Source organism: Streptomyces sp. 7R007, from assembly GCF_054850255.1.
Genome location: NZ_JBTWMV010000005.1, coordinates 114,819 through 170,113, shown reverse-complemented (window position 1 = coordinate 170,113; position 55,295 = coordinate 114,819). Strand labels below are relative to the sequence as shown.

Below are 55,295 nucleotides of genomic sequence, written 5' to 3'. Positions count from 1 at the left end.
GCCCGGCATCCGCAGGTCCGTCTCGCCGGCCGCCCAGGCGAACACCGTCTTCATGTAGAGCAGCCCCTGTTCGGAGTCGCCCGGCAGCATCTCCAGGTCCCCCGCGGACAGCTCCCGGATGCCGTCCCGCACACGGACGTCGAGGCCCCGGGCGGCGGCCAGCGGCGCGGCGGTCAGCTGGGTGCGCACCAGCGTGGAGGCGTACAGCGCGTCGACGGACTCGTCGGCGAGCGCCTGCGGCAGCGCCGCGGCCTGCTGTTCGCCGAGCGCCGTCAGGCCCGGCCCCGGGACGGCGGTGTCCAGCAGGTAGTCGACGTTGGTCGGGGTCTGACCGTGGCGGACGAGGAGCAGACGCATGCAGGGGCCTCCGGGTGTCGGGCACCGTCCGACGTGCAGGAAACGGCCACCTCAGGGTACCCGCGAGGCTATGAGCCCAGACGTCGACCTCACCGTGCCCACGCCCGGTCGCCACGTGCTGCGCGACCGGTTGCTGGCCCTGGACTGCCGCCTGTTCGAGTTCGCCGCCGAGCGGCACTGGCCGTACGCCGAACCCGTCCTGCCGCGGCTGAGCCGCAGCGCGAACCACGGGGTGCTGTGGTTCGCGACGGCGGCGGCGATGGCCGCGAGTCGTACCCCGCGGGCCCGCCGGGCCGCCGTCCGCGGGCTGGCCTCCCTGGGCCTGGCCTCGCTGACCATCAACACCCTCGGCAAGCGCTCGGTGCGCCGGCCCCGGCCGGTCCTGGACCCGGTGCCGCTGGTGCGGCAGTTGAAGCGGCAGCCGATCACGACGTCGTTCCCGTCCGGGCACGCCGCGTCGGCGGCGGCCTTCGCGACCGGCGTGGCGCTGGAGTCGCCGGCCTGGGGCGCGGCGGTGGGGCCGGTCGCCTGGTCGGTGGCGCTGTCCCGGGTCTACACCGGCGTCCACTTCCCGAGCGACGTGCTCGCCGGCGCGGCCCTGGGCGCCGGCGCCGCCTTCGCCGTACGGGGCATGGTGCCCACCCGCGCGGGCGGCCTGCCGCCGGCCCGGCCGCGCGCCGAGGCTCCCGCGCTGGCGGACGGCGAGGGCATGGTCGTGGTCGCCAACCGGGCCGCGGGCACCGCCGACCGGGTGCGCGCGCTGCACGACAGCCTGCCGGGCGCCGAGTTCGTCGAGTGCGAACCGGCGGACGTGCGGGCCGAGTTGGAGAAGGCGGCGGCCCGGGCGCAGGTGCTCGGGGTGTGCGGCGGCGACGGCACGGTCAACACCGCGGCCGAGGTCGCCCTGCGCCATGACCTGCCCCTCGCGGTGCTGCCCGGCGGCACGCTCAACCACTTCGCCCTGGACCTGGGCGTGGAGGACGTGCGCGATCTGACCCGGGCCGTGCGCCTGGGCGAGGCGGTGCGGGTGGACGTCGGACGGTTCGTGTGCGGGGAGAAGGAGGGCGTCTTCCTCAACACATGCAGCCTGGGCGTGTATCCGGAGCTGGTGCGGGAGCGGGAGCGCTGGGCACGACGGATCGGGAACTGGCCGGCGGGGGTGCTGGGGGCGCTGCGGGTGCTGCGCGCGGGCCGGCATCCGCTGGAGGCCGAGTTCGACGGCCGGCCCCGCCCGCTGTGGCTGCTGTTCGTCGGCAACGGCACCTACCACCGCGTGGGCCTCGCGCCCGGCCGGCGGCTCGACCTCGCCGACGGGTTGCTGGACGTCCGGGTGGTGCACGGCGGCCGGCGGCCCGCACTGCGGCTGCTGGCGGCGGCCCTCGCGGGCCCGCTCACCCGCTCCCCCGCCCACGCGGCCGTGCAAGTGGGCCGGCTGCACCTGACCGGTGTCGCCCCGGGCACGCTCCTCGCCCACGACGGCGAGGTCACCGAGGTGGACGGCGAGGTGACGCTGGAGAAGCTCCCCGAGGCGCTCAGCGTGTACCGCCCCGCACCCGGGAACCGGCAGGGCTGACAGTCCGTCAGTCCAATATGTGAAACACGGGTCTCATCATCCGACATGCGCGCGTACGGTGATCCTGTCCCGGCTCCGTGTCGAACAGGGGAGTTCAGTCATGTCGGAACCGCAGGAGACCGCCGTCTACACGCACGGGCACCACGCCTCGGTGCTGCGCTCGCACACCTGGCGGACCGCCGCCAACTCCGCGGCGTACCTGCTCGGTTCGCTGAAGCCCCACATGAAGGTCCTGGACATCGGCTGCGGTCCGGGCACCATCACCGCCGACCTGGCGGCCCTGGTGCCCGACGGCCACGTCACCGGCGTCGACCAGGCACCCGGGGTGCTGGACCGGGCCCGTGAGACGGCCGCCGCGCGCGGCCTGGCCAACGTCGACTTCGCGGTCGCCGACGTGCACGCCCTGGACTACCCCGACGACACCTTCTGCGTCGTCCACGCCCACCAGGTGCTGCAGCACGTCGGCGATCCCGTGCGGGCGCTGCGCGAGATGAAGCGGGTGACGAAACCGGGCGGGTTCATCGCCGTCCGCGACTCGGACTACGCGGCCATGACCTGGTATCCGGCGTCCCAGGGGATGGACGACTGGCTGGAGCTGTACCGCAGGGTCGCCCGGGCCAACGGCGGCGAGCCGGACGCGGGGCGGCGGCTGAGGTCATGGGCGCTGCGGGCGGGCCTGACCGACGTCACGGCGACCTCCAGCACCTGGACCTTCGCCACGCCCGAGGAGCGGGCCTGGTGGAGCGGCCTGTGGGCCGAGCGCACCCTGGCGTCCGCGTACGCCGGGCAGGCGATCGAGGGGGGCCACGCGACGCGGGAGCAACTGACGGCCGTGTCCGAGGCCTGGCGGGAGTGGGGGCGGCAGGAGGACGGCTGGTTCGGCGTTCTGCACGGAGAAATTCTGTGCCGTAAGGACGCCTGAATCTCCACATTCGGGAAACCCGGAGTGCAGGAGGTTCACATTATGGTCGCCATTCTGCTCGTTTTGCTTCTGGCGCTGATTCTCTTCGGTGCGGGATTCGCACTGAAGGCGCTCTGGTGGATTGCACTCGCTGTGCTCGTGGTGTGGCTTCTGGGATTCCTGGTACGCGGCACCACGGCAGCGGGCGGCAGGGGCCGCTGGTACAGGTGGTAGGTCAGTCACGAGGAAGCAGCGGTCCCAGCGGCCCGAGGTCCAGATTCAGGTCCTCGGGCCGCAGTCCGTACCGCTCGCGCAGTTCGGTCATGCGGTCCTCCAGGAGCATGAGGGTGAGCCCGATGCGCTCCTCCTGCTCCTCGGTGAGCTCCCCGGTGTCGAAGCGGCGCACCGCCTGCCGCTCCATCAGCTGACGCAGCAGCTCCACGACGGTCAGCACCAGCTTGACGAGGTCGCGCTCGACGGTGTCGGGTTCCAGGTCCAGCCGTCCTCGGCGGGCGGTCATGTCAACTCCCCAAACGGTGACGGCACCTGCTCGTTCACCGAGCTGATCAGAGCGTTCAGGTCGATGCGGACGAGGTCCACGTCCGCGATGCGCAGGGTGATGTCCCCCGTGATGACGACGCCGCCGGCCAGCAGCCGGTCGAGCAGGTCCACGAGGGCGATCTCACGGCGTTCGACGACGGTCACGATTCCTCTCCCGCAGGTCCCGAAGCCTCTTCGCCCGCAAAGGAATAGGCCGCCCACGGCCCGGTGAGTTCCACTCGAATTCCGGGGCCGTCCGCCTTTGTTTCGTCCTTGGTCCGGTCCACCAGTTCCACGAATTCCTCGGAATCGTCGCGCGACACCAGGTAAGCGGCATTGAGAACATTGCGTCCGGAGACTCCGGACAGCGCCGGATTCTGCGGGGCGTGCAGCCGGGAGTCCTCGGCGAACGAGGAGAGCGCGGTGTGCAGCCGGTCGGCGAACCGCTCGGTCTGCTGCCACATCTCCTCGTGCGAGTGCATCCGCATCCGCCGCTGGCGCAGGTAGTCCCGGCCCGAGGCCGGCTTCGCCGGCGCGCCGGTCTCCTCCGGCTGCGGCTCGGCGTACACCTTGACGCCCCACTCCACCCGGCCCGCCAGCCGCTCCAGGGTGCGCCGGAAGTCCTCCTCGCGTGCCTCCATCATCACGCGTACGCCGCTGTCGTCCCGGAAGACGGTGCCCAGGCGCAGCGGCAGCGGCGTGGTGACGACGGTGAGCGCGTCGATCACGCCCTGGTGGGCCCTGGCCACCGCCGTGAGCCAGTCCAGGTCCTCCAGATGCCTGCGGAGCGGTTCCTCGGAGAAGTCCCGCTCCGGCACGTGGCTGACCACGGCGACCAGGCCGCGGTGGGCGAGGAGTCTGGGCGGGTCGCCCGCCACTCCGGTCAGCTGGGCCTGCAGGGGCGTGCCGAAGGGGCGGCAGACGGCGTAGACGTACCGCAACCCGGTCATGATCCCTCCTCCTTCTCGCGGGCGGGCTCGTGGCCGGGCTCCAGCTGGCCGAGCCGCTCGCGCAGCTCGGCGTTCTCTCTTGCGAGTTCGTCGCGGCGGGCGCGCGAGGAGAGCGCGGGGTCGGTCTCCCACCAGTCGATACCCATCTCGCGCGCCTTGTCGACCGAGGCGACGATGAGCCGCAGCTTGATGGTCAGCAGCTCGATGTCGAGCAGGTTGATCCGGATGTCACCGGCGATGACCACACCCTTGTCGAGCACGCGTTCCAGGATGTCGGCGAGGTTGGCGCTGCCGTTGGAGCCGTAGGGCTCGGGCATCCGGCTGGACATCGTCATCGACGGCTCCCGCCCTCGGCGTACTCGTACTCGGGCTCCTCTTCCTCCTCGTACTCACCCTCGTCCTCGTACTCGCCCTCGGGCTCCTCCTCGGGCTCCTCTTCCGCCTCGGGCTCCTCGTCCTCGTCCTCGCCCCTGGCCTCCTCGTCCTCGTCGGCCTCTTCCGCCTCGTCCTCGCCTTCGTACTCGTCCTCGCCCTCGTACTCCTCGTCCTCGCCCTGCCGCTCCTGCTCCTCCTGCTCCTCGGCGACGGCGTCCTCGTGGCTGCGGACGACCTCACCGTCGCGGATCTCGCCGCGCCAGCCGTCCTCCGCCTCGCCCTTGAGGGTGATGTAGCGGACGTAGTTCTTCAGGTCGAGCCGGGCGCGGCGGCCCTGGGCGCGCCAGATGTTGCCGGTCTTCTCGAACAGGCCCTTGGGGTAGTACTCGATGACCAGCAGCACGCGGGTGAGGTTGTCGCCGAGCTCGTGGAAGGAGACGACGCCCTTCGTGGTGCCCTTGGCGCCCTCGGACGTCCAGTGGATGCGGTCGTCCGGCACCTGCTCGATCGTGTGCGCCTTCCAGCTGCGGTTGGACCAGAAGACCTTCAGCTGCCAGTCGGAGTCGGTGTCGTCGGCGCGGCTCGCGCTCTTGACGCCCTTGGCGAAGGTGGAGAACTCCTGGTACTGCGTCCACTGGTCGTAGGCGGTGCGCAGCGGCACGCCCACGTCGACGGACTCGATGATGACGGTGGGCTTGCTGCCCGCGCCGCGCTTGCGGCCGCCCCCCTTGCCCCCCAGGTTCTTCAGGGCGCCCATGACGTTCTCCTTGGCGCGGGAGGCGCCGAGTTCCAGGGCGCTGCGCAGCGGCCCCTTGCCCTCGGCTATCTTGCGTCCGCCTTCGAGGGCGAGCTTGGCGAAGCCGGGGCTGTTGCCCTCGGCGATGTCGTTCAGCTTGACCGTGGTCTCGCCGAGCTTGCGGCCCATGCCGGTCAGCACGCGCAGGGCCTGCGCGGCGAGGTACTCCTGCACCTCGGCCTTGAGCCGGTCGGCGGCCTCGCTGTGGGTGACGTCGGTCAGCGGGTTCTGCTTGGCGGCCCCACGAGCCGCTCCGGTGGCCGACCCGAGTGTCTCGGTCATCGCTCACCGCCTCCTCGCGGCAGCCGGGCCCGGGCACCGCCGGCGGCCCGCTTGGCGGCGGCCGTCTTCTTCCCGGCGGTCTTCTTGGCCGTGCTCGCCGCGGTCTTCTTGGCCGGGGCCTTCTTCGCCGGGGCCTTCTTCGCCGCGGCCTTCTTCGCCGGCGCCTTCTTGGCGGGGGCCTTCTTCGCCGCCTTCTTGGCGGTCCCCTCGGCCGCGGCCGGCTCGGAACCGGACTCCTCCTCGTCCTCGTCCCCGCCGTCGGCCTCATCGGAGCCGGCGGGCTCCTCGTCCTCGCGGGCGCCCGCGGGCTCCTCGTCGCGCTCCTCCTCCGGCTCCTCGTCCTCGTCCTCGTCGAGGCCGAGGTCCGGCGCCTTGTCGGTCACGCCCGAGAGCTGGTCGCGGACCTGGGCGGTCCGTCCGTGCAGACGGTCGGCGAGAGCGTCGATCTGCCGTTCCACCATGGCGCCCGAGGCCGCCTTGCCGACCCCGCGCAGGTCCTCGCGCAGCTGGTCCCCGATCTCCTTGAACTGCGGGTTCTTCAGCAGCTGCTGGGACACCAGGTCGGCGACCGCCCGCGGGCTCAGATTCATCCGCTTGCCGGCCACGAGCGTGCCGACCGCGAACGCCATTTTCAGTTTCTTGGTACGTCCGAGGACGTACCCGGCCCCTACCGCGAGGCCGAGTCCCACTCGGTTCATCGTGTCGTCCCGTCCCCTGGGGCCGCGCCACCGCGCAGACCTGTCTCCAGTCGGTCGAGAAGCTCGTCCTCCCGGCGGTCGAACTCCTCCTCGTCGATCTCACCCGCCTCCAACTGCTCTTCCAGTTGCGCCAGTTCGGCCCTGACGGTGGCGGGGTCGTAGTAGATCCGCTCCGCCTCGTCCAGCACCTGTCCGATCACCCAGGCACTGCCGCGCACCGGGGCGAACGGCAGCAGGACGACCTCCTTGAGCAGTCCCACGGCTCACCCCTCGGTGCTCTCCGCGCCCGCCGTGCTGCCGGCCGGCTCGGCCGGACCGGGTTCGACGAAGCTGTAGGGCGGCAGCGGGCCGTTGACCCGCAGATCCAGGTGCGGATGGCTCTTGCGCAGCTGCTCCACCGCGCCCAGGAACGTCTCCGCCGAGTCGCGCGCCACCAGGAAGGAGACGTTCGCCAGCCAGCCGGTGGACTCGGGGCCCACGCTGACGTCGGCCGCGGCCTCCTCCAGCGCGCGGCGCACCTCGGCCGCGTCCTCGGCCTCGCGGGCCTTCACGGCGGACACGACCATCTCGCCGAGCCTGAGCCGCTCCTCGTAACTGCCGCCGCCCGCCTGTCGGTTGGCCTCGGTCAGGGAGCGGATCTCCGGGTTCTCGGACATCACCCGGTGCAGCACGGCCTCCTCGTCGTGCACGGCCTTGACGTTGTACTCGACCTTGCCGTCGAGGGCCTGCAGACGTTCCTTGTAGTGGTCGGCGCGCTCGGCGAGCACACCGGTGACCGTCTCGTCGTCGGGGGCGATGCTGCCGAACCGCATGGGCAGCACCGCTCCGGCCGCACCGGCCTCGGCGAGCACGTTCTGGTGGGCGAGCAGGTCCCTGCGCTTGGGGCGCAGCCCCTCGGGGGCGTCGCTGACGACGGCCGCGAGGTCGCCTTCCTTGAGGACGCGCACCGGCATGGGCGGCTCGCCCACGCCGCCCATGTCCTTGGGCAGGGCGGGATGGGAACTCGCGGTGATGCCGTACACGTACGTGCTCACTCCTGCTCCTCCTTCCTGCGCGCCGACGTGCTCTTGCGGGCCCTGGGCCGGGACTCGGACTCGCCCGAACCCTCCTCACGGGCCTGCTTGAAGGCGTCGGAGATGGTCTGGGCGGCACCCGACAGGGCGCCCTTGGACTTGCCGCGCGCGCCGGACTCGGTGATCTCGCCGACCATGTCGGGCAGGCCCGGGCTCTTGTGCGGCCCGGCCTCCAGGTCGAGCCGGTTGCACGCTTCGGCGAAGCGCAGATAGGTGTCGACGCTGGCCACCACGACCCGCACGTCGATCTTCAGGATCTCGATGCCTACCAACGACACCCGGACGAACGCGTCGATGACCAGCCCCCTGTCGAGGACGAGCTCCAGAACGTCGTAGAGACCGCTGGTGCCGCCTCCGCCGCCGGTCTGCTGTGCCGGGACAACGGTCATGCCGACCGTGCCTCCTTCGCTGTGGTGGGTTAAACGGTTGCTTCGGAAGGGCGGCCTAGCGACCGCCCGGCCTGTGTGAGTCGGCCCGCCCGCGTTCGTAGCGGCGAACGCGCCGGTAGCCGGTGAGCTGCCCCTGCGGGTCGAGATCGACCTGGTAGCTCGCCATCAGGCTCATCGTGTCGGGCACCCGGGACAGCTCCAGGACCTCGATCTCCAGCGACCAGCCGTCCTCGGTCTGCTCGAAGGAGGAGACGCTCTCGGCGGCCATGCCCGTCAGCTCCGCGAGCTGGGTGCGCGCGTGCCGCAGCACCTCCATCGGGCCCGGCCGGCTCTCCTGCGTGCCGTTCTCTTCCGTGCCGTTTTCTTCCTTCTCGGGGGAATTCCGTGAATTCTGCGATTCTGATGTGTTTTTTGTGTTCGTCATGGCCACCTCTCACTCCGTGTGGCCGCGTAGGCGTCGAACAAACCTTGGAGCGGGGCCGCAGGTACGTGCATCACCCACGCAACGCGTCGAGCCTGCGCCGGGCCGGTCCGAGGGCACGCGCCCGGCTCATGGCTCCGGCCCAGGGGTCGGTGCGGGCCTGCTCGACGGCGTCGGCGATGGTCCAGCGCCGGGCGCTCAGGGCGGGGTCGTCCAGCTGCTCCCAGGCGATCGGCGTGGCGACCGGCGCGCCGGGGCGGGCCCGCACGGTGTAGGGGGCGACCGCGGTCTGGGCGTAGGCGTTGCGCCCGACGTCGAGGTAGAGCCGTTCGCCGCGGTCCTTCTTGCGGGCGGCGGTGGTGAGCCGGTCGGGGTGGGCGGCGGCGAGGGTCTCGGCGACGTCCCGGGCGAACGCCCGCACCTCGTCGACGTCGTGCCGGCCGTCCAGCGGGACGACCACGTGCAGGCCGCGCGAGCCGGTGGTCATCAGCGCGGAGGGCAGCCCGAGCTCGTCGAGCAGCTCCCCCAGCTGCGCGGCCGCCTCGCGGACCGCGGCGAAGTCGTCGCCGGCCGGGTCGAGGTCGAAGACCATGCGGTCGGGGTGGTCGAGGCGGCCCACCCTGGACAGCCAGCGGTGCACGGTGAGCGCGGCCTGGTCGGCGAGGAGGACGAGGGTGGCCACGTCGTCGCACACGGTGTGGCAGACGGTGCCGCCCTCCTTGGCCACCTCGACGCGGGTGACCCACTCCGGGTAGGTGTCCGGGGTGTTCTTCTGCATGAAACGGGGGCCGCCGAGGCCGTCGGGGTGCCGCTCCAGCATCAGGGGCCGCCCGCGCAGGTGCGGCAGCATGAACGCGGCGACGGAGCGGTAGTAGTCGACGAGGTCGCCCTTGGTGTACTCCTTGGCGGCGCCGTCGCCCGGGAAGAGCACCTTGTCCGGTCGGTGGACGTCGACCGTACGGCGCCCGGCCCGCACCCTGCGCACCTCGTCGCCGCTCACGGCACGACCGCCTGTTCCACCAGCAGCCGCCCGGCGGCGGCGATCGACTCGGCGTCGATGCCGGCGGCGTGCAACTGCTCGTCCGGGGAGGCCGAGCCCGGCATGCCGCGCACGGCGAGCCGCACCAGCCGCGGCACGGGCCGCCCGTCGAGGAAGGCGTCCAGGACGGCGTCCCCGAGGCCGCCCTCCTCGTGGTGGTCCTCCACGGTCAGCAGGCAGCCGGTCTCCTCGGCGGCCCGGCGCAGGGTGAGCCGGTCGACGGGCTTGACCGAGTACAGGTCGACGACCCGTACCTGGATGCCCTCGCGGTCCAGCGCGTCGGCGGCGGCCAGCGCCTCGTGCACGGTGACGCCCGCGGCGACGATCGTCAGCCGGTCGGTGCCGGAGGAGCGCAGCACCTTGCTGCCGCCGATCGGGAACTCCTCGTCGGGGCCGTAGATCACCGGGCTCTCACCGCGCGAGGTGCGCAGGTAGCGGACGCCCTCGCAGCCGGCCATGGCGGCCACCAGCTTCGCGGTCTGGTTGGCGTCGCAGGGGTACAGCACGGTCGAGCCGTGCACCGCCCGCATCATCGCGAGGTCCTCCAGGCCCATCTGGGAGGGCCCGTCCTGCCCGATCGCCACGCCCGCGTGCGAGCCGACGAGGTTGATGCCGGCCCCGCTGATCGAGGCCATGCGCACGAAGTCGTACGCCCGCGTCAGGAAGGCGGCGAACGTGGAGGCGTACGGCACCCAGCCGCGCGTGGCGAGCCCGACCGCGGCGGCGACCATCTGCTGCTCGGCGATGTAGCACTCGAAGTAGCGCTCGGGGTGCTCCTTGGCGAAGAACTCCGCCCGCGTGGAGTCGCTCACCTCGCCGTCCAGGGCGACGACGTCCCCGCGTGCGGTGCCGAGCGCCGCCAGCGCCTGCCCGTAGGCGTTGCGCGTGGCCGCCTCGTCGCCCTTCTCCCAGCGGGGCAGGTCGAGGTTCCCGGTGCGCACGGAGTGCAGCATGCGGGCGGCCGGCGGCTCGTGCGGCCGCACCCTGACGTCCCGCTCCCCGCCGAGCTCGGCGATCGCCTCGTCGGCGTCCGGCAGCGGCTTGCCGTGCAGTCCCTCGCGGTCCTGGACCGCCTCGACTCCCTTGCCCTTGAGGGTGCGGGCCAGGATGACGGTGGGCTGGCCGGTGGTCGAGACGGCTTCGCCGTAGGCGCGGTCGATCGCGTCCACGTCGTGTCCGTCGATCTCGACGGTGTGCCAGCCGAACGCCTGGAAGCGGCGGGCGTAGGCGTCCAGGTCGTGTCCGTGCCGGGTCGGTCCGCGCTGGCCGAGCCGGTTGACGTCGACGATCGCGGTGAGGTTGTCGAGGTGCTCGTACGCGGCGTGCTCGGCGGCCTCCCAGACCGAGCCCTCGGCCAGCTCGCTGTCCCCGCACAGCACCCACACGCGGTAGCCGGTGCGGTCCAGCCGCTTGCCGGACAGCGCGATGCCGACGCCGACGGGCAGGCCCTGGCCGAGCGAGCCGGTGGCCGTCTCCACCCACGGCAGCCGGCGCGGGGTCGGATGCCCTTCGAGGCGGCTGCCGAGCTTGCGGAAGCTGAGCAGCTCGGCGTCGTCGACGGCGCCGGCCGCCTTGTAGGCCGAGTACAGCAGCGGGGAGGCGTGCCCCTTCGACAGCACGAAGCGGTCGTTGCCGGGGTGGGCGGGGCGGTCGAAGTCGTAGCGGAAGTGGTGCGCCAGGAGGACGGCGATCAGGTCCGCGGCGGACATCGAGGAGGTCGGATGCCCGGACCCCGCGGCGGCCGCCGCCCGCACGCTGTCCACCCTCAACTGCTGCCCGAGCTCGACGAGTTCGGCGGTGTTCATGAGTCTCCTTCCGCGGTGGTGTCGGAACGGTGAACGGGACCGGGGGCTTCGGTACGGTCCCCGGCGGGGCGGTTCCCGGCGGGGTCGGAGGCGGGCTGGTTCCTCGCCGGCTCACCGCCTGGTTGCTCCTTGGCCGGTTCGGGGCCCGGCTGGTTCCTGGCCGGCTCGGGGCCCGGCTGGTCCCTGGCCGGCTCGGGGCCCGGCTGGGTCTTCGCCGGCTCGGGGCCCGGCTGGGTCTTCGCCGGCTCGGGGCCCGGCTGGTTCTTCGCCGGCTCGGCAGCGTCCTGGCCCTTCGCGGCCTCGGGGTCCGGTTCCGTGTCCTCGGCCGTCGCCGCGCCGGGCCCCGTGGCGGCCTTGGTGCGGGACTCCTCCGCCGGCCGGCCCGGCACCCGCGCCAGCTCCGGCGAAGCCGTGTCCAGCGGCACCGACCACGACCGTACGAGCCCCAACTGCACGGCCTGGCGCGGCAGTACGGCATCGAGCACCCAGTCGGCGGCGACCCGCACCCGGTTGCCGGGCATCGCGGCGAGGTGGTAGCCGCGGGTGACCGCACCGGCGAGGGGGCCGGACAGCGGCACGCCGAGCGGATTGGCGGCGGCCTGCACCCCGCCGAGGTCCACGACGAACCCCAGGTCACGGTGACGGTAGGGCCGCCGGTCGCCGAACCCGAGGGAGGCGGCCACGTTGCGGGCGGCGACCTTGCCCTGCCGCCAGGCGTGCTGGGCCGTCATCGGCGTGTAGCTGCCGGGCTTGTCCAGGTCGGGCACGGCGGCCGCGTCCCCGCAGGCGAACAGCTCGGCGCGGCCCGGCACTTGGAGGTGCGGGTCGACGAGCAGCCGGCCGCGTTCCATCGGCAGCCCGAGGGAGTCGGCGAGCGGATCGGGCCGTACGCCCACGCACCACACCAGCGAGCGGGTGGCGACGAACTCCCCGTCCGTCAGCAGCACTCCGTCCCGCGTGGCCTCCTTCACGGAGGTGCCCATGCGCACGTCGACACCCCGCTCGCGCAGCACGCGGTCGGCGGTGCGCGAGAGCCGCTCGTCGAGTTCGGGCAGCACGCGTGGGGCGATGTCGAGCAGCAGCCAGCGCGGTTTCATGCCCTTGCGCAGCGAATGCCTGCGCACCTGGGCGTCGGTGAACAGCTTTCCCTGCGCGGCGACTTCGGTACCGGTGTAGCCCGCGCCGACCACCACGAACGTGCAGCGCGCGGCGCAGGTCCCGGGGTCGTCCGCGGTCGCCGCGAGCTCCATCTGCCGGGTCACGTGGTCGCGCAGGTACAGGGCCTCGGGCAGCCCGCGAAAGCCGTGCGCGTGCTCGGCGACGCCCGGGATGGGCAGCAGCTTGTTGACGCTGCCGGCGGCGAGCACGAGCCGGTCGTAGGCCAGGGTGCCGCTGTCGCCCTCCGGTCCCGTGTAGCGCACGGTACGGGCGTCCAGGTCGATCGCGTCGGCCTCGCCCAGCACCAGCCGGACGTGCGGCAGGGTGCCGGAGAGGGAGACGGTGACCCGGCGTGGCTCCAGTATCCCGGCCGCGACCTGGGGCAGCAGGGGCAGGTACAGGAAGTAGTCGGTCGGATTGAGCAGGGTGATGTCGGCCCTGTGCCGCACCAGCCGGGACAGGGTGCGGGCCGTCTGGTACCCGGCGAAGCCGGCACCGACGATCACGATGCGGGGTCGAGCCACGGTCGCCTCCGGCGCTGTCGCGTACGTCGTACGGAGCCTTCCGCGTCCCCCTGGTCAGGGCCGCCAAACGTGCGCCGGTTTCCGCTCCGGCCGCCGGGTACCCGGGCCTGGACACCAACCGCCGACGTCGCGGAGGCAACCCCCCATGCCCGAGTACGGCTACTTCCTCTCCTGCGAGCAGTACGGCCCCGCGGAGCTGATCGAACAGGCGCGGATGGCCGAGCAGGCCGGGTTCCAGGCGCTGTGGATCTCCGACCACTACCACCCGTGGAACGACGAGCAGGGCCAGAGTCCGTTCGTGTGGTCGGTGATCGGCGCCCTGTCGGAGGCGGTGTCGCTGCCCATCGAGACGGCGGTGACCTGCCCGACGGTGCGGATGCACCCGGCGGTGGTGGCGCAGGCCGCGGCGACCAGCGCGGTGATGACCGACGGCCGCTTCCGGCTGGGTGTCGGCTCCGGCGAGGCGCTCAACGAGCACATCCTCGGCGACCACTGGCCGCCCGCGCACGTGCGCCTGGAGATGCTGGAGGAGGCCATCCAGGTGATGCGCCGGCTGTTCACCGGCGAGGAGGTCAACCACCACGGCCCGCACTACACGGTCGAGAACGCCCGCCTGTACACCGTGCCCGACGAGCCCGTGCCGATCGACATCTCCGGTTTCGGCCCGGCCGCCACGCAGCTGGCTTCCCGGGTCGGCGACGGCTACATCACCATCCAGCCGGACGCGTCGATGGTGGAGCAGTACCGCAAGGGCGGCGGTGGCGGAAAGCTGGTCAGCGGCGGCACCAAGGTCTGCTACGACCTCGACAAGGAGGCGGCGGTGCGGACCGTGCACCGGCTGTGGGCCAACGAGCAGCTTCCGGGCGAGCTGGCCCAGGTGCTGCCCTCGCCGAAGCACTTCGAGCAGGCGCAGCAGCTGGTGACCGAGGACATGGTGCGCGAGAGCCGGGTCTGCGGCGACGACGTCGACGAGCACGTGGCCGAGCTCCGGCAGTTCGCCGACGCGGGCTTCGACCGGGTCTACGTCAACCAGATCGGCCCCGACCTGCGCGGCTTCTTCGACTTCTACCGGACGAAGGTGCTGCCGCAGCTGCAGCATGCCTGAGGGGTGCGCCGATGAAACTCCACCGCCCTGTCGTGTCCGTGTACACCGTGCCGACCGACGCCCCCGAGGCGGACGGCACGCTGGCCTGGGACTCCACGACGGTCGTGGTCGCCGAGGTGACGACGGGCGACGCGACCGGCACGGGGTGGACGTACGGACCGGCGGCGGTCGGCGACTTCCTGCGCGCCGAGCTCGCCCCGCTCGTGGAGGGCCGCAGCGCCCTCGACATCCCCGCCGCGCACGACGCGATGTGCCGCGCGGTCCGCAACGCGGGCCGTCCGGGCATCGCCGCGTGCGCGATCTCGGCCCTGGACATCGCGCTGTGGGACCTCAAGGCCCGGCTGCTGGAACTGCCCCTCGCCCGGCTGCTCGGCGTGTGCCGCGAACGCGTCCCCGTCTACGGCAGCGGCGGCTTCACCACGTACCACGACACCCATCTGGCCGCCCAGCTCGGCGGCTGGGTGCACGGGCAGCACATCCCGCGCGTGAAGATCAAGATCGGGGAGAGCTGGGGCCGGGAGGTGAGCCGCGACCTGGCCCGGGTCCGCGCCGCCCGCCAGGTCGTCGGCGCCGAGGCCGAGTTGTACGTCGACGCGAACGGTGCGTACACCCGCAAGCAGGCGGTCCGGGTCGGTCACGCGCTCGCCGAGCACGGGGTGGGCTGGTTCGAGGAGCCGGTCTCCTCGGACGACCTGACCGGTCTGCGCCTGGTCCGCGACGCGCTGGTCTGCGACGTCACGGCCGGCGAGTACGGCTACGACCTGCCGTACTTCGCCCGGATGCTCGCGGCCGGCGCGGTCGACTGCCTCCAGATCGACGCGACGCGCTGCGGCGGCATCACGGAGTTCCTGCGCGCCGCCGCCCTGGCCCAGGCGCACGGCGTGGAGGTCTCCACCCACTGCGCCCCGCACGCGCACGCCGCGGCCGCCGCCTCGCTGCCCAACATCCGCCACATGGAGTGGTTCCACGACCACGTCCGCATCGAGGACATGTTCTTCGACGGGGCCCTGGACCCGGCGGGCGGCACGGTGCGGCCGGTGTGCGGGGTCGGCCACGGGCTGACGCTGCGCGCACAGGACGTGGAGGACTACCGGGTGGGCTGAGCCGGGTGGGCGTCTCATCACCGACCCGGTCCGCCCCTGGGCCTGGGCCCCTCCCCGCTCGCTCAGGTCCGCCTGCGGCGCAGCCCCGCGGTGACCGCGGCGCCGAGCCCGGCGGCGACCAGGCCCGCGCCCATCCGGGTGCGGTTGCGGGAGATCCAGTCCTGCGGGCTGTCGGAGACCGCCTCGTCGTCGAAGCGGCCGTGGGCGCCGAAGTCCCGTCCGTGCGGGCCGTCCACCGGTGCCCAGAGGTTGGCGAGTTCGCTGCGCTCCCCCTCGTCCTGCTGGGAGTCGAAGGCGGTCCGCGCCAGGTACCGGTCCAGCAGTCCCGGCGCCACCGCGTTGGCGATCAGTGTGGCCGCCGTGGAGCCGCCCACCCAGTACTCGCGCCGGCGGGCGTGCGAGGCCGCGTGGACGATCGCCCGGGCCGCCACCTCCGGCTGGTACACCGGCGCCACCGGGCGGGCCGGGCCGGACATCCGGTTCAACACCCAGTCGAACTGCGGGGTGTTGACGCCGGGCAGCTGCACCATCGTGGTGCGCACCTTGCTGCCGGAGTGCAGCAGCTCGCACCGCAGTGACTCGTTGAAGCCCTGGATGGCGTGCTTGGCCCCGCAGTACGCCGACTGCAACGGGATGCCGCGGTAGGCGAGCGCCGAGCCGACCTGCACGATCGTGCCCCGGTCACGCGGCAGCATGTGCCTGAGGGCGGCCCGGGTGCCGAAGACGAAGCCCAGGTACGTCACCTCGGTGACCCGGCGGAACTCGTCCGGCGAGATCTCGGTGAACGGCGCGAAGACGCCGGTGAAGGCGTTGTTGACCCACACGTCGATCTGCCCGAACGTGTCGGCGACCTTCTGCGCCGCGTCCTCGACCGCCTTCGCGTCGGCCATGTCCACGGGCACGACGAGCGCCTCACCCCCGGCCCGCTGCACCTCGTCGGCCGCCGCGGCCAGGCCCTCGCGTCCCCGGGCCAGCAGGGCGACCCGGTCGCCCCGCGCGGCGAAGGCCACGGCCGTGGCCCGCCCCACGCCGCCGCTGGCCCCCGTCACGACGACGGCCTTGCGGCCCTGCGACAGCGGTACGCCCCAACGCCTGCGCACCACGCATCACGCCCGGTGGTGCGGCTGCTCGGGGTCGATGTCGTCCGGGCGCGGCGCCGGTGCCTCCGTCCCGGGTGCCGTGGTCCCGGTGACGGGCGCGCCCGCCGCTCCGGCCGCGCCGCCCGGTGCGACCGGCGGCATCGGCGGGTACGGCGTGCCGAGGCCGGTCGGGGGCGTGGCGGGCGCCCGGCCGCCGACGACCCGGTCGCCCTGCGCGGCGGCGAGCTCCGCCTCGCGCTCCGGCGTCGGCCGGGACGCGGCGGGGTGGGCGGCGCCGCGCAGCACGTAGGCGGCGGCCCCGAGGATCGCCGCGGTGATCAGGGCGGCGGCCCAGTCGGGCAGCCCGAGGGCGAGAGCCAGGCCCACGGCCAGCGCGAGGGCCGCGCCCGCGTAGAGCGCGGCGGCGCCGGAGGCCGCGTACAGCATCGCCGTACGCCGCTGCTTTCGCGTCTGCTCGCGCAGCTCCTCGCGTATGGTCTCGCGCGCGACCTGCGCCAGTTCGTCGACCAGGTGCTTGTCGAGATGCTCCAGGTGATCCAAGCCTTCCATGGCCTTCGGGTACCCGCACGCACGTGCGCATAACGCCGTGCCGTCACGGCCGGAAACGGTCCGTGAGCCCGTCCGCGCCCGGGTACCCGGGCGGTCCGCAACCCCCTACTCCGAGGGAAGACAAGAGGATGACGCAACGCACCGACGTGGTGGAGCTGCTCATCGCGCAGCACACGCGGATCAGGGAACTGTTCGACGAGGTGGCGAACACCAGGGGCGAGGACCGCAAGCGGCACTTCCACGACCTCGTCCACCTCCTCGCGGTGCACGAGACCGCCGAGGAAGAGGTCGTCCATCCCTTCGCCCGCAGCCACATCGAGGACGGCGAGTCCGTCGTCCGGGAGCGGATCGAGGAGGAGGAGAAGGCCAAGCGCGCGCTGGCCCGGCTGGACGACATGGATCCGGACTCGCCGCGCTTCCTCCAGGAGTTCGCGGCCCTGCGCCAGGACGTGCTCGCGCACGCCGACAGCGAGGAGCGCCACGAGTTCGCGCGCTTCGACCGGATCGCCGACCGCGGCAAGCTGGAGGCCCTGGCCCGCGCGGTGCAGGCGGCCGAGGCGCTCGCGCCGACCCGCCCGCACCCGGGGACCGACACCGCCGTGAAGAACCTGGCGGTGGGACCGGTGGCGGCCGTCGTCGACCGCACGCGTGACGTCGTACGCAAGGCCATGGGCTGACCTGCGCCTCCCGGCGGCCGGGCGCGGTGATCTTGTGAAACGATCTCCTCGCCCGGCCGCCGCAACTAGGCTCGTCCCCATGGACATTCTGGGAGCCACGCTGCGCGTCTGCGTCGACGACCTGGAGACCGCGGTCCCCTTCTACGAACGGCTCGCGGGCGGCAGAGCCCTGCGCTTCGAACGCGGTGGCGTCCAGGTGGCCGCGGTCGGCTGTTTCCTGCTGATGAGCGGGCCGGAGGCGGAGCTGGAGGTGCTGCGCAAGGTGGCCGCCACCATCGCCGTCAAGGACGTCGACGAGGCCCACCGGGTGCTCAGCGAACTCGGGGCCCGCATCATCGCGGGCCCGGTGCCGACGCCGGTGGGCCGCAACCTGATCGCGATGCATCCGGACGGGGCCGTCTACGAGTACGTGGACCGCAAGCCGGCGCTCTGACCGCGCCGGCCGCCCCGGTCAGTCGGCGGGGCGCATGCGGAAGTCGTGGTGCGGCGGCAGCGGTTCGTCGGCGACGCGCTCCCACAGCCGGCCGATGGCCTCGGCGCCCTCGCGCAGATCGGCGACCTCGAACCCGGCGCGGAAGACGTCCCGCGCCTCCTCCGGCCGCCCCTCCGCGAGCAGCAACTCCGCCTCGATGAGCCGGAACCGCCCCCGCGCCCGGATCCCGGCGTGCAGCCGGTCCCACACCGCGCGCGCCTGGGCCGTCCGCCCGGCGGCGAGCAGCGCCTCGATGGCCTCGCGGCCGAGCGCGGCCGTGGCCGCCGTCCACGAGGCGCCGTTGTCGCGCCGCTCGGCGCACAGGTCGTCGAAGGCCTCGGCGTACCGGTCGGCGGCCCGCTCGTGGTTGCCGCTCTCCCGGTCGGCGACGGCGAGGCAGCGCAGCAACGGCCACAGGGAGGGCGCCAGTTGCAGGGCGCGTTCCCAGCTGCGCACCGCCTGCGCCCGGTCGCCGGCGTGCCACTGGGCGACGCCGAGGTGGTACTCGGTCAGCGGCGTGGCGGGCGCCGTCTCCAGCATGTCCCGCCAGTGCGGGGCGACCAGGGTCGGGCCGGGCGGCCGGACCCGGCGCGGTTCGGGGAGGGAGCCGGCGCGCAGCAGGTGCAGCCAGGGCTCCTGCTCCTCGCCGAGGGTGGACTCCTCGAACGGTGTGCCCGGCAGCTTCCAGCCGGCGCGCAGCACTTCGAGGGCGCCCCAGCCGGAGCCGGTGGCGAGGACCTCGCCGGGTTCGGTGTCGGCGTGCGGCTGCCAGGCGGCGTACGCGGCGTCGACGTCGGCGCGCGGCAGGGCGGTTTCGAGCCGCGCCTCCGCCTCGTCGGCGTCTCCGGGTGCGCTCAGCGGGCCGTACGCCTCCAGCCACGACACCTCGCTCTCCGCCTCCAGCCGTACGTGCTCCAGCTGGGTGCGGGCGAGCCCGGCCTGGATCTCGCAGTAGCCGCCCGTGCCGGGTTCGGTGAGCCACTGCTGCCAGCGGCGCCCGCCGGGCCCCCGGCCCCAGACGAAGAGCTTGCGGCCGCGCAGCGGGTCGGTGGAGGTCTGCACCAGCCCGTGCCCGTCCGCGTCGAGGGCGGCGATCCACCGGCGCCGGTCGTCGGGCAGGTCGTAGAAGTAGTCGGCGGCGTGCGGGAGGTGCCGGATCTCGGGGTGCGAGGGCGCGGGCACCTTGCGCAGCCGTCGCCCGTAGTCGAACGTCCAGGCCCCCTCGGCCGGGACGAGGACGCGCCGCTCCTCGGGCACGGCGGTGTTGGACCACCAGTACGTCGGCACCGGCCTCTCGTGCGGGTTGCGGACGCGGACGCCGACGTACAGGAAGTCCGAACCCTCCGGCAGCCACAGGTCCACCTGGAAGGGCAGGTCACGCAGGCGTTCCCACTCCCACAGGCGCAGCATCTCGCCGCCGTCGGGGGCGGTGACGCGGGCCGCGTGCAGCGGGGCGCAGGGGAGGGTGGTGTGGCCGGTGGCGCCGATGTTCCACTCGATGCCGCCGGAGAACCAGGCGCCGTTGAGGGCGAAGTTCGCGGGCTGGAACACCGGGTTGCGGTAGAGCAGTTCACGTCCGGTCGGCTTGTGCAGGAGGGAGGCGACGCGGCCGCCGAGGCCGGGCAGGACGGTGGCCTTCAGCCGCTCGTTCTCGATCACGAGCGTGTCGATCGGGCGGGGCTCGCGCACGCGCCCGTATCCGTCGCGCACCCGCGTGGGCAGCACGCTCGTGAGCGGCCCGTACCCGATCTGCCGGGCCATGTCGCGGGGCAGGTCCTCCTTGTCCCGGCCGTCGATGCCGTGCGCCTCGTGCGGCAGCCGCAGCGGGGGGAGCGGGTTGTCCGGTCCCAACTCCGCTGCCGGCAGCGTCAGTACCTCACGTCGGATCGTCGTCACGATCACCATGGAAGCCGCTCGCCGGTGCGCTGACCAGGGGAGCCACCGGTCAGGATTACGCAAAGGCGGGGGTCGGGCACCCCGCGGAAAACCGCGTGTGCGATCCGTCGTCCCCGACGTACAGTCGGGCGTTCGACGTCGTGGACACGGGAGTGCGGGGATGAGCGAGCAGCACACGTACCGGGTGATCGTCCGGGGCACGTGGGAGGGGCTGACCGACGAGGCCCGGGAGCGGCTGCTCGCCGAGGCCGCCGACCACGGCATGACGAGCATGCGGTTCACCGAGGAGGGCTCGCTGTCGTACGAGCCGCGGCCGCTGAAGCACTTCTCGCTGCGGTACGTGGTGGTGTCGGACGCGGCGGACGGCGAGGAGATGGCGGCGGCGATCGCCGAGGACCGCGCCGAGACCGCGCTGCGCGGCCTGGGCTACGGCTTCGGCGCCCTGCGGTCGACCGTCACGGACCTCGACACGATGAAGATCAACGTGAAGCCCGCATCTCGGCGGTGACCGCCCAGCGTTCGTGGTCACGCCAGGCCCCGTCGATGTAGATCATGTCGGGCGAGAAGCCCTCCAGGCGGAACCCGCAGGAGCGGGCGAGGGCGATCGAGGCGGCGTTGCCTGGCTGGACGTTGATCTCCAGCCGGTGCAGCCGCATCGGCCCGAAGGCGTACCCGACGACGAGGTCCAGCCCCTCGCGCATCAGCCCGCGCCCGGCGGCGTGCGCGAAGGCGCCGTAGCCGAGCGCGCCGCACTGGAAGCCGCCCTGGACGATGTTGTTGATGTTGATGAACCCGGCGATGGCGCCGTCCTGCTCGCGCTCGCAGACGAGGAACCCGGCCTTGGTCGGGTCCTCGATCAGCCGGCCCGCGTAGGCGGCGTACGCGGCGGCGGTGTCCGGCGGGAACAGCCACGGGTGGTGCAGGTCCTTGCTCTCCCGGGCGCGGGCGGTGAACTCGGCGCCGTCCTCGTAGGTGAAGTGGCGTATGCCCACGCGGGGGCCTTCGGCGAGGTAGGGGGACGCGGTGTGCGGCATCCCGCCACCCTACGACGTTCAGCGCAGGGCCGGCTCGTCGAGTGCCAACACGCCCTTGTCGCCGTCGAGTTCGGCGCTCATGCCGAGGGGGATGGTCAGGGCGCCGGTGCCGTGCCCGAAGCCGCACTCCTCCAGAACGGGCACGCCGAGGCCGCCGAGCCGGTCGGCGAGCACGGCGCGTACGGCGTCGTAGGGTCCGCAGTCGGCCCACGAGCCGAGCGCGACGCCGGCCACGCCGTCGAGCCAGCCGGTGCGCAGCAGCTGGGTCAGCATCCGGTCGATGCGGTACGGCCGCTCGCCCACGTCCTCCAGCAGGAGCAGCCCGCCGCGGGCACCCGGGTGGGCGTGCGGGGTGCCGAGGTCGGCGGCGAGCAGGCTCAGGCAGCCGCCGAGGGTGACGCCCCTGGCGCGGCCGGGGACGAGGGCGGGGGCGCCGGTGGTCAGGCAGCGCACGGTCTGCGGGGCGAAGAGGGTGGCCCGAACGTGTTCCTGCGTCCGCGCGTTCTTGAGGAAGTCGACGCCCGCGACACCCGGCCCGTGCAGGGTGACCAGGCCGAGCCGGGTGGCGAACGCCTGGTGCAGCGCCGTGACGTCGCTGAAGCCGACGAACACCTTCGGCCCGGCGGCCCGCATCGCCTCCCAGTCGAGCAGGTCGACCATGCGCTGCGCGCCGTAGCCGCCGCGGGCACACCACACGGCGTCCACCGCCGGGTCGCACCAGGCGGCCTGCAGGTCGGCGGCCCGGTCGGCGTCCGTGCCCGCGAGGTGACGCAACTCGGCGTGCCGGTCCAGGACATGGGGTGCGGCCACCACGTCGAGGTCCCAGCCGCGCAGCACGTCGAGCCCGGCCTGCAGCCGCTCCTCGGGCACCGGTCCGCTGGGGGCGACGACGGCCACCCGGGCGCCGGGGGCCAGGCGCCCCGGGCGCAGCAGCTGTCTCACTTGGTCAGCTCCAGGGTGGGCACGCCGCGCGGGTTGAGGCCGAGGACCTGGGCGTAGAGGGAGAGTTCGGACTCCAGGGCACGGATGGTGGTCTCCGCCCGGCGGAAGCCGTGTCCCTCGCCCTCGAAGGCGATGTAGGCGTGCGGCACGCGTCTGCCCTCCATCCGCTCCAGGAACCGCTCGCACTGGGCGGGCGGGCAGATCACGTCGTCCAGGCCCTGCAGCAGCAGGAAGGGCGCGGTGATGCGGTCGGCCTGCTCGGTGGGCGAGCGTTCCGCGTACCGGCCGGGCACCTCGGCGAACGGGCCGACCAGGCTCTCCAGGTACCGCGACTCGAAGTCGTGCGTCTCCCCCGAGGCCCAGCCGGCCAGGTCGAGGACGGGGTAGATGATCGTGCCGCAGGCGTAGACGTCGGTCGCGGCCAGCGAGGCGGCCGCGGTCCAGCCGCCCGCGCTGCCGCCGCGGATGGCGAGCCGGTCCCGGTCGGCGGTGCCCTCGTCGGCGAGGGCGAGGGCGACGGCCGCGCAGTCCTCGACGTCGACGACGCCCCACTGCTCGCGCAGCCGGTCGCGGTAGGCGCGGCCGTAGCCGGTGGAGCCGCCGTAGTTGACCTCGGCGACGCCGATGCCACGGGAGGTGAAGTAGGCGATCTCCAGGTCGAGGACGAGCGGCGCCCGCCCGGTGGGGCCGCCGTGCGCCCAGACCACGTACGGGGGCAGTTCGTCGCCGGGGGCGAGGCAACCGGGGTTGTGGGGCGGGTAGATGTGGGCGTGGACCTCGCGTCCGGCCGGTCCGGTGAAGGTGCGGATCTGCGGCTCGGGGTAGTAGGCGGGGTCGACGGTGTCGTCGTGCTCGGCGCCGATCACGCGGGCGCGCCCGGTGCTCGTGTCGAGTTCGACGACCTCGTGGGCGCTGCGCGGACTGGCGCCGACGGCGAGGACGCGCTCGCCGTGCACCGCGAGGGTGGCCGAGAACTCGGTCCAGGGGCCGGCCGCGTCGACGACCTCGCCGGTCTCCGGGTCGAGGATGCCGAGCGCGGTGGCGCCGCGGCCGTGCACGACGGCGACCAGGCCGTTGTCGAGCGGGGCGAACCAGCGGTGGCCGAGCTTCCACAGCGGGCCGGCGAACTCCTCCTCGCGCGGGCACAGCGGGACACCGTCGCGGTACAGGTTCCACCATCCGGTGCGGTCGCTCGCGTAGAGCAGGGAGCCGTCGGCCGCCCAGTCGACCTGGGCGATGGCCTCCCGCGGTCCGCCGGCCACCGTGCGGGCCCCGGTGAAGGTGCCGTCGTCGGTCACCCCGGCGACGACCAGTTCGGTGCCGTCCCACGGCATGCGCGGATGGTCCCAGGCGAGCCAGGCCGCGCTGCGCCCGTCGGGCGAGAGACGGGGACCGGTGACGAACCGGTGCCGGTCGTCGGTGAGTTCGCGGACGGCGTCGCGGTCCTGGGCGGCCGAGCCGTCGAGGGGGACGGCGGCCAGGACGCGGCGCACGTCGGTGGGTCCGTCGCCGGTGAACTCCTCCAGCACGCACCACACTTCACCGCGCTCGACGCGCATCTGCGGCTCGGCCCAGCGCAGTCCGCCGCCCACCGGGGACAGCGGCGTGAGCGGCTGCGGCTCGCCGCCGGGCCGGCAGCGGTACAGGCGCTGGTCGGCGAAGTGCGCGAAGACCACGAGGGGTTCGCCGTCCACCACGGTCCCCGCCCAGGGCCGGCCGCCGTACTCGATGACCCGGCTGCGGACGTTCCACGGCGCGGCCAGGACCTGCTCCTCGCGGCCGTCGGCGCGCCGACGCACCAGGGTGCGCCGGCCGCCCTCGGCGGGTCTGGGCTCGGTCCACCACGCCTCGTCCCCGACGAAGTCGACGTACTCGGGCTGCCCGTCGCGCGCGGCGGCGAGCGCCGCGTCGATGGGCGAGGGCCACGAACCGTACGGCAGCGTCTGCACGTTCTCCCCCAACTGGGCTAGGCCGTCCGCAGGAACCGGTCGAGTACCCGGACGCCGAAGTGCAGTGCCTCGACGGGGACGCGCTCGTCGACCCCGTGGAACATGGCCTGGTAGTCGTAGCCTTCGGGGAGCTTGAGCGGTGTGAACCCGTAGCCGGTGATGCCGAGGCGGGAGAACTGCTTGGCGTCCGTACCGCCGGACATGCAGTACGGCACCACGTGCCCCTCGGGCGCGAACTCCTCGACGGCGGCACGCATCCTCGCGTACGTCGGCGAGTCGAGCGGCGCCTGAAGGGCCACCTCACGGTGGTGGAACTCCCACTCCACGTCGGGTCCGGTGAGCAGGTCAAGGGTCGTGCGGAACTCGTCCTCGCCGCCGGGCAGATACCGCCCGTCGACGTACGCCACGGCCTCCCCGGGAATCACGTTGATCTTGTAACCGGCGTCCAGCATCGTGGGGTTGGCGCTGTTGCGGACGGTGGCCTCGACCAGCTTGGCGGCCGGGCCGAGCTTGTCCAGCAGCCGGTCCACGTCGCCCGGGTCCGTCTCGACGCCGTAGAGCGTGGCGAGTTCGGCGAGGGCGGCGGAGACGGTCGGGGTGGGCCTGAGCGGCCACTCGTGCTCGCCGATGCGGGTGATGGCGGCGGCGAGGCGGGTGACCGCGTTCTCCTTGTTCACCTTGGAGCCGTGACCGGCCCGGCCGCGCGCGGTGAGCTTCAGCCAGCCCGTGCCGCGCTCGCCGGCGGCGATCGGGTACAACTGGCGTCCCTGGCCGTCGTGGAAGGTGAACGCCCCCGACTCGCTGACGCCTTCGGTGCAGCCCTCGAAGAGCCCCGCGTGCCGGTCGGCGAGGAACCCGGAGCCGTCCTCGGCGCTGGCCTCCTCGTCGGCGGTGAAGGCGATGACGACGTCCCGCCGGGGCCGTACGCCCAGGCGTGCCCAGGCGCGGACGACGGCGAGGATCATCGCGTCCATGTTCTTCATGTCGACCGCTCCCCGGCCCCACACGACGCCGTCGCGGATCTCCCCGGAGAAGGGGTGCACGCTCCAGTCGCCGGGCTGCGCGGGCACGACGTCCAGGTGACCGTGCAGGAGCAGCGCGTCGGCGGCCGGGTCGGTGCCGGGGACGCGGGCGACGACGTTGGTGCGGCCCTTCGTGCGTTCGAGCAGGGTGGGCTCGATGCCCGCCTCCGCCAGCCGCTCGGCGGCGTACTCGGCGGCGGGCCGCTCCCGGCAGTCCCCTCCCCCGCGGTTGGTGGTGTCGATGCGGATGAGGTCCGAGGTGAACCGGACGACCTCCTCCAGCGCCTGCGCGTCAGCCATACTGCTCCTCCACCGCGGCCGAGACGATCGTCGTGACCGCCTTGAAGGTACGGATGCCCTCGTACATGGTCCCGCTGGTGTACGCCACCTTGCGCTCCCCGGTGCGGGCCACACCGGGGACGACGGTGGCGGCCAGGGCGAGGTGCTCGGCGTCGAACTCAAGCGCGATGGTGAACGGGCCGCCCTGCACGGGCTGGTGACGGACCGCCAGGTGTGCGGCCTCCTTGGCCGCGGCGCGGATGTCGGCGGCGGTCCGGGCCGGCGTACGGCACACCGCCGCGTACCGCGAGACATGGTCCTTGACGGCGACCTTCAGCGCCTCGGGCGAGTACCCGAGCGCGTCCTCGCAGGCCACGTCGTCGCCGGTCACGAGGACCACGGGTACCCCGAACTCGGCGACCACGTGCGCGTTCAGCAGCCCCTCGCTGGCGCGCACGTCGTTCAGCCACACCCCGGTGATGGAGTTGGCGAGGTAGGTGTGGGCGAGGACGCCCTCCATCCCGGCGCCGGCGTGGTAGCCGACGAAGGCGATGCCGTCGACGTCGCCGTGCTGCACGCCCTCGACCATGGAGAGGGACTTGTGCCGGCCGGTGAGCATCTCGGTCCGCCCGTCGAGCTGTTCGAGGAGCAGGTTGCGCATGGTCCAGTGGGCCTCGTTGACCAGCACCTCGTCCGCGCCGCCGTCGAAGAACCCCAGGACGGCGGCGTTCACGTCGGAGGTGAACAGCGACCGGCACCGCTCCCACTGCGGTGTCCCCGGCAGCACGTCGGCCGGCCAGGTCACACCGGTGGCGCCCTCCATGTCCGCACTGATGAGGATCTTCATGCTGCGCCACGTTACGCGGCGCGCGGGCGCCCGGCCAGGAAGCGGTCACGAAGTGCGGGAGAACGGGCCGGGCCGCGCCGTGGATCACAGGGGCACGGCGACCGCGCTGAACGTCGCCTCAGGGGTCTGCGGGCTGGTGAAGCGGGCGTTGACCAGGTACAAGCGGTGACCGAAGCGGGCGGCCGTGGTGGCCACGTCGAAGCGGGGGTCGGTGATATGGCGTGGCGGTTGCGAGGCTGACCCTGTACAGCTTGCCGGGTGTGCTGCTGACGACGGTCAGGCCGTGGCCGTCGGGGCTGGCGACGATGCCGTTGGCGTTGTCGACATCCGGTGTCTGCACCCCGGGCGACTCCGGTGCCGCCCGCGACGTAGAGCGGTCCGTCGCGGGCGAGCTCGCGCCCGCGTAGGGGCCTCCGCAACGAACCGTCGCGCCCCGGAGTCCCCATGGCGTGAGTTCCCATGGCGCCCCACCCTCTGCGCGGACCGTCCCGGTCAGTCCTCGCGACCGGCCACGAGCCACTTCGACGGCAGCTCGATCCGGGTGCCCTCGGGGGTGAACTCCGTGGTCGTCAGCGGGAGTTCGCCGCTCGCCAGGACGGTCAGACCGGCCGCGCGCAGATATCCGGGCACGGCGTCGTCGGCCACCTCGCCGGGGGCGATGCCGTGCCGGAAGATCGGGGCGAGCTTGGGCGGCGGACCGGAAGGCCCCCCGGCCAGCCCCAACAAGACGGGCTTGGCGGACTCGGACAGCTCGACGAGGAACAGCCGGCCGCGCTCGCCGAGGAGCGTGGCCAGTCCGTCCACCAGCGGCTGCCGGTCGTCGGGCTCGACCTGGTGGAGCACACCGCGCATGTAGACGTTGGCGTCGCCGAGTTCGGCGTGCAGGGTCTCCGTCTCGTTCTTCTCGACGGCGTCCAGCACCCGGTAGCTCGCCTGCCCGGCGGGGTCGGCGTGCCGGGCGTGCTCGACCGCCGCCACGGACAGGTCGACGCCCACGACGTGCGGGAAGCGCTCGGCGAGGAACCGCGTCTGGGTGCCGTTGCCGCAGCCGAGGTCCACCATCGGCAGACCGGGATCGGTGACGTGGGGTTCGAAGAGGGCCAGGTGGAGACCGGCGGTCAGGGCCGGCTCGGCATCCCAGAACACGGCCCCCTGTTCCTCGGGGGCCTCCCGCCAGAAGCCCTCCCAGGCCTCCCGGTACCGACTCGTCACGCTCATGCCCAACTCCCCAGGGTGCGATGCCGGCCCGTCCCACGTGACGGGCCAGTAAGGTCTATCGCCCACTGGTCACGGCTACAAGCGCGTGGCGCATTCCTTCACGCCGTATTCGAGAGGCGTACGCCCCCGTGCGCCGCGCACGCCCCTGGCGCACCGTCAGCGTCGGGGCAGGGTCAGTTCGAACCAGACGGTCTTGCCGGCCTTCGTCCGGCTCGTGCCCCACTCGCGCGCGAGGGTGCTGACGACGGTCAGCCCGCGCCCGGACTCGTCGCCGGGTCCGGCGCCGAGCAGGGTCGGCAGCTCGTGGTCGTCGTCGTCCACCTCGCACAGCAGGGTGTCGCCGCGGATGAGGCGCAGCTCGATCGGGTTGCTGTGCGAGTGCCGTACGGCGTTGGTGACGAGTTCGCTGACCAGCAGCTCGGTGCTGTCGAGGAGTCTGGTCAGCCGCCACTCGTAGAGCTGCTCGCGGACCACGGCACGCGCGCGGGGGACGGCGACCGGGTCGAGCGGCAGGCGCCACTCGGCGACGTCGTCCTGTTCGATGCCGTTGAGCCGGGCCATGAGCAGGGCGACGTCGTCCTTGCGGCCGCCGCGCGTGTTGAGCGCGCGGATGATGGTGTCGCAGGCGTCGTCCATGGAGGCCGCCGGGTGGGCGGCGGACTCGCACAGGGTGGCCAGGCCCACGCCGATGTCCTCGCCGCGCACCTCGACCAGGCCGTCGGTGCACATCACCAGGCGGTCGCCGGGCCGCACGCGTACGCGTACCGCCTCGAAGGCGACCCCGCCGACGCCGATGGGCGCGCCCGTGGGCAGGTCGAGCAGTTCGCTGCGGCCGCCGTCGGCGCGGACCAGGACGGGCGGGATGTGGCCGGCATTGGCGAGGTGCAGTTCGCTCGCGATCGGGTCGTAGACGGCGTACAGACAGGTCGCGAGGTAGGTGTCGCCCAGGCGCTGGGCGAGGTCGTCGAGGTTGCGCAGCAGCTGGGCCGGCGGCAGGTCGAGGGCGGCCATGGTCTGCACGGCCGTACGCAACTGGCCCATCATGGCGGCCGAGTTCAGACCGTGTCCCATGACGTCGCCGACGACCAGGGCGGTACGGGCGCCGGGGAGTTTGACGGAGTCGAACCAGTCGCCGCCGACGCGGCCCAGCAGCGTGCCCGGCAGGTAGCGGGTGGCGATGTCGCAGCCGGCCATGCGCGGCGGGATGTGCGGCAGCATGCTGTCCTGGAGGGTCTCCGCGACGCTCTCCTGGTAGGTGTACATGCGCGCGTTGTCGAGCACGAGGCCCGCGCGGGCGGCGAGTTCGGCGCCGGTGACGCGGTCCATGTCGTTGAAGACGGGGCGCTCCGGGTGGCGCAGCAGGATCATGAAGCCGAGCACCACGTTGCGTGCCTTCAGGGGCACGACCAGCATGGAGCGGTGGGTGATCAGGGGCCGGATGTCCCGCTTCTCGAACTGCGCGGCGATGGCGTGGCCCATCTCCTCGCTGATGCGGGGCACGAGGACGGGCTCGCCGGTGGTCATGCACTGGAAGAAGGGCGTGTGGGCCGGGAACGGCATGGCCTCGCCGACCGGCACGACGTCGTCCCAGCGGCCGGGTTCGTCGGTGTGCTCGACGGCGACCCGGTGCCACAGGGTGGTGGTGTCCGGCACGCCTTCGGGGAAGCCCTCGCCGGCGACGACCTGTTCGCGCAGGTAGGTGCCGGCCACGTCGGTGAAGCGCGGGACGACGGCCCGGCTGACCTCGATGATGGTCTGCGCCAGGTCGAGGGAGGTGCCGATGCGGCCGCTGACCTCGTTGAGGAACTCCAGGCGCTCGCGTACGGCGGCGTACTCCAGGTCCTCGCCCTCGTCGGCGAGTTCCTGCGGGACGAGCAGTCCCTGGGCGGCGGCCTGTGCGGCCCGCTCCCGGCGGGCCTTGCGCTCCGCGCGCCGGGGCACGCCCCAGTCGGGGGTCACGGGCACCCGGTCGTTCTGGCTGAACTCCAGCACCGGGTAGCCGAGTTCGAGGATCTGCGCGACGATGCGGGCGCTTTCGTCGACGCTCATGCTGGGCAGGATCTCGGGCAGCCGGCGGGCGAGTTCCGCGGCGCCGGGGAAGTCGGTGTGCAGGGCGAAGCCGGGCGCGATGCGCTCGAAGGCGACCTCCGCGCCGGGGTCGTCGTGGCCGAGGCTGCCGGCGTCGGCGGCGAGCACGAGCAGCCGCTCGGTGCCGGGGCCGACCAGGGGGTAGGCCCACCACAGGACGTCCACGCGGTCGTGCTCGCGCACGGTGATGCGGGCGCGGCCCGCGGCCGGGTAGGACAGCCCGCCGTCGAGGGAGGACTCCAGGTCGGGTCCGAGCCCGTCGTAGGCGGCGTACGCGCCGTACGGGGAGTACTCCTCCTCGTGCAGGGCGCCGGAGACGGGCAGCAGGTCGATCGCGGGGCGCCCGATCGCGTCCTCCTTGGAGGCGCCGAACAGCCGGCGCGCGCCCCTGCTCCAGTGCGACACCAGACCGGCGCGGTCCACCAGGACCACGGCCAGCGGGATACGCCCGGCCGCGGCGGGCTCCGCCACCGCACCCTCCCCAGCTCCGCGGCTGGGAGGCGCGTCCCTCTCGGTGCCACGGTCCATGGCCCGCCCTCTCTCCCCACGGCTTGGCAAGATCTGTGCCGCCGTCACTACCGTACGGCCACGGTCGCTGACGATGTGCGGCAATAAGGGAATTGGTTCACGCCCTCGCGCAGGCGCCCCCCGGCGCGCGCCGGTAGCGCCCCCGGGCCGCTCAGTCCTCGTGCCCGAGCCGCAGGTCCCGTTCGGTGCGCCCGCCGCCGGCCACCTGGAGCACGGTGGCGACCGGCGGATAGCCGGCGGCGATCACGGTGTACTCGCCGGAGGACAGGTCGACGAACCGGAAGGTGCCGTCCGGGCCGGTGGTGAGCGTGTCCACCACATTGCCGGCGGCGTCGAGCAGCGTCACGCGCGCGTCCTCGACGAGCCGGCCGCCCCCGGCGCGCACGGTGCCGCGCAGCACGGCGCCGCCGGCGAGTTCGACGTCCTGCCGGGTCTCCCGGGCGGCCTGGACGGTGACGGGCAGCGCGGTGGGGCGGAAGGCGGGCGCGCTGGCCGCGAGGGTGTACTCGCCGGCCACCAGCTGGGTGATGACGTAGCCGCCCTCGCGTGAGCTGCGGGTGGTGGCGACGACCTCGCCGTGCGCGTTGGTGAGGGTGACGGTGGCGTCCCGTACGACGGTGCCGTCCGCGGTGACCACGGAGCCGGCGAGGCGTCCGGCGCCGCCGAGCACGATGTCCAGCTCGACGGGGCGCTCGCCGACGGTGACGGAGACGGCCTGCGGCTGGTGGCCGCCCGCGGCGGCGATGAGCACGTACGCGCCGGAGCCGGGCGTGGACAGCGCGTACCGCCCGTCCTCGCCGCTGGCGCCGCGCCCGATCTGCTGTCCGGCGACGTCGATGAGCGTGAGCGCCGCGCGCGGGACGACGGTGCCGTCCGGGTGCTGCACCGTGCCGCAGACGGGGATGCCGGCGGCGTGCGGCGTACGGGCCTGCGGGACCGGGGAGCCGGCGGGCGCGGGCTCCGTTTCGGCGGTGTGGTGGGACACCAGTGGTTTCTCCTTGAGGAAGAAGGCGATGACCAGGCCGAGGGCGAGCACCGGCACCAGGTAGAGGAAGATCCGGGGCATGGCGTCGGCGTAGGCCCGGACGTAGCCGTCGCGCAGGGGTGCGGGCAGCGCGTGGACGAGCTGCGGGGTGAGGGCCTCGGGATCGGGGAGGCGGGCACCCGCGCGCGGGGGGAGGCGTTGTTCCAGGGCGTCGGTGAGGCGGCGGGAGAAGAGGGTGCCGAAGACGGCCGCCCCGACGCTGCCGCCGATCTGCCGGAAGTAGGTGTTGGCGCTGGTGGCGGTGCCGAGGTCGGCGGGGCGCACGGAGTTCTGCACGGCGAGGACGAGGACCGGCATCACCATGCCGATGCCGGCGCCGAGGACGGCCATCCAGAGGCTGTACTGAAGCCGGGGCGTGTCGGCCTCCAGGCGGGACAGCAGCCACATGCCGGCGACCGAGACGGCGCAGCCGAGGACCGGGTAGAGCTTGTAGCGCCCGGTGTGGCTGATGAGCTGTCCGGCCACGACCGAGGCGCCGACGATGCCGCCCATCATGGGCAGCATCAGCAGCCCGGACCCGGTGGCGCTGGCGCCGTCGACCATCTGCAGGAACGTCGGCAGGTAGCTGGCGGCGCCGAACAGCGCGACGCCGATCACCAGGCCCACCAGACCGGTGACGTTGAAGACGGGGTCCCGGAACAGCCGCAGGGGGATGAGGGGCTCGGCGGCGAAGCGCTCGGCGAGGAGGAAGAGCACGGCGGCGACGGCGGCTCCGGCGCCGAGGCCGACGATCACGCGCGAGTCCCAGGCGTACTCGGTGCCGCCCCAACTGGTCAGCAGGACCAGGCAGGTGGAGGCGGCGGCGAGCAGCAGGGCGCCCAGGACGTCGAATCGCGGCGTGGCGCGCGGCTTGGGGAGTTTCAGTACGGCGGTGACGACCGCCAGGGTGATCAGGCCGAAGGGGACGTTGAAGTAGAAGCACCACCTCCAGGAGAGGTGGTCGGTGAAGTAGCCGCCCAGCAGCGGCCCGGCGACGGAGGCCAGGCCGAAGGCGGCGCCGATCAGCCCCATGAACCGGCCGCGCCGCCGGGCCGGCACGATGTCCGCGATGATCGCCTGTACGCCGATCATGAGACCGCCCGCGCCGACGCCCTGGAGGGCGCGGAAGGCGATCAGCTGGTCCATGGTGCGCGACCGGCCGGCGAGCGCGGAGCCGACGACGAAGACGACGATGGCGAACTGGAAGACGCCCTTGCGGCCGAGCAGGTCGCCGAGCTTGCCGTAGACCGGCAGGCCGACGGTGGCGGTGAGCAGGTAGGCGGTGATCGCCCAGGACATCCGGTCCAGGCCGTGCAGTTCGCCGACGACCTTCGGCAGCGCGGTGGCGACGATCATCTGCTCCAGCGCCGCCAGCAGCAGCGCGAGCATCAGCCCGAAGAAGACCAACCGCACCCGGCGCGGGCTCGCTTCGGCCGCCGGAGCTGGTGCGGCGGCGGGGGCCCGCGGCGGCGCCGGCGCCGTTTCGCCGTGCACCAGAGTCGTCCCGCCCACGTCCCGCTCCCCTCGTCGCACCGCCGCACAATTCCCGCGTAAGCGACAACTGACGGCAAGTGCGACGAGTTACGGCGAGGCGGCGCGCCGCCCGGAGATCCACTCGATCCGGTGAGCGGGGTCAACGCCCCTCGGACACCGGGGACTTACTCCACCTCGGCGGCGAGCTTCGCCAGCACGGCGTCGTAGATCCGGCCGAGGCCCTTGGGCGCGAAGGTCTTCTCGAAGAAGCCGCCGATGCCGCCGGCGCCGTTCCAGACGGTGGTCACCACGACCCGGGACTTCCCCTCGCCGGCCGGGGTGACGGTCCAGGTGGTGACCATGGAGGAGTTGCGGTCCTTCTCGACGAGCTGACCGTCGGTGGGCTCGCTCACCTCCAGGAGGCAGTCGCGCACGCGCTTGCTGGTGGCCTGGAGCTTCCAGTGGACGAGGGTGCCCTCGCCGTCGCCGCCCTCGCGCACCTCGTACTCGCTGAAGTGCTCGGGCAGCAGCTTCGCGCGCGTGCCGCTGTAGTCGGCGAGGGCGTCGAACACCTTCTCCGCGTCCGCCGCGACGATCCGCTCCGTAGTGGCCTCGACCTGCGCCATCGGGTTCCTCCAGGACTTGCGTTTCCGGGGTCGGGGCAAGCCAACCACCCTCGCCCACGGCCACCCAAATCGGGGTGCCCCGGGACGCTCGCGGACTGTCCGAAGCGATCAGAAACAGGCCTTGCACGGGAAATCGAACACATGTTTCACTCTGGGGACAGCGGTACCGAGGAGGCGTCATGCGCTGGGAGAACCTCACTGTGGAGTCCGGCGGCCACAGCCGGGCGGCCGATGCCGCGCTGTTCGGCGCGGACGCGGTCGTGAGCAGGACATTCGACACGCCGGAGTTCCGCGGGATCACCTTCCACGAGGTGCGGGCCCGCTCGATCGTCAACCGGGTGCCGGGCGCCTCGCGGATGCCCTTCGAGTGGACGGTCAACCCCTACCGGGGGTGCTCGCACGCGTGCGTGTACTGCTTCGCCCGCAAGACGCACACGTACCTGGACCTCGACTCGGGACTCGACTTCGACTCCCAGATCGTGGTCAAGGTCAACGCGCCGGAGCTGCTGCGCCGCCAGCTCGGCTCACGGCGCTGGCAGGGCGAGCACATCGCGATGGGCACCAACGTCGACTGCTACCAGCGCGCGGAGGGCCGCTACCGCCTGATGCCGGGCATCCTGTCGGCGCTGCGCGACCACGCCAACCCCTTCTCGATCCTGACGAAGGGCACGCTGATCCTGCGGGACCTCGACCTCATCGTGCAGGCCTCCCAGGTCACGGACGTCGGCATCTCCGTCTCGGTCGGCTTCACCGACCCCGAGCTGTGGCGCACCGTCGAGCCGGGCACCCCCGCGCCGGAGCGGCGCCTGGACGTCGTGCGCACCCTCGCCGACCACGGCATCGGATGCGGTGTCCTGATGGCTCCGGTGCTGCCGTTCCTGAGCGACCACCCGGCGCAACTGCGCGCCACGGTACGGGCGATAGCCGCTGCCGGGGCCACCTCGGTCACCCCGCTGGTGCTGCACCTGCGCCCGGGCGCCCGCGAGTGGTTCACGGCCTGGCTGGCCCGCCACCACCCGCACCTGGTGCGCCGCTACGAGCGGCTGTACGCGGACGGCGCCTACGCGCCCAAGTGGTACCAGCGCCGGATCACCCGTCAGGTCCACGACCTGGCCCGGGAGTACGGGATCGGCCCCACGCGCGCGGGGATGCCGCGCCGGATCGCACAGCCCGAGCCGGCCGGGGCGACCCTGTCCGAACCGACCCAACTTTCACTGATCTGAGCGCATTCGAGCGCACTCCTCGGCCCGATTGGGTCAAGTATTGTCAGAACGCGTTCCTCCGCCCGTGCTTTCCGGGACGATGCGGCGAGGACCGTGAGACTCGCGGTCCGAAACCCTCCGTCCTGGGAGGACTCCATGAGAAAACGCGCAGCCGTGCTGTGCGGCGCCGCCGTCGTGGTGGCCGGGACCGTCACGGCCGTCCCCGCCGACGCGAGCGCCCCGAGCACCGCGGAATCCGCACCCGCCGCGAAGGTCGCCTGGAAGAACTGCGGCACCACCGACTACCCGACGCTCCAGTGCGCGTCCCTCAAGGTGCCACTCGACCACCACGACCCGTACGGCAAGCAGATCACTCTCGCGCTGTCGCGCGTCCCGCACACCGCGAAGACGTTCCAGGGCCCGCTGCTGGTCAACCCCGGTGGTCCCGGCGGCAGCGGCCTGAGCCTGGCCGGGTTCGTCGCCTCCTCGCTGCCCAAGACGGTCGCCGCCCAGTACGACGTCATCGGCTTCGACCCGCGCGGGGTGGGCAAGAGCAAGCCGGCGCTGGACTGCAAGCCCGGCTACTTCAACCCGGTGCGCCCCGACTCGGTGCCGAGCACCCCCGCCGTCGAGAAGGCCGACCTCCAGCGCGCCGTGTCGTTCGCCGCCGCCTGCGGCAGGAAGTACGCGGGCGTGCTGCCGTACATCAACACCCTCCAGACCGTGCGGGACATGGACTCCATCCGCGCGGCCGTGGGCGCGGAGAAGACCAGTTACTTCGGCTACTCCTACGGCACCTACCTGGGCGCGGTCTACGCCAAGCTCTTCCCCCACCGGGTCAAGCGGCTGGTGCTGGACTCGATCGTCGACCCCACGGGCGTGTGGTACGACGACAACATCGGGCAGGACTACGCCTTCAACGACCGGCACCGGGCGCTGATGTCCTGGATCGCCAAGTACAACTCGACGTACAAGCTGGGCACCGATCCGGAGAAGATCGAGGCCAAGTGGTACGCGGTGCGCAAGGCGCTGGCCAAGAAGCCGGCCGGCGGCAAGGTCGGCGCCGCGGAGTTCGAGGACACCTTCATCCCCGGCGGTTACTACAACGGTTACTGGCCCTACCTGGCCGAGGCGTTCGCCGCCTACGTCAACGACAAGAACGCCGACCCGCTGGTCGAGGCGTACGAGAACTTCGCCGCCGTCGACTCCTCGGGCGACAACGGCTACAGCGTCTACACCTCGGTGCAGTGCCGGGACGCCTCCTGGCCGCGGGACTGGGACCAGTGGCGCAAGGACAACTGGGCGGTGTACGAGCAGGCGCCGTTCATGGCATGGAACAACGCCTGGTACAACGCGCCGTGCGCGTTCTGGCCCACGGACTCGCTGCGGCCGGTCAACGTCGCCAACGGCAAGCTGCCGCCGGTGCTGCTGTTCCAGGCGACCAACGACGCGGCCACGCCGTACGAGGGCGGTCTGACCGTCCACCATCTGCTGGCCGACTCCAGTCTCGTGGTCGAGCAGGGCGGCGGGAACCACGGCATCACGCTGAGCGGGAACACCTGTCTCGACAAGTACCTCTCGGCGTACCTGTCCGACGGCACGGTGCCACGCGGCGGCGGGGACGTGGACGCGGTGTGCCCGAAGCTGCCCGATCCCAAGCCGCTGAGCTCGTCGGCGGCGGCGACGTCGTCGCCGTCCTCGCACGGCGCGGTGCTGCACGGCATGCTCGGCTTCCGCGGCTGAGCGGGGATCGGTGAGCGGTGAGCGGTTGACAGTTCCGTCGGGGGCGATGTCAGTGCCGTGGTCCACCATGGACGCATGAGCGAGCTGACCAGGATTGCCGCCCCCGACGGGGTCTTCCCCGCCGCCCAGTACAGCCACGTCGTCATGGGCACCGGCCGTTTCGTCGCGATCGCAGGGCAGCTGGCCCTGGACGAGGACGGCAAGCTCGTCGGCAAGGGCGACGCCGAGGCGCAGGCCCGGCAGGTCTTCGAGAACCTGCGCCGCTGTCTCGCGGCGGCCGGAGCCGGCTTCGACGACGTCGTCAAGCTCACCTACTTCGTCACGGACACGGCCCACCTGCCCGCCATCCGCGCGGCCCGCGCCGTCCACATACCCGACGACCGCCTCCCGGCCGCCTCCGCGATCCAGGTCGCCGCCCTGGTCCGCCCCGAGTTCCTGATGGAGATCGAGGCGTACGCGGTGGTCGGCGGGTGAGCGGCCCGCGGATACGCGCGATGCGGCTCGCCGACTGCGACCGGGTGGCCGAGATCCGCGTGCGGGGCTGGCAGAGCGCCTACCGCGGGCTGATCCCGCAGCCGTATCTGGACGCCCTGAGCGTGCCGGAGGACGCCGAGCGCCGCCGCGCACGCTTCCTGGAGGGCAGGGCCGGCGTCGCCAACCTGGTCGCCGAGCAGGACGGACAGGTCGTCGGCTGGTCCTGCCACGGTCCCTACCGGGACGGCGAGGTCCGCGCCGGGGACGTCGAGTTGTACGCGATCTACGTCGACGCCGACCGCTTCGGCAGCGGCATCGGGTACGCCCTGCTGCAGGAGTCCCTACGGCTGTGCACGGCCGCCGGTCACCGGCGCATGCTCCTGTGGGTGCTCAAAGAGAACGCGCGTGCGCGGCGGTTCTATGAGCGGCAGGGTTTTCGGGCCGACGGTGTGGAGGAGCCCTTCGACGTGGACGGGGTGCGGGTGCCAGAGGTGCGGTACGTGCGTGAGCTGGCCGGCTGACGCCTCACCGCTGTTTCGGGATGCGGGCGAGCGCGTGCACCGCGGCCTCGGCGAGGGCCGGATGCGCGAGGGCCTCGTTCAGGACCGGCCTGGCCCGGTCGTCGCCCAGGGTGCCGAGGCCCTCCACGCAGGCCAGCGCCACCCGCCGGTACGGGTCGTGCGGGCGGAGCCGGCGCTCCAGGGTGGTGATCAGCGCCGGCACGGCCTCCGGGGCGCGCAGCCGGACCAGCAGCCGTACCGGATGCAGGGCGTAGGCGACGCGCAGTTCGTTGGTGGCGAGGGCGGCGGCCGCGCGGGCGGTGCGCGGATCGCCGAGGCGGGCCAGGGCGTAGGCGGCGGAGGCGCACCGCTGGGGGTCGCGGTGGTTGAGCAGCAGGACGAGGGACTCGAAGGCGCGCCGGTCATCGGCCAGCCCGAGCCGGAACGCGGCCAACTCCCTGGCCCACAGCGGCCGTCCGGCCTCGGTGAGCACCCGGGCGAGTTCGTCGAGGTCGTCCGTCGCCATCAGCCGGTCGTAGGCGACGGACCCGCCGGACTCCTGCCGTAAGCGCTCCGTGAGTGATCGCAACTCTTCGTCCATGGCACCGAGGTTAGGGGCGCCGCCGCACCGACGGGACGTACATCACAAACTCGTCCCCGGACGGGGGCTGGCGCGCTCGTTACCCGCCGGTTAAGCTCAGACGAGCGAGTCACCCACTCGCACCTCCTGACGACGGCCTGGTGACGCAGCCGCCGTCAGTGGGGGCACCTCCCACGCCCTTGAGGCAGTGGGGGACAGTCGGTTCGGTACATCGGTACCGCAGCACGACCCGGCCACGGGACAGGGCCGGTCGATCGCCGCCGTCGGCCTGGGCGTGTGCGCGCCCCCACCGCGACGGCTCCGGGCGTGTGCGCCAGTCAGCCCGGCAACACCCGCATGCACCTCGCACCCGGTGCGCCCTCGGCGTACCGGGTCGCGCTCCCAGTCGTCACCCTCATTCCTGGAGTCCCGCGATGGCCACTCCCCTGTCCGACACCCCTCTGTCCCCGCTCAAGACCATTGCCGTCGTCGGCCTCGGCACCATGGGCACCGGTATCACCGAGGTCCTCGCCAAGGCCGGTCGCGAGGTCGTCGGCATCGACATCAGCGAGGCCGCCGCCGCCCAGGCCCTCGCCACTCTGGAGGCCGCCACCGCCCGTGCCGTGGAACGCGGCCGGCTGACCGAGCAGGAGCGCGCCGACGTCCTCGCCCGGGTGAGCACGTCCACCGACCTGCGCACCGCGGCCGACGCGGACCTGGTCATCGAGGTGGCTCCGGAGTCGTACGAGACCAAGCACCAGATCTTCCGCGAACTCGACGGCATCGTCCGCCCGGACACGATCCTGGCGACCGGCACCAACGCCCTGTCGGTGACCCGCCTGGCCGCCGACTCGGCCCGTCCGGAGCGCGTGCTCGGCCTGCACTTCTTCAACCCGGCACCGGCGATGAAGCTCGTCGAGGTGGTCTCCTCGGTGCTGACCGCGCCCGCCGCCGTCACGGCCGTCACCAACCTCGCGCTCGACCTCGGCAAGGAGCCCGTCGCGGTCGGCGACCGGCCCGGATTCGTCGCCGACGGGCTGCTGTTCGGCTACCTCAACCAGGCCGCCGCGATGTACGAGGCGAAGTACGCCTCCCGCGAGGACATCGACGCCGCGATGCGGCTGGGCTGCGGGCTGCCGATGGGGCCGCTCGCGCTGCTCGACCTGATCGGCGTCGACACCGCCCGCACGGTCCTGGAGGCCATGTACGCCGAGTCCCACGACCGGCTGCACGCCCCCGCCCCGATCCTCAAGCAGCTCAGCGAGGCGGGTCTGACGGGCCGCAAGTCGGGCCGCGGCTTCTACACCTACGAGGCTCCCGGCAGCGCGACGGTGGTGCCGGACGCGCTGACGCCCGTCTCCGGCGACCTGGCGGTCCCCGGCCGTCCGGTCCGCTCCGTCGGCGTCGCGGGCTCGGGCACCATGGCCTCCGGCATCGCCGAGGTGTTCGCCAAGGCCGGCTACGAGGTCGTCCTCGCCGCGCGCAGCGAGGAGAAGGCGCAGGCCGCCAGGGCCCGTGTCGGCAAGTCCCTCGCCCGCTCCGTGGACAAGGGGCGGATGACGGCGGAGGCCGCCGCGCAGGCCCTGGAGCGGATCACCCCGGCCGGCTCCTACGACTCCTTCGCCGACGTCGATCTGGCCGTCGAGGCGGTCGCCGAGGACCTGGAGGTCAAGCAGCAGCTCTTCCAGGCGCTGGACAAGGTCTGCAAGCCGGGCGCGGTGCTGGCCACCACGACCTCCTCGCTGCCCGTCGTCGCCTGCGCCCGGGCCACCTCGCGCCCGCAGGACGTGATCGGCATGCACTTCTTCAACCCGGCGCCCGCGATGAAGCTGGTCGAGGTCGTGCGCACGGTGCTGACGGGCGACGACGTCCACGCGACCGTCCACGAGGTGTGCGGCCGGATCAGGAAGCACGCGGTCGACTGCGGGGACCGCGCGGGCTTCATCGTGAACGCCCTGCTGTTCCCGTACCTCAACAACGCGATCAAGATGGTGCAGGAGCACTACGCGTCCCTCGACGACATCGACGCGGCGATGAAGCTGGGCGGCGGCTACCCGATGGGCCCGTTCGAACTGCTGGACGTCGTCGGCCTGGACGTCTCCCTCGCCATCGAGAAGGTCCTGCACCGCGAGTTCCGCGACCCCGGCCTCGCCCCGGCCCCGCTCCTGGAGCACCTGGTGGCCGCCGGCTGCCTCGGCCGCAAGACCGGCCGCGGCTTCCGGGAATATGCCCGGCGCTGACGGCGCCGGCGAGCGGCTCGGAGGCGAGAGGGACTGGGGCGGGCTGCTCGACCCGGGCGGCCGTCCCCCGCACGACCGGCCCGGCACTCCCCCGCCCGCGCGGGGCGGGGGAACCCCGGTACATGCGCGCCAAGCTGCGCACATGCAGTACGTTCGGGTCATGTCCCAGCCCGCCAAGTCCTCACGTACACCAGCCACGCCCGACGCGCCGGAGAGTGCCGCAGGCAGTCGCGCGGCCGCCCAGCGGCTCAAGATGCGCCGGGAACTGGCGGCCGCGGCGATGGAGCTGTTCGCGACCAAGGGCTACGAGGCGACCACCGTCGACGAGATCGCGGCCGCGGCCGGAGTGGCCCGCCGCACCTTCTTCCGGCACTTCCGCTCCAAGGAAGAGGCGATCTTCCCCGACCACGACGACACGCTGATCCGCGCGGAGGCGGTGCTGAACGCGGCCCCGCCGCACGAGCACCCGCTCGACACGGTGTGCCGCGGCATCAAGGAAGTCATGCGGATGTACGCGGCCCGGCCGGAGATCTCGGTCGCCCGCTACAAGCTCACGCGCGAGGTGCCCACCCTGCGCGAGGCGGAGATCGCGTCGGTGGCCCGCTACGAGCGCCTGTTCACGCGCTATCTGCTCGGCCACTTCGACGAGCACGCCCACGACGACGACGCCAACGACGACCCGTTGCTGGCCGAGGTCGCCGCCTCCGCCGTGGTCACCGCCCACAACCACGTGCTGCGGCGCTGGCTGCGGGCCGGCGGGCAGGGCGACGTGGAGGCGCAGCTCGACCACGCCTTCGCGATCGTCCGCAGGACGTTCGGGACCGGCATCGGCGCGGGCCGCACCGCGGCCCCGAAACCGTCCGCCTCCGCCTCCGTCCAGGGCGAGGTGCTGGTCACGGTGGCGCGGACGGACGCCCCGCTGCACGAGGTGATGCGGACCATCGAGCAGGCGCTCAAGGAGCGCTGAGCCTCCCGCGCGACTGTGATGACGGCCACCCTTCGGGGTGGCCGTTTTGCATGCCCGAGCCCGTTTTCGAGCGGATTTCGGGGCCCATTCGATCGATCATCGCTCATTTGTTACGTAAAGATTTCATCTGAGAGCAAGTTCCTGGCACTCAGTGCCTTGTCACCTGACACGCGGTGTCATACGTTGATGGTGCCCGGGCTGTCCCGGCAGGCCCACCGCCTGCGCTCCCGGCGCCTGCGTCACAGGCACCTTCCGCGCCACAAAGCGCTGCCGAAAGCACCACCCGCCGAACCGACGGCATCCCCACCCACCCTCAGCAGCACACCGACGTAACCCTCAGCGTCTGCCCTCAAGACGCCACTCGCCGGAGGCAACACCGTGACCGTGAAGGACATCCTGGACGCGATCCAGTCGCCCGACTCGACGCCGGCCGACTTCGCAGCCCTGCCGCTGCCCGAGTCGTACCGCGCGATCACCGTGCACAAGGACGAGACGGAGATGTTCGCGGGCATGGCGACCCGCGACAAGGACCCGCGCAAGTCGCTCCACCTGGACGAGGTTCCGCTGCCGGAACTCGGCCCGGGCGAGGCCCTGGTGGCCGTCATGGCCTCCTCGGTCAACTACAACTCCGTGTGGACCTCCATCTTCGAGCCGCTGTCGACCTTCGCGTTCCTGGAGCGCTACGGCCGCCTCAGCGAGCTCACCAAGCGCCACGACCTGCCGTACCACATCATCGGCTCCGACCTGGCCGGCGTGGTCCTGCGCACCGGCCCCGGCGTCAACGCCTGGAAGCCCGGTGACGAGGTCGTCGCGCACTGCCTGTCCGTCGAGCTGGAGTCCTCCGACGGCCACAACGACACCATGCTCGACCCCGAGCAGCGCATCTGGGGCTTCGAGACCAACTTCGGCGGCCTCGCCGAGATCGCCCTGGTCAAGTCCAACCAGCTGATGCCCAAGCCCGGCCACCTCAGCTGGGAGGAGGCCGCCGCCCCCGGCCTGGTCAACTCCACCGCCTACCGCCAGCTCGTCTCCCGCAACGGCGCCGGCATGAAGCAGGGCGACAACGTCCTGATCTGGGGCGCGAGCGGCGGCCTCGGCTCCTACGCCACCCAGTTCGCCCTGGCCGGCGGCGCCAACCCGGTCTGCGTCGTCTCCAGCCCCGAGAAGGCGGAGATCTGCCGCTCGATGGGCGCCGAGAACGTCATCGACCGCACCGCCGAGGGCTACAGGTTCTGGAAGGACGAGCAGACCCAGGACCCCAAGGAGTGGAAGCGCTTCGGCAAGCGCATCCGCGAACTGACCGGCGGCGAGGACATCGACATCGTCTTCGAGCACCCCGGCCGCGAGACCTTCGGCGCCTCGGTGTACGTCACCCGCAAGGGCGGCACCATCACCACCTGCGCCTCGACCTCGGGCTACATGCACGAGTACGACAACCGCTACCTGTGGATGTCGCTGAAGCGGATCATCGGCTCCCACTTCGCCAACTACCGCGAGGCGTGGGAGGCCAACCGGCTCATCGCCAAGGGCAAGATCCACCCCACCCTCTCCAAGGTGTACTCCCTGGAGGACACCGGGCAGGCCGCCTACGACGTGCACCGCAACCTCCACCAGGGCAAGGTCGGCGTGCTGTGCCTGGCCCCCGAGGAGGGCCTGGGCGTGCGCGACGAGGAGATGCGCGCCAAGCACATCGACGCCATCAACCGCTTCCGCAACATCTGAGACACCCGGGGTCATAGATGACTGAGCGTCAGCCAGCCGACGGCAGGCGGCAGAAGGACCGGCCGTGGCTCATGCGCACGTACGCCGGCCACTCCACCGCCGAGGCGTCCAACGAGTTGTACCGGCGCAACCTCGCCAAGGGCCAGACCGGCCTGTCGGTCGCGTTCGACCTGCCGACGCAGACCGGCTACGACTCCGACCACGTCCTCGCCCGCGGCGAGGTCGGCCGGGTCGGCGTGCCGGTCGCGCACCTCGGTGACATGCGCCGGCTGTTCCAGGACATCCCCCTGGAGCAGATGAACACCTCGATGACGATCAACGCCACCGCCATGTGGCTGCTGGCGCTCTACCAGGTCGTCGCCGAGGAGCAGGGCGCGGACATCACCAAGCTCCAGGGCACGACCCAGAACGACATCGTCAAGGAGTACCTGTCGCGGGGCACGCACGTGTTCCCGCCGGGTCCCTCGCTGCGGCTGACGACCGACATGATCGCGTACACGGTCTCCCACATCCCGAAGTGGAACCCGATCAACATCTGCAGCTACCACCTGCAGGAGGCCGGGGCCACGCCGGTCCAGGAGATCGCGTACGCGATGTCGACGGCGATCGCCGTGCTGGACGCCGTGCGCGACAGCGGCCAGGTGCCGCAGGAGCGCATGGGAGACGTCGTCGGCCGCATCTCCTTCTTCGTGAACGCCGGCGTCCGGTTCATCGAGGAGATGTGCAAGATGCGCGCCTTCGGCCGCATCTGGGACAAGGTGACCCGCGAGCGGTACGGCATCGAGAACCCCAAGCACCGCCGCTTCCGCTACGGCGTCCAGGTCAACTCCCTCGGTCTGACCGAGGCGCAGCCGGAGAACAACGTCCAGCGGATCGTCCTGGAGATGCTGGCCGTGACCCTCTCCAAGGACGCACGCGCGCGTGCCGTGCAGCTGCCCGCCTGGAACGAGGCGCTGGGCCTGCCCCGTCCCTGGGACCAGCAGTGGTCGCTGCGCATGCAGCAGGTGCTGGCGTACGAGAGCGACCTGCTGGAGTACGACGACATCTTCGAGGGCTCGAAGGTGATCGAGGCGAAGGTCTCCCAGCTCGTCGAGGACTCCCTCGCCGAGATCGAGCGGATCCAGGAGATGGGCGGCGCGATGGCCGCCGTCGAGTCCGGCTACCTGAAGTCGCAGCTCGTCTCCTCGCACGCCGAGCGGCGCGCCCGTATCGAATCCGGCCAGGAGAAGATCGTCGGCGTCAACATCTTCGAGACGACCGAGCCCAACCCCCTGACGGCCGACCTCGACACGGCCATCCAGACCGTCGACCCGGCCGTCGAGGCCCGTGTCATCGCCTCCCTCCGGCACTGGCGCGACACCCGCTACCAGCCGCCCTTCAACCACCCGCGCCCCTGCAAGGCGCTGGAGCGGCTGAAGGAGGCCGCCCGCGGCACCGAGAACCTCATGGAGGCCACCCTGGAGTGCGCCCGCGCCGGGGTCACGACCGGCGAGTGGGCCGGGGCCCTGCGCGAGGTGTTCGGCGAGTTCCGGGCGCCCACGGGCGTGTCCTCGGCGCCGGTGGCGGTCGCCGCCGAGGAGGGCTCGGCCCTGGCCGACGTGCGCCGCAAGGTCGACCTGACGGCGAAGGACCTCGGCGTCGGCAAGCTGCGCTTCCTGGTCGGCAAGCCCGGTCTGGACGGGCACTCCAACGGTGCCGAGCAGATCGCCGTGCGGGCCCGTGACGCCGGCTTCGAGGTGGTCTACCAGGGCATCCGTCTGACGCCCGAGCAGATCGTGGACGCCGCCCTCGCCGAGGACGTGCACGCGGTCGGCCTGTCCATCCTCTCCGGCTCCCACGCCCAGCTGGTGCCGGACGTCCTGGAGCGGCTGCGTGTGGCGGGTGCCACAGATATACCCGTCATCGCCGGTGGGATCATCCCCCAAGGAGACGCCGAGCAGCTCAGGGCCGCCGGAGTGGCCGCCGTCTTCACCCCTAAGGACTTCGACATCACCGGCATCATCGGCCGCATCGTCGACGAGATCCGGAAAGCGAACAAGCTCGACCCCCTGGAGGTCCCCGCATGACGACCGTCAACCGCCTTCGCCCGCGGCGCTCCTGCCTGGCCGTGCCGGGCAGCAACCCGCGCTTCCTGGAGAAGGCGCAGGGCCTCCCCGCCGACCAGGTCTTCCTCGACCTGGAGGACGCGTGCGCGCCGCTGGCCAAGCCGGAGGCGCGGCACACCATCGTCAAGTTCCTCAACGAGGGCGACTGGACCGGCAAGACGCGGGTCGTGCGCGTCAACGACTGGACGACCGAGTGGACGTACCGCGATGTCGTCACGGTCGTCGAGGGCGCCGGGCAGAACCTCGACTGCATCATGCTGCCGAAGGTCCAGGACGCCCAGCAGATCGTGGCGCTGGACCTGCTGCTGACGCAGATCGAGAAGACCATGGGCTTCGAGGTCGGCAGGATCGGCATCGAGGCGCAGATCGAGAACGCCCAGGGCCTGAACAACGTCAACGAGATCGCGCAGGCCTCCCCGCGCGTGGAGACGATCATCTTCGGCCCGGCCGACTTCATGGCGTCGATCAACATGAAGTCGCTGGTCGTGGGCGAGCAGCCGCCCGGCTACCCGGCGGACGCCTACCACTACATCCTGATGAAGATCCTGATGGCCGCCCGCGCCAACAACCTCCAGGCGATCGACGGCCCCTACCTGCAGATCCGCAACGTCGACGGCTACCGCGAGGTCGCACAGCGCGCCGCCGCGCTCGGCTTCGACGGCAAGTGGGTGCTGCACCCGGGCCAGGTCGAGGCGTCCAACGAGATCTTCTCGCCCTCGCAGGAGGACTACGACCACGCCGAGCTGATCCTGGACGCGTACGAGTACTACACGTCCGAGGCGGGCGGCAAGAAGGGCTCGGCGATGCTCGGCGACGAGATGATCGACGAGGCCAGCCGCAAGATGGCGCTGGTCATCGCGGGCAAGGGCCGCGCGGCCGGTATGCAGCGCACCTCGAAGTTCGAGATCCCGGAGGGCTGAGCGCGATGCAGTTCGGACGCACCTACGAGGAGTTCGAGGTCGGGGCGACGTACAAGCACTGGCCGGGCAAGACGGTCACGGAGTACGACGACCACCTGTTCTGTCTCCTCACCATGAACCACCACCCGCTCCACATGGACACCAACTACGCGGAGCAGACGACGGACTTCGGCAAGAACGTCGTCGTCGGGAACTACGTCTACTCGCTGCTGCTCGGCATGTCCGTGCCGGACATCTCCGGCAAGGCGATCGCCAACCTGGAGATCGAGTCGCTCAAGCACGTGGCGCCGACCTTCCACGGCGACACGATCTACGGCGAGACGACCGTGCTCGACAAGTGGCCCTCGAAGTCGAAGAACGACCGCGGGATCGTCTACGTCGAGACCAAGGGCTACAAGCAGGACGGCACCCTGGTGTGCACCTTCCGCCGCAAGGTGATGGTGCCGACCGAGACGTACATCAAGGAGCGCGGCGGCGAGCAGCCGGGCCGCCCGGAGCTGAAGCAGCAGGAGAAGTAAGCCATGGCGCGACTTGCCCAGACGGCCGGTCTGACGGACATCCAGCAGGAGATCCTCTCCACCGTCCGCGACTTCGTGGACAAGGAGATCATCCCGGTCGCCACCGAGCTGGAACACCGCGACGAGTACCCGCAGGCGATCGTCGACGGGCTGAAGGAGCTGGGCCTGTTCGGCCTGATGATCCCCGAGGAGTACGGGGGTCTGGGCGAGTCGCTCCTGACGTACGCGCTGTGCGTCGAGGAGATCGCCCGCGGCTGGATGTCGGTCTCCGGCATCATCAACACCCACTTCATCGTGGCGTACATGCTCAAGCAGCACGGCACGCAGGAGCAGAAGAACCACTTCCTGCCGCGCATGGCGGCCGGCGACATCCGCGGCGCGTTCTCGATGTCGGAGCCTGGTCTCGGCTCGGACGTGTCCGCCATCACCTCCAAGGCGGTCAGGGACGGTGACGAGTACGTCCTCAACGGCCAGAAGATGTGGCTGACGAACGGCGGGACGTCAAGTCTGGTCGCCGTCCTCGTCCGAAGTGATGAAGGACACCCGGAGGGCACCGCGCCCCACAAGTCGATGACGACCTTCCTGGTCGAGAAGGAGCCCGGCTTCGGCGAGGTCCGCCCCGGCCTCACCATCCCCGGGAAGATCGACAAGATGGGCTACAAGGGCGTCGACACCACCGAGCTGATCATGGACGGCCTGCGGATTCCGGCCGACCGGGTGCTCGGCGGGGTCACCGGCCGAGGTTTTTACCAAATGATGGACGGAGTCGAGGTCGGCCGCGTCAACGTGGCGGCGCGTGGCTGCGGTGTCGCTCAGCGTGCCTTCGAGCTCGGCGTCCAGTACGCCCAGCAGCGTCACACTTTCGGCAAGCCGATCGCCCAGCACCAGGCGATCCAGTTCAAGCTCGCGGAGATGGCCACCAAGGTCGAGGCCGCGCATGCGATGATGGTGAACGCGGCACGCAAAAAGGACTCCGGAGAACGAAACGACCTTGAGGCAGGGATGGCGAAGTACCTCGCCTCCGAGTACTGCAAGGAGGTCGTGGAGGACGCCTTCCGGATCCACGGCGGCTACGGCTTCTCCAAGGAGTACGAGATCGAGCGCCTCTACCGGGAGGCTCCGATGCTGCTCATCGGTGAAGGTACCGCCGAGATCCAGAAAATGATCATCGGGCGCAGGCTGCTCGAAGAGTATCGGTTCCAGGGCTGAATGTCCGGAAACGGGGTGTTTTCTTCGAGAAGAAGATCACACCCCGTAGGCACTCTTCGGCCGCCGACTCGGCTTCCTGGCTTGCCCAGTTGTGGCCCGCGACCGGTACGATCCCGGAAAGCCGCCGTCCCCCGAACGAAGCGCGGCATCATCCGCTACGAAGGTCATTCATGCCCCACAGCCAAACCTCTGCACCACGCGACAGGTTCGCTGGCGTACGCCTCGCGCGCGGAGCATCGCCGTGGCTTCTCCCGACCGTCGCCACCGCAGCCCTCAGCCTGGCCCGCGCCCGCCGCTCCGGCGCCGCCAAGGCCGTGGCCGTGCCCGCCACCGCGCTGGCGGCGGGCATGCTGTGGTTCTTCCGCGACCCCGAGCGCGAGATCGCCCAGGGCCGGGTCATCTCGCCCGCCGACGGTGTGGTGCAGAGCATCATGCCCTGGAAGGACGGCCGCACCCGCGTCGCGATCTTCATGAGCCCGCTCAACGTCCACGTCAACCGCGCGCCCCTCTCCGGCACGGTGACGTCGGTCGAGCACATCCCCGGCGGGTTCGTTCCGGCGTTCAACAAGGAGAGCGAGAACAACGAGCGCGTAGTCTGGCATTTCGACACCGAACTCGGCGACATCGAGATGATCCAGATCGCCGGCGCGGTGGCCCGCCGCATCGTGCCGTACCTCCCCCAGGGGACCAAGGTCGAGCAGGGCGACCGCATCGGTCTGATCCGCTTCGGCTCGCGCGTCGACATCTACCTGCCCGAGGGCGTGGAGGTCGCGGTCGAGGTCGGTCAGAAGACCGTGGCTGGGGTGACTCGCATTGACCGTGATTGATCCGGAGACCCAGGCGGGCTGGGTGCCCGAGGCCGACGAGGTGGACGACGAGGAGGAGATGCCCCTCTCTCTGCGCCTGTCGATAGCGGACACGCTGACCCTCGGCAACGCCACCTGCGGCTTCATGGCCGTGTACTTCACCACCACCGGGATCCTGATCCCGCACCTCACGGGCGACCAGGAGACGGGCATGGCCCGGCACAGCGCGGCCACGGCGGTCATCCTGATGCTGTGCGCGGCGGTCTTCGACCTGTTCGACGGCCTGGTGGCGCGCAAGCTGCGCAGCTCGCCGATGGGCGCGGAGCTGGACAACCTCTCCGACCTGATCAGCTTCGGGCTGGCACCGGCGTACTTCGTCCTCGTCTACGGCATGGTCGCCGACGACGCGCACCAGAGAGTGGCCGCGGTCGGGGCGATCGTGGTGCTGCTGGCCGTCGTCCTGCGCCTGGCGCGCTTCTCGTGCGTGACGGTGCCCAACGGCATGTTCCAGGGCATGCCCTCGCCGTTCGGCGCGCTGACGGTCGTCTCGATCGTGCTGCTGGAGCTGCCCTTCGTGGCGACGCTGCTGGCGATCCTGGGGACGGCCTGGCTGATGGTGAGCCGGGTGGAGTACCCCAAGCCGCGGGGCCGCCTCGCGGTGGCGATGCTGTCCTGGATCGTCGTGTCGATGGGCCTGCTGGCCGGCTGGGCCTTCGACGCCCCCAGCGGCCAGCTGCTGCTCCAGACGGGCTGCGCGCTGCAGCTGGTCACGGGCGCGGTGATCCCGCTGTTCGCCACGGCCCGCCGGGTGAACAACTTCCGCGACAACCGGCGCGAGGCGCGGGCGGCGCAGCTGCCGTAGCGCACACGCGTACGAGGGGCCCGGACCGGAGGCGGTCCGGGCCCCTTCGTGCTGTCGTCAGCCCTGCGGCGTGTACTGCTCGGCCGTCTTCGAGGCCGCCGCCTCCCGGACGACCTTCATGCCGCCCGTGACGCCCTTGTCGGGCTGCAGGATCACGCTCTCCCGCGACGACGCCGCCTTCGGGTCGGTGAAGTCCTGGGTGACGCCGAAGCCGACGTCGAAGGAGTCGATCGACAGCAGCGCCCTGTCGACGCCCTCCCGGGTGAGGTCCTTGTCCGCGCACGCCTTCCTCAGTGCCTCGCCGAAGGCGGACGCGGCGGTCCAGCCGGCGACGATGCCGTTGTCGAGGGTGTCCTTCGGGTAGGCCGCCCGGTAGTCGGCGACGAGCTTCCTCGCCTTCGGGGTGTCGGCGCCGATGGGCAGCGAGGGCGAGGCCACGTAGTAGTTCCGCGTCAGGGCCGGGCCCGCCTCGGTGGCCAGCAACTGGGGTGCGAAGGCGGAGTTGTTGCCGATGACCGGCACGTCGAAGCCGCTCGCCGCCGCGACGCCGACGAGCGAGGCCGCCTGACGCGGGCCCGCGCTCAGCACGATCGCCTTGACGCCGGCCTGCTTGAGCGCGGCGACCTGGGCGGTCATGTCGTTGTCGGTGGGCTTGATCTTCTGCTCGACCACGCTCAGCCCGGCCTGCTTCGCCGCGTACCGGGAGCCGACCAGGGCGCTCTCGCCGTAGTCGCCCTCGAAGTACACATGGCCGATCCTGTCGCCCCTCTTGATCCCCTTCTTTCTGATCAGGAAGTCGACGGCGTTGATCGTCTCGATGTCGTACGTCGATCCGATCACGCGGATGTACGGGCTGCCCAGCAGCGTCGACGACCAGGCCTGCGGCAGCACCAGGTCCTTGTCCCGGCCGTCGATGCGCTGCTTGACCGCGGCGACGAACGGCGAGCCGATGAACTGGGCGAAGCCCAGCACCTCCGGCTCCAGCTCGGTGTAGCCGGACACCGCCTTCTGCGGGTCGTAGCCGTGGTCGCGGACGGCGAGCCGCACCTTGTAGCCGCAGGCGCCGCCGGCGGCGTTGAACTGCTTCACGTACAGCTGCTGGGCCTGGGTGACGCTCTTGCCGAGCGTGGCGTAGACCCCGCTCAGGTCCGTGAGCGCGCCCAGGGTGATGGTCCTGCCGGAGACGCCCTCCCCGGTCTTCACCCCGCCCGCGGCGGCCTTGTCGCTGTCGTCGTCCTTGGCCTTGGAGCTGCATCCGGCCGCGAAAAGCAGCGCGGCGAGGACACCGGCCGCGGTCCTGGTCGCGTACGTCGTCGTGGTCATCGTTCCTCCGTGTCGGTTCCGGTGCGGCGCCGGGCGGCTGCTCCGGCCAGGCCGCCGGGCAGGAACAGCACCACCAGCACGACGGCGGCGCCGTAGAGGTACCGGGCGGCCTCACCCGGTGCGATCCCGCCCGTGCCGGGGGCGGAGACCAGGGGCAGCGCGTCGCTGTAGCGGGTCAGCAGCTGCGGCAGCAGGGAGACGAACGCGGCCCCGGCCACCGCGCCGGAGACCGAGCCGAGCCCGCCGACGACGATCATGGCGAGGTAGTCCAGGGACAGCGTGATGCCGAAGTAGTCGGGCACCGTCCGCTGGAAGACCAGCGCGAGCAGCACGCCCGCCAGGCCCGCGTACATCGACGACAGCACGAAGACGGCGGCGCGGTGGCGGGCCACCGGCACCCCGATCACCCCGGCCGCGATGCGGTGGTCGCGGATGGCGTTCATGGCCCGGCCCGGACGGCCGCGCAGCACGCCGCGGGCGAACAGCGCGGCGGCGAGCAGCAGGACGAGACCGGCGTACCAGAGCTTCTCGGCCGCGCCGAACGGCACGGCGGCCACCACGGTCTCGCGGTCGTCGAAGGTCAGGCCGAACAGGCTGAGCGGCGGCACGTCCCGGCCGTTGGCACCGCCGGTCAGGTCGTGGGCGTTGAACATCACGTGCTGGCCGATGAAGACGAGGGCGAGCGTGGCGATGCCCAGATAGGCGCCGCTGAGCCGCCCCGACAGGGGGCTGCACAGGCCGCCCGCGACGCCCGCGACGCCGACCGCGAGCACGGCCGCGAGCCAGGTCGGCAGACCGAGCCCGGCCAGGCCGTCGCCGCCGTCCGCCGCGAACACGCAGTAGGCGTACGCGCCCACGGCGAGGAAGAAGGCGTGGCCCATGGAGAGCTGGCCGGTGGCGCCGGTCAGGAGGTTCAGGCCGATCGCGCCGATGGCGGCGGCCATCGCGAACAGGCCCGCCTCCAGCCAGAAGCGGTCCAGGTAGAACGGAAGGGCCAGGAGGAGGACGGTGGCGGCCGCCCAGGCGTAGGGGCGGGGGCGGGTGAGCCAGGCGGGGCGGCGGCGGGCACCGGGCGGCGCCTCGCCCGCCTCGTCGCGGCGCAGGACCTCAGACACGGGCGAGCTCCTTCGTGCCGAACAGGCCCGCGGGCCGGACGAGCAGGATCACGACCATCACCAGGTACGGCGCCAGATCGCCCAGTCCCCGGCCCAGGAACGTCAGATCGCCCTGGTAGCCGGTGGCCAGCGACTCGGTGACGCCGACCAGCAGGCCGCCGACGAGGGCGCCCGTGGTCGAGTCCAGGCCGCCGAGGATCGCCGCGGGGAAGGCCTTGAGCGCGGCGAGCGAGGTGGCGCGCTCCAGGCCCGGCGTCGGGAAGACGGTCAGGAACAGCGCGGCGACCGCGGCCAGGCCCCCGGCAACGGCCCAGGCGCCTGCCGAGACCCGCCCCAGCCGTACCCCCATCAGCGCCGCCGTCTCCGCGCTCTCCGCCGCCGCCCGCATCGCCACGCCCCACGACGTGTAGCGGAAGACCAGCAGGAACGCGGTGATGAGCAGCGCCGCCGCCACGAACGCGGCGATCCGGGTGTGGGCGAGGGAGATCGGCCCGAGGCGCAGCACGGCATCGCCCCACGGGTCGCCCATGGGCAGGACGTCCGTGCCGATGCGGCGGGTGAGTTCGGTGGTGAGCAGGATGTCGACCCCGATGGTGACGATGGCCAGCACCCGGGGGTCGCCGCCCCGGTAGCGCCGCATCACCAGGAACTCCACGGCCGCCCCGACCAGCGCGGCGCCCGCGATCCCGGCCAGCAGCGCGGGCCAGAAGCCCAGGTCGTCGTGGAGGGAGGCGGTGACGTAGCCGCCCGCCAGGAGCAGCGAGGCGTGGGCGAAGTTGACGACCTCGGTGGCCCGGAAGATCACCACGAACCCGAGCGCGACGAGCGCGTACACCGACCCGAGCGACACGCCGTTGAGCAGGATCTCGACGAAGGTGCTCATGATCCGGCCCCCAGGTAGGCGCGTACGACGGCGGGATCGTTCTGTACGGCGGCGGGGGCGCCGTCGGCGATCCGGCGCCCGAAGTCCAGTACGGTCACGGTGTCGGCGAGCCGCATCACCACCCCCATGTCGTGTTCGACCAGCACGATCGAGATGCCGAGGCCGTCGCGGACGCCGGCGATGACGGCGGCGGTGCGGCGGCGTTCGTCGGCGGTCATGCCCGCGACCGGCTCGTCCAGGAGCAGCAGGCGCGGCTCCATGCACAGCGCGCGGGCGAGTTCGGCGAGCTTCTGCCGCCCGTACGGCAGGGATCCCGCGGGGCGGTCCAGACAGTCCGCGATGCCGACGAACCCGGCGATCTCCCGGACGCGGGCCCGGTGCCGGCGTTCCTCGCGGGCCGCCGAGGGCAGGCGCAGTCCGGCGGCGAGGAAGCCGGCGCGCATCAGCCGGTGCCGGCCCAGCAGCAGGCAGTCCTCGACCGTGGCGCGGGGCGGCAGGGCGAGGTTCTGGAAGATCCGGGCGATGCCGAGGGCGGCGATGCGGTGCGGGGGCATGCCGGTCAGTTCGCGGTCGCCGAAGCGGACGCTGCCCGCGGTGGCCCGGTAGACGCCGGACAGCACGTTGAAGCAGGTCGACTTACCGGCGCCGTTGGGCCCGATGAGGGCGTGCACGGTGCCGGGGCGGACGGTGAAGCCGACGTCGTCGAGGGCGGTGAGTCCGGCGAACCGTACGGTCAGGCCGCGCACTTCGAGGGGGTCCACGCTGGTCACGGGTCACCCCTTCCAGGGGGTCAGGGTGCGCCGTACGGCCTGGTCGGCGTCGGCGGCGGCGTCCTCGTCGACGACGCCCAGGTAGCGGCGGCGGACCTCGTCGGAGGCGGCCAGGTCGGCGGCGGGGCTGGCGAGGGTGACCTCGCCGACTTCGAGGACGTACGCGCGCGTGGCGAGCCGCAGGGCGAGCGCGGCGTTCTGTTCGACGAGGAGGACGGCGGTGCCCTGGTCGTTGATCTCCCGCACGGTGTCGGCGATCCGCTCGGCCATGAGCGGGGCGAGTCCGAGGGAGGGTTCGTCGAGCAGCAGGAACCCGGGGGCGGCCATCAGGGCGCGGGCGACGGCGAGCATCTGCTGTTCGCCGCCCGACAGCAGCCCGGCGCGCTGGTGGGCGCGCTGGGCGAGCACGGGGAAGAGGTCGTGGACCCGGGCGAGGGCCTTCGCCCGGTCCGGCCGGCGGCTGCCGAGGGCGCCCGCGCGGAGGTTGTCGCGCACGGTCATACGGGCGAACACCCGCCGTCCCTCCGGTACCTGGGACACCCCGCAGGCGACCACCCGGTCCGGTGGCAGCCGGTCGAGCCGGCGGCCGCCCAGGCGCACACCGCCCCCGGTGACCGCGCCGCCGTGGAAGGACAGCGTCCGGCTGATCGCGCGCAGCAGCGTCGACTTGCCCGCGCCGTTGCCGCCCAGCACGGTCACCACGGCTGCCTCCGGTACCTCCAGGGAGACGCCGCGCAGCGCCCGCACGGGTCCGTATCCGACGGACAGGTCCTGCACGACGAGTCCGGATCCGCCCATGGACTTCCCCTCTGTCGTCACTCGGTGTGGCGCTCACCCCAGCACCGGCGGGAGCGCGCGTCCACGGCGCAGGGCGGAATCGCTGCGGGTGCCCAGCAGGCCGGGCCGGACGTTGTGCGCGCGCACAACACCGCGTGTCAGGGACCTGTGCGCGGTCGGGTCCGGATGGCATCCTCCGGCCATGGGAGGACGCAGGCCGCGTACCGGTCATGACTGGAAGCTGCTCGCGGAGTCGTGCACGGCTCTGCTGGAACGGCTGCCGGAGCTTGTCGACGAGCACCTGCGGCAGCTCACCGAGCACTCCCCCGTCTACGGCCAGGTGCTCCCCTACGACCAGCAGTGGCGGGAGGCGGAGGAGGCCTTACGGATCGGCATCACGACGATCTCCGCGCCCCGGGACTCGCCGCGGCGCGACCTGGAGCACGCCGAGGACTCCGGCCGGCGCCGGGCCCGGCAGGGGCTGCCGCTCGACCTGCTCGTGCACGCCTACCGCAACGCCGGCTACCTGGTGTGGGACGCGCTGGTGGAGGGCGCGGCCGGGCGGGAGCCGGAGCGGCTGGCGGCGCTGATGCGGTCGACGACGATGGTGTGGGCCGCGGTGGACGCGCAGGTGGAGTCGGCGTCGGAGGCGTACCGGGCGACGGAGGCGGAGCTGCGGCGGCGCACCGACGAGCAGTTGCAGGCGCTGCTCGACGCGCTCCTGGAGGGGCAGACGGCGCCCGGGCTCGCGGCGCGGGCCGCGGCCGGCCTCGATCTGCCGGAGCACGGGCCGTACGCGGTGGTGGTGCTGCGGACCGAGCGGCGGGAGGCGTGCGAGCGGCCGGTGCGGGGGGCCGGGTTCCGGTTCATCTGGCGGATGCGGGCGGACGGTGAGGTCGGGGTGGTGGCGCTGGCGCCGGGGCAGGGCCTGGACGCGGTGGTGCGGGTGCTGGACGGGCGGTGCTCGGGGCCGGGCGGGATCAGCCCGGTGGTGCCGGGGCTGGCGGAGCTGGGGCGGGCCCGGCGGCTGGCCGAACTGGCGCTGCGCACGTGCCCGCCGGACGCCGGGACGGTCGTACGGCTGGATCAGCGGATGCCGACGGCGCTCGTGGTCAGCCAGCCGGAGCTGGCCGACCGGCTGGTGTCGGGGGTGTTCGGCGGGCTGCTGGAGCTGGAGCCCGCCGACCGGGCCGTGCTGCTGGAGACGCTCGACGTGTGGCTGGCGTGCGAGGGCTCCGCGGGGCGGGCCGCGGGACGGCTGTACTGCCACCGCAACACCGTCTTCAACCGCCTGCGCCGCCTGGAACAGCTCACGTCCCGCTCCCTGGCCCGCCCACGGGACCTGATCGAGATGACCCTGGCCCTGGACGCCTACCGCCTGTCCGGCGCCGGACGATAACCGGTTGACCCCGCACCGGGCGGTGCCCGGGTGTTCCGACGGCGAACGGTGCCCGGGTGTCCGGGTGTCCGGGCGCCGCAGGGTGCCCGACTGTGCCGGCACCGGAGGGTGCCAGACACCGCCGCCGCACGGCGACCGGCTGACCCCGCGCCAGACGGTGACCGGCTGTCCGGGCGCCGCAGGGTGCCGGGCTGTCCCCGCGGGGGACGGTGACCGGCTGGCGCCGCGGCGGACGGTGACCGGCTCTCCGGCGCCGCACGGTGACTGGCTGGCCCCGCACCGGACCGTGACGGTCTGCCCCACGCCAGACGGTGACCAGGTGTTCCGGCGCCGGACGGTGAACGGCTGTCCGGGCGCCGCAGAGTGC

54 protein-coding genes (1 of these 54 only partly in view) are annotated in these 55,295 nt (G+C 72.3%); 22 read left to right on the top strand and 32 right to left on the bottom strand.

Annotated features, from left to right (window positions below):
• Window positions 1–357, bottom strand: partial view of a histidine phosphatase family protein gene (locus ACYF6T_RS09105; protein WP_461694977.1) — the 5' portion only. 303 nt of this gene lie to the left of the window's left edge; the window shows 357 of its 660 coding nt (coding positions 1–357); the start codon lies at window positions 355–357; its stop codon lies off the left edge, out of view.
• A 70-nt stretch (window positions 358–427) separates the two neighbouring features.
• Between ACYF6T_RS09105 and ACYF6T_RS09100 the strand changes: the two genes are divergently transcribed.
• The 3 genes from ACYF6T_RS09100 (at window position 428) to ACYF6T_RS09090 (ending at window position 3,065) form a co-directional block, all read left to right on the top strand.
• Window positions 428–1,930: a phosphatase PAP2 family protein gene (locus ACYF6T_RS09100; protein WP_461694976.1), complete on the top strand. Its 1,503-nt coding sequence runs from the start codon at window positions 428–430 to the stop codon at window positions 1,928–1,930.
• Between the two features lie 100 nt (window positions 1,931–2,030).
• On the top strand, window positions 2,031–2,852 hold the full coding sequence (locus ACYF6T_RS09095) for a class I SAM-dependent methyltransferase (RefSeq protein ID WP_461694974.1): 822 nt from the start codon (window positions 2,031–2,033) through the stop codon (window positions 2,850–2,852).
• A gap of 42 nt (window positions 2,853–2,894) precedes the next feature.
• Window positions 2,895–3,065 carry a hydrophobic protein gene (locus ACYF6T_RS09090; RefSeq protein ID WP_461694972.1) on the top strand — a complete coding sequence of 57 codons (171 nt, stop codon included), beginning with the start codon at window positions 2,895–2,897 and terminating at the stop codon, window positions 3,063–3,065.
• A 1-nt stretch (window position 3,066) separates the two neighbouring features.
• On the opposite strand, the gene ACYF6T_RS09085 is transcribed toward ACYF6T_RS09090, so the two are convergent.
• The 13 genes from ACYF6T_RS09085 to ACYF6T_RS09025 form a co-directional block, all read right to left on the bottom strand.
• Entirely contained in the window at window positions 3,067–3,351 is a 285-nt protein-coding gene (locus tag ACYF6T_RS09085) for a gas vesicle protein K (protein ID WP_461694970.1), read from the bottom strand.
• On the bottom strand, window positions 3,348–3,536 hold the full coding sequence (locus tag ACYF6T_RS09080; protein WP_461694968.1) for a gas vesicle protein: 189 nt from the start codon (window positions 3,534–3,536) through the stop codon (window positions 3,348–3,350). Before ACYF6T_RS09080 ends, ACYF6T_RS09085 begins: the two co-directional genes overlap by 4 nt.
• Complete coding sequence (locus ACYF6T_RS09075; RefSeq protein ID WP_461694966.1) at window positions 3,533–4,321, bottom strand: GvpL/GvpF family gas vesicle protein; 789 nt, start codon at window positions 4,319–4,321, stop codon at window positions 3,533–3,535. Before ACYF6T_RS09075 ends, ACYF6T_RS09080 begins: the two co-directional genes overlap by 4 nt.
• Entirely contained in the window at window positions 4,318–4,656 is a 339-nt protein-coding gene (locus ACYF6T_RS09070; protein ID WP_461694964.1) for a gas vesicle protein, read from the bottom strand. The genes ACYF6T_RS09075 and ACYF6T_RS09070 overlap by 4 nt, the downstream gene beginning before the upstream one ends.
• Window positions 4,653–5,774 carry an SRPBCC family protein gene (locus ACYF6T_RS09065; protein WP_461694963.1) on the bottom strand — a complete coding sequence of 374 codons (1,122 nt, stop codon included), beginning with the start codon at window positions 5,772–5,774 and terminating at the stop codon, window positions 4,653–4,655. Before ACYF6T_RS09065 ends, ACYF6T_RS09070 begins: the two co-directional genes overlap by 4 nt.
• Window positions 5,771–6,472 carry a DNA primase gene (locus ACYF6T_RS09060; protein WP_461694961.1) on the bottom strand — a complete coding sequence of 234 codons (702 nt, stop codon included), beginning with the start codon at window positions 6,470–6,472 and terminating at the stop codon, window positions 5,771–5,773. Before ACYF6T_RS09060 ends, ACYF6T_RS09065 begins: the two co-directional genes overlap by 4 nt.
• Window positions 6,469–6,732, bottom strand: coding sequence for a gas vesicle protein GvpG (locus tag ACYF6T_RS09055; protein ID WP_461694959.1), 264 nt, complete (start codon window positions 6,730–6,732; stop codon window positions 6,469–6,471). Before ACYF6T_RS09055 ends, ACYF6T_RS09060 begins: the two co-directional genes overlap by 4 nt.
• A gap of 3 nt (window positions 6,733–6,735) precedes the next feature.
• Window positions 6,736–7,506 (bottom strand): GvpL/GvpF family gas vesicle protein, encoded by a 771-nt coding sequence (locus ACYF6T_RS09050; protein WP_461694957.1) that lies wholly within the window; start codon window positions 7,504–7,506, stop codon window positions 6,736–6,738.
• Entirely contained in the window at window positions 7,503–7,934 is a 432-nt protein-coding gene (locus ACYF6T_RS09045) for a gas vesicle structural protein GvpA (RefSeq protein ID WP_461694955.1), read from the bottom strand. The genes ACYF6T_RS09050 and ACYF6T_RS09045 overlap by 4 nt, the downstream gene beginning before the upstream one ends.
• A gap of 55 nt (window positions 7,935–7,989) precedes the next feature.
• Window positions 7,990–8,358, bottom strand: coding sequence for a gas vesicle protein GvpO (locus tag ACYF6T_RS09040; RefSeq protein WP_461694953.1), 369 nt, complete (start codon window positions 8,356–8,358; stop codon window positions 7,990–7,992).
• A gap of 70 nt (window positions 8,359–8,428) precedes the next feature.
• The gene (gene ligD / locus ACYF6T_RS09035; RefSeq protein ID WP_461694951.1) at window positions 8,429–9,355 is read right to left on the bottom strand and encodes a non-homologous end-joining DNA ligase; all 927 of its coding nucleotides are present in this window, start codon (window positions 9,353–9,355) and stop codon (window positions 8,429–8,431) included.
• The gene (locus ACYF6T_RS09030; RefSeq protein ID WP_461694950.1) at window positions 9,352–11,199 is read right to left on the bottom strand and encodes a transketolase; all 1,848 of its coding nucleotides are present in this window, start codon (window positions 11,197–11,199) and stop codon (window positions 9,352–9,354) included. The genes ligD and ACYF6T_RS09030 overlap by 4 nt, the downstream gene beginning before the upstream one ends.
• Window positions 11,196–12,881 (bottom strand): NAD(P)/FAD-dependent oxidoreductase, encoded by a 1,686-nt coding sequence (locus tag ACYF6T_RS09025; RefSeq protein WP_461694948.1) that lies wholly within the window; start codon window positions 12,879–12,881, stop codon window positions 11,196–11,198. Before ACYF6T_RS09025 ends, ACYF6T_RS09030 begins: the two co-directional genes overlap by 4 nt.
• Window positions 12,882–13,026: 145 nt before the next feature.
• Here ACYF6T_RS09025 and ACYF6T_RS09020 point away from each other — a divergent pair, with 145 nt between their 5' ends.
• Both ACYF6T_RS09020 and ACYF6T_RS09015 read left to right on the top strand, forming a co-directional pair.
• A complete protein-coding gene (locus ACYF6T_RS09020) occupies window positions 13,027–13,986 on the top strand; it encodes an LLM class F420-dependent oxidoreductase (protein WP_461694947.1) in 960 nt (319 codons plus the stop codon).
• Between the two features lie 11 nt (window positions 13,987–13,997).
• Window positions 13,998–15,089: an enolase C-terminal domain-like protein gene (locus tag ACYF6T_RS09015; protein ID WP_461694945.1), complete on the top strand. Its 1,092-nt coding sequence runs from the start codon at window positions 13,998–14,000 to the stop codon at window positions 15,087–15,089.
• A gap of 62 nt (window positions 15,090–15,151) precedes the next feature.
• Here the strand turns inward: ACYF6T_RS09015 and ACYF6T_RS09010 are convergent, their stop codons facing one another.
• Both ACYF6T_RS09010 and ACYF6T_RS09005 read right to left on the bottom strand, forming a co-directional pair.
• Window positions 15,152–16,165, bottom strand: a complete 1,014-nt coding sequence (locus ACYF6T_RS09010; protein WP_461695182.1) for an SDR family oxidoreductase — start codon at window positions 16,163–16,165, stop codon at window positions 15,152–15,154.
• Between the two features lie 30 nt (window positions 16,166–16,195).
• Window positions 16,196–16,738 (bottom strand): phage holin family protein, encoded by a 543-nt coding sequence (locus ACYF6T_RS09005; RefSeq protein ID WP_461694944.1) that lies wholly within the window; start codon window positions 16,736–16,738, stop codon window positions 16,196–16,198.
• A gap of 128 nt (window positions 16,739–16,866) precedes the next feature.
• Between ACYF6T_RS09005 and ACYF6T_RS09000 the strand changes: the two genes are divergently transcribed.
• Together ACYF6T_RS09000 and ACYF6T_RS08995 are read left to right on the top strand one after the other, a co-directional pair.
• Entirely contained in the window at window positions 16,867–17,415 is a 549-nt protein-coding gene (locus tag ACYF6T_RS09000) for a hemerythrin domain-containing protein (RefSeq protein ID WP_461694942.1), read from the top strand.
• A gap of 79 nt (window positions 17,416–17,494) precedes the next feature.
• Window positions 17,495–17,848, top strand: coding sequence for a VOC family protein (locus tag ACYF6T_RS08995; protein WP_461694941.1), 354 nt, complete (start codon window positions 17,495–17,497; stop codon window positions 17,846–17,848).
• Window positions 17,849–17,866: 18 nt separating this feature from the next.
• On the opposite strand, the gene ACYF6T_RS08990 is transcribed toward ACYF6T_RS08995, so the two are convergent.
• Window positions 17,867–19,792 (bottom strand): DUF5107 domain-containing protein, encoded by a 1,926-nt coding sequence (locus ACYF6T_RS08990; protein ID WP_461694939.1) that lies wholly within the window; start codon window positions 19,790–19,792, stop codon window positions 17,867–17,869.
• Window positions 19,793–19,943: 151 nt separating this feature from the next.
• Here ACYF6T_RS08990 and ACYF6T_RS08985 point away from each other — a divergent pair, with 151 nt between their 5' ends.
• The gene (locus ACYF6T_RS08985; RefSeq protein WP_461694937.1) at window positions 19,944–20,291 is read left to right on the top strand and encodes a DUF6204 family protein; all 348 of its coding nucleotides are present in this window, start codon (window positions 19,944–19,946) and stop codon (window positions 20,289–20,291) included.
• Here the strand turns inward: ACYF6T_RS08985 and ACYF6T_RS08980 are convergent.
• The 9 genes from ACYF6T_RS08980 to ACYF6T_RS08940 form a co-directional block, all read right to left on the bottom strand.
• Entirely contained in the window at window positions 20,263–20,817 is a 555-nt protein-coding gene (locus ACYF6T_RS08980; protein ID WP_461694936.1) for a GNAT family N-acetyltransferase, read from the bottom strand. The genes ACYF6T_RS08985 and ACYF6T_RS08980 overlap by 29 nt on opposite strands.
• Before the next feature lie 18 nt (window positions 20,818–20,835).
• Window positions 20,836–21,759, bottom strand: a complete 924-nt coding sequence (locus tag ACYF6T_RS08975; RefSeq protein ID WP_461694935.1) for a S66 peptidase family protein — start codon at window positions 21,757–21,759, stop codon at window positions 20,836–20,838.
• The gene (locus tag ACYF6T_RS08970) at window positions 21,756–23,708 is read right to left on the bottom strand and encodes a prolyl oligopeptidase family serine peptidase (protein ID WP_461694934.1); all 1,953 of its coding nucleotides are present in this window, start codon (window positions 23,706–23,708) and stop codon (window positions 21,756–21,758) included. The genes ACYF6T_RS08975 and ACYF6T_RS08970 overlap by 4 nt, the downstream gene beginning before the upstream one ends.
• A 17-nt stretch (window positions 23,709–23,725) precedes the next feature.
• Entirely contained in the window at window positions 23,726–25,030 is a 1,305-nt protein-coding gene (locus ACYF6T_RS08965; RefSeq protein WP_461694933.1) for a M20/M25/M40 family metallo-hydrolase, read from the bottom strand.
• On the bottom strand, window positions 25,023–25,856 hold the full coding sequence (locus ACYF6T_RS08960; RefSeq protein WP_461694932.1) for a M55 family metallopeptidase: 834 nt from the start codon (window positions 25,854–25,856) through the stop codon (window positions 25,023–25,025). Before ACYF6T_RS08960 ends, ACYF6T_RS08965 begins: the two co-directional genes overlap by 8 nt.
• A gap of 492 nt (window positions 25,857–26,348) precedes the next feature.
• Window positions 26,349–27,074, bottom strand: a complete 726-nt coding sequence (locus ACYF6T_RS08955) for a class I SAM-dependent methyltransferase (protein WP_461694931.1) — start codon at window positions 27,072–27,074, stop codon at window positions 26,349–26,351.
• Between the two features lie 156 nt (window positions 27,075–27,230).
• A complete protein-coding gene (locus ACYF6T_RS08950) occupies window positions 27,231–29,690 on the bottom strand; it encodes an ATP-binding SpoIIE family protein phosphatase (RefSeq protein ID WP_461694930.1) in 2,460 nt (819 codons plus the stop codon).
• A 151-nt stretch (window positions 29,691–29,841) separates the two neighbouring features.
• Window positions 29,842–32,226, bottom strand: coding sequence for an MFS transporter (locus ACYF6T_RS08945; RefSeq protein WP_461694928.1), 2,385 nt, complete (start codon window positions 32,224–32,226; stop codon window positions 29,842–29,844).
• A gap of 146 nt (window positions 32,227–32,372) precedes the next feature.
• Window positions 32,373–32,813: an SRPBCC family protein gene (locus tag ACYF6T_RS08940; RefSeq protein WP_461694926.1), complete on the bottom strand. Its 441-nt coding sequence runs from the start codon at window positions 32,811–32,813 to the stop codon at window positions 32,373–32,375.
• Window positions 32,814–32,992: 179 nt separating this feature from the next.
• Between ACYF6T_RS08940 and ACYF6T_RS08935 the strand changes: the two genes are divergently transcribed.
• The 4 genes from ACYF6T_RS08935 (at window position 32,993) to ACYF6T_RS08920 (ending at window position 36,753) form a co-directional block, all read left to right on the top strand.
• Window positions 32,993–34,036, top strand: a complete 1,044-nt coding sequence (locus tag ACYF6T_RS08935) for an Rv2578c family radical SAM protein (protein WP_461694924.1) — start codon at window positions 32,993–32,995, stop codon at window positions 34,034–34,036.
• Between the two features lie 135 nt (window positions 34,037–34,171).
• Window positions 34,172–35,758, top strand: a complete 1,587-nt coding sequence (locus ACYF6T_RS08930) for an alpha/beta hydrolase (RefSeq protein ID WP_461694923.1) — start codon at window positions 34,172–34,174, stop codon at window positions 35,756–35,758.
• A 75-nt stretch (window positions 35,759–35,833) separates the two neighbouring features.
• A complete protein-coding gene (locus tag ACYF6T_RS08925; RefSeq protein ID WP_461694921.1) occupies window positions 35,834–36,232 on the top strand; it encodes a RidA family protein in 399 nt (132 codons plus the stop codon).
• Entirely contained in the window at window positions 36,229–36,753 is a 525-nt protein-coding gene (locus ACYF6T_RS08920; protein WP_461694920.1) for a GNAT family N-acetyltransferase, read from the top strand. Before ACYF6T_RS08925 ends, ACYF6T_RS08920 begins: the two co-directional genes overlap by 4 nt.
• A gap of 4 nt (window positions 36,754–36,757) precedes the next feature.
• Here ACYF6T_RS08920 and ACYF6T_RS08915 read toward each other — a convergent pair whose 3' ends face one another.
• Window positions 36,758–37,333 (bottom strand): adenylosuccinate lyase, encoded by a 576-nt coding sequence (locus ACYF6T_RS08915; protein ID WP_461694918.1) that lies wholly within the window; start codon window positions 37,331–37,333, stop codon window positions 36,758–36,760.
• 413 nt (window positions 37,334–37,746) lie between these two features.
• Between ACYF6T_RS08915 and ACYF6T_RS08910 the strand changes: the two genes are divergently transcribed.
• The 9 genes from ACYF6T_RS08910 to pssA all read left to right on the top strand — a co-directional run bounded on the left by ACYF6T_RS08910 (window position 37,747) and on the right by pssA (window position 48,661).
• A complete protein-coding gene (locus tag ACYF6T_RS08910; protein ID WP_461694916.1) occupies window positions 37,747–39,552 on the top strand; it encodes a 3-hydroxyacyl-CoA dehydrogenase family protein in 1,806 nt (601 codons plus the stop codon).
• Window positions 39,553–39,712: 160 nt separating this feature from the next.
• Window positions 39,713–40,519, top strand: coding sequence for a TetR family transcriptional regulator (locus ACYF6T_RS08905; protein WP_461694915.1), 807 nt, complete (start codon window positions 39,713–39,715; stop codon window positions 40,517–40,519).
• 384 nt (window positions 40,520–40,903) lie between these two features.
• Window positions 40,904–42,241: a crotonyl-CoA carboxylase/reductase gene (gene ccrA, locus ACYF6T_RS08900; RefSeq protein ID WP_461695181.1), complete on the top strand. Its 1,338-nt coding sequence runs from the start codon at window positions 40,904–40,906 to the stop codon at window positions 42,239–42,241.
• Window positions 42,242–42,258: 17 nt separating this feature from the next.
• A complete protein-coding gene (locus tag ACYF6T_RS08895; protein ID WP_461694913.1) occupies window positions 42,259–44,307 on the top strand; it encodes a protein meaA in 2,049 nt (682 codons plus the stop codon).
• Complete coding sequence (locus tag ACYF6T_RS08890; RefSeq protein ID WP_461694911.1) at window positions 44,304–45,266, top strand: HpcH/HpaI aldolase/citrate lyase family protein; 963 nt, start codon at window positions 44,304–44,306, stop codon at window positions 45,264–45,266. The genes ACYF6T_RS08895 and ACYF6T_RS08890 overlap by 4 nt, the downstream gene beginning before the upstream one ends.
• A 5-nt stretch (window positions 45,267–45,271) precedes the next feature.
• The gene (locus ACYF6T_RS08885) at window positions 45,272–45,784 is read left to right on the top strand and encodes a MaoC family dehydratase (protein WP_461694909.1); all 513 of its coding nucleotides are present in this window, start codon (window positions 45,272–45,274) and stop codon (window positions 45,782–45,784) included.
• A gap of 3 nt (window positions 45,785–45,787) precedes the next feature.
• Complete coding sequence (locus ACYF6T_RS08880; protein ID WP_461694907.1) at window positions 45,788–46,993, top strand: acyl-CoA dehydrogenase family protein; 1,206 nt, start codon at window positions 45,788–45,790, stop codon at window positions 46,991–46,993.
• A gap of 170 nt (window positions 46,994–47,163) precedes the next feature.
• Window positions 47,164–47,820 carry a phosphatidylserine decarboxylase gene (locus ACYF6T_RS08875; RefSeq protein ID WP_461694905.1) on the top strand — a complete coding sequence of 219 codons (657 nt, stop codon included), beginning with the start codon at window positions 47,164–47,166 and terminating at the stop codon, window positions 47,818–47,820.
• A gap of 22 nt (window positions 47,821–47,842) precedes the next feature.
• The gene (gene pssA / locus ACYF6T_RS08870; protein WP_461695180.1) at window positions 47,843–48,661 is read left to right on the top strand and encodes a CDP-diacylglycerol--serine O-phosphatidyltransferase; all 819 of its coding nucleotides are present in this window, start codon (window positions 47,843–47,845) and stop codon (window positions 48,659–48,661) included.
• 57 nt (window positions 48,662–48,718) lie between these two features.
• On the opposite strand, the gene ACYF6T_RS08865 is transcribed toward pssA, so the two are convergent.
• From ACYF6T_RS08865 to ACYF6T_RS08845, 5 genes are read right to left on the bottom strand one after another with little or no spacing between them, the layout of a single operon-like run.
• Window positions 48,719–49,984 carry an ABC transporter substrate-binding protein gene (locus ACYF6T_RS08865; protein WP_461694904.1) on the bottom strand — a complete coding sequence of 422 codons (1,266 nt, stop codon included), beginning with the start codon at window positions 49,982–49,984 and terminating at the stop codon, window positions 48,719–48,721.
• Entirely contained in the window at window positions 49,981–51,099 is a 1,119-nt protein-coding gene (locus ACYF6T_RS08860) for a branched-chain amino acid ABC transporter permease (RefSeq protein WP_461694902.1), read from the bottom strand. The genes ACYF6T_RS08865 and ACYF6T_RS08860 overlap by 4 nt, the downstream gene beginning before the upstream one ends.
• Window positions 51,092–51,982, bottom strand: coding sequence for a branched-chain amino acid ABC transporter permease (locus ACYF6T_RS08855; protein WP_461694901.1), 891 nt, complete (start codon window positions 51,980–51,982; stop codon window positions 51,092–51,094). Before ACYF6T_RS08855 ends, ACYF6T_RS08860 begins: the two co-directional genes overlap by 8 nt.
• The gene (locus ACYF6T_RS08850; RefSeq protein ID WP_461695178.1) at window positions 51,979–52,743 is read right to left on the bottom strand and encodes an ABC transporter ATP-binding protein; all 765 of its coding nucleotides are present in this window, start codon (window positions 52,741–52,743) and stop codon (window positions 51,979–51,981) included. Before ACYF6T_RS08850 ends, ACYF6T_RS08855 begins: the two co-directional genes overlap by 4 nt.
• A 12-nt stretch (window positions 52,744–52,755) precedes the next feature.
• Window positions 52,756–53,550 (bottom strand): ABC transporter ATP-binding protein, encoded by a 795-nt coding sequence (locus ACYF6T_RS08845; RefSeq protein WP_461694899.1) that lies wholly within the window; start codon window positions 53,548–53,550, stop codon window positions 52,756–52,758.
• A gap of 181 nt (window positions 53,551–53,731) precedes the next feature.
• Here ACYF6T_RS08845 and ACYF6T_RS08840 point away from each other — a divergent pair, with 181 nt between their 5' ends.
• Complete coding sequence (locus tag ACYF6T_RS08840; RefSeq protein ID WP_461694897.1) at window positions 53,732–54,928, top strand: PucR family transcriptional regulator; 1,197 nt, start codon at window positions 53,732–53,734, stop codon at window positions 54,926–54,928.
• The last annotated feature ends 367 nt before the right edge of the window (window positions 54,929–55,295 follow it).

What these genes read in the sequence shown, in the direction of transcription:
- ACYF6T_RS08880 (WP_461694907.1), top strand. Translation starts at nt 45,788, where the DNA reads ATGGCGCGACTTGCCCAGACGGCCGGTCTGACGGACATCCAGCAGGAG.
- ACYF6T_RS08930 (WP_461694923.1), top strand. Translation starts at nt 34,172, where the DNA reads ATGAGAAAACGCGCAGCCGTGCTGTGCGGCGCCGCCGTCGTGGTGGCC.
- ACYF6T_RS08910 (WP_461694916.1), top strand. Translation starts at nt 37,747, where the DNA reads ATGGCCACTCCCCTGTCCGACACCCCTCTGTCCCCGCTCAAGACCATT.
- ACYF6T_RS09030 (WP_461694950.1), bottom strand. Translation starts at nt 11,199, where the DNA reads ATGAACACCGCCGAACTCGTCGAGCTCGGGCAGCAGTTGAGGGTGGAC.
- ACYF6T_RS08940 (WP_461694926.1), bottom strand. Translation starts at nt 32,813, where the DNA reads ATGGCGCAGGTCGAGGCCACTACGGAGCGGATCGTCGCGGCGGACGCG.
- ACYF6T_RS09075 (WP_461694966.1), bottom strand. Translation starts at nt 4,321, where the DNA reads ATGACCGGGTTGCGGTACGTCTACGCCGTCTGCCGCCCCTTCGGCACG.
- ACYF6T_RS08885 (WP_461694909.1), top strand. Translation starts at nt 45,272, where the DNA reads ATGCAGTTCGGACGCACCTACGAGGAGTTCGAGGTCGGGGCGACGTAC.
- ACYF6T_RS08995 (WP_461694941.1), top strand. Translation starts at nt 17,495, where the DNA reads ATGGACATTCTGGGAGCCACGCTGCGCGTCTGCGTCGACGACCTGGAG.
- ACYF6T_RS08950 (WP_461694930.1), bottom strand. Translation starts at nt 29,690, where the DNA reads ATGGACCGTGGCACCGAGAGGGACGCGCCTCCCAGCCGCGGAGCTGGG.
- ACYF6T_RS09020 (WP_461694947.1), top strand. Translation starts at nt 13,027, where the DNA reads ATGCCCGAGTACGGCTACTTCCTCTCCTGCGAGCAGTACGGCCCCGCG.
- ACYF6T_RS08875 (WP_461694905.1), top strand. Translation starts at nt 47,164, where the DNA reads ATGCCCCACAGCCAAACCTCTGCACCACGCGACAGGTTCGCTGGCGTA.
- ACYF6T_RS08845 (WP_461694899.1), bottom strand. Translation starts at nt 53,550, where the DNA reads ATGGGCGGATCCGGACTCGTCGTGCAGGACCTGTCCGTCGGATACGGA.
- ACYF6T_RS08985 (WP_461694937.1), top strand. Translation starts at nt 19,944, where the DNA reads ATGAGCGAGCAGCACACGTACCGGGTGATCGTCCGGGGCACGTGGGAG.
- ACYF6T_RS08965 (WP_461694933.1), bottom strand. Translation starts at nt 25,030, where the DNA reads ATGGCTGACGCGCAGGCGCTGGAGGAGGTCGTCCGGTTCACCTCGGAC.
- ACYF6T_RS08905 (WP_461694915.1), top strand. Translation starts at nt 39,713, where the DNA reads ATGTCCCAGCCCGCCAAGTCCTCACGTACACCAGCCACGCCCGACGCG.
- ACYF6T_RS09015 (WP_461694945.1), top strand. Translation starts at nt 13,998, where the DNA reads ATGAAACTCCACCGCCCTGTCGTGTCCGTGTACACCGTGCCGACCGAC.
- ACYF6T_RS08935 (WP_461694924.1), top strand. Translation starts at nt 32,993, where the DNA reads ATGCGCTGGGAGAACCTCACTGTGGAGTCCGGCGGCCACAGCCGGGCG.
- ACYF6T_RS08855 (WP_461694901.1), bottom strand. Translation starts at nt 51,982, where the DNA reads ATGAGCACCTTCGTCGAGATCCTGCTCAACGGCGTGTCGCTCGGGTCG.
- ACYF6T_RS09000 (WP_461694942.1), top strand. Translation starts at nt 16,867, where the DNA reads ATGACGCAACGCACCGACGTGGTGGAGCTGCTCATCGCGCAGCACACG.
- ACYF6T_RS08895 (WP_461694913.1), top strand. Translation starts at nt 42,259, where the DNA reads ATGACTGAGCGTCAGCCAGCCGACGGCAGGCGGCAGAAGGACCGGCCG.
- ACYF6T_RS09045 (WP_461694955.1), bottom strand. Translation starts at nt 7,934, where the DNA reads ATGACCGTTGTCCCGGCACAGCAGACCGGCGGCGGAGGCGGCACCAGC.
- ACYF6T_RS09070 (WP_461694964.1), bottom strand. Translation starts at nt 4,656, where the DNA reads ATGACGATGTCCAGCCGGATGCCCGAGCCCTACGGCTCCAACGGCAGC.
- ACYF6T_RS08960 (WP_461694932.1), bottom strand. Translation starts at nt 25,856, where the DNA reads ATGAAGATCCTCATCAGTGCGGACATGGAGGGCGCCACCGGTGTGACC.
- ACYF6T_RS09095 (WP_461694974.1), top strand. Translation starts at nt 2,031, where the DNA reads ATGTCGGAACCGCAGGAGACCGCCGTCTACACGCACGGGCACCACGCC.
- ACYF6T_RS09060 (WP_461694961.1), bottom strand. Translation starts at nt 6,472, where the DNA reads ATGAACCGAGTGGGACTCGGCCTCGCGGTAGGGGCCGGGTACGTCCTC.
- ACYF6T_RS09085 (WP_461694970.1), bottom strand. Translation starts at nt 3,351, where the DNA reads ATGACCGCCCGCCGAGGACGGCTGGACCTGGAACCCGACACCGTCGAG.
- ACYF6T_RS08980 (WP_461694936.1), bottom strand. Translation starts at nt 20,817, where the DNA reads ATGCCGCACACCGCGTCCCCCTACCTCGCCGAAGGCCCCCGCGTGGGC.
- ACYF6T_RS08915 (WP_461694918.1), bottom strand. Translation starts at nt 37,333, where the DNA reads ATGGACGAAGAGTTGCGATCACTCACGGAGCGCTTACGGCAGGAGTCC.
- ACYF6T_RS08990 (WP_461694939.1), bottom strand. Translation starts at nt 19,792, where the DNA reads ATGGTGATCGTGACGACGATCCGACGTGAGGTACTGACGCTGCCGGCA.
- ACYF6T_RS08865 (WP_461694904.1), bottom strand. Translation starts at nt 49,984, where the DNA reads ATGACCACGACGACGTACGCGACCAGGACCGCGGCCGGTGTCCTCGCC.
- ACYF6T_RS09065 (WP_461694963.1), bottom strand. Translation starts at nt 5,774, where the DNA reads ATGACCGAGACACTCGGGTCGGCCACCGGAGCGGCTCGTGGGGCCGCC.
- ACYF6T_RS08925 (WP_461694921.1), top strand. Translation starts at nt 35,834, where the DNA reads ATGAGCGAGCTGACCAGGATTGCCGCCCCCGACGGGGTCTTCCCCGCC.
- ACYF6T_RS08840 (WP_461694897.1), top strand. Translation starts at nt 53,732, where the DNA reads ATGGGAGGACGCAGGCCGCGTACCGGTCATGACTGGAAGCTGCTCGCG.
- ACYF6T_RS09040 (WP_461694953.1), bottom strand. Translation starts at nt 8,358, where the DNA reads ATGACGAACACAAAAAACACATCAGAATCGCAGAATTCACGGAATTCC.
- ACYF6T_RS08890 (WP_461694911.1), top strand. Translation starts at nt 44,304, where the DNA reads ATGACGACCGTCAACCGCCTTCGCCCGCGGCGCTCCTGCCTGGCCGTG.
- ACYF6T_RS09090 (WP_461694972.1), top strand. Translation starts at nt 2,895, where the DNA reads ATGGTCGCCATTCTGCTCGTTTTGCTTCTGGCGCTGATTCTCTTCGGT.
- ACYF6T_RS09005 (WP_461694944.1), bottom strand. Translation starts at nt 16,738, where the DNA reads ATGGAAGGCTTGGATCACCTGGAGCATCTCGACAAGCACCTGGTCGAC.
- ACYF6T_RS08955 (WP_461694931.1), bottom strand. Translation starts at nt 27,074, where the DNA reads ATGAGCGTGACGAGTCGGTACCGGGAGGCCTGGGAGGGCTTCTGGCGG.
- ACYF6T_RS09100 (WP_461694976.1), top strand. Translation starts at nt 428, where the DNA reads ATGAGCCCAGACGTCGACCTCACCGTGCCCACGCCCGGTCGCCACGTG.